This window comes from Enterobacter sp. KBR-315C3_2022 (genome assembly GCF_041399425.1).
Classification (GTDB): domain Bacteria; phylum Pseudomonadota; class Gammaproteobacteria; order Enterobacterales; family Enterobacteriaceae; genus Enterobacter.
This window is the reverse complement of record NZ_JBGKEB010000008.1, coordinates 56,179-113,408: the sequence shown is the minus strand read 5'-3', so window position 1 is coordinate 113,408 and position 57,230 is coordinate 56,179. Positions and strand designations below refer to the sequence as shown.

General features: G+C 57.7%; 50 protein-coding genes and 7 tRNA genes (2 of these 57 only partly in view). 20 read left to right on the top strand and 37 right to left on the bottom strand.

Annotated features, from left to right (window positions below; translation table 11 throughout):
- Positions 1 to 2,085, bottom strand: partial view of a leucine--tRNA ligase gene (gene leuS / locus AB8804_RS10795; RefSeq protein ID WP_371185806.1) — the 5' portion only. 498 nt of this gene lie to the left of the window's left edge; only the first 2,085 of its 2,583 coding nucleotides appear in the window; the start codon lies at positions 2,083 to 2,085; the stop codon falls past the left edge of the window.
- A 214-nt stretch (positions 2,086 to 2,299) separates the two neighbouring features.
- Here leuS and AB8804_RS10790 point away from each other — a divergent pair, with 214 nt between their 5' ends.
- Positions 2,300 to 2,782, top strand: coding sequence for a zinc ribbon-containing protein (locus tag AB8804_RS10790; RefSeq protein ID WP_371186036.1), 483 nt, complete (start codon positions 2,300 to 2,302; stop codon positions 2,780 to 2,782).
- Between the two features lie 492 nt (positions 2,783 to 3,274).
- On the opposite strand, the gene rihA is transcribed toward AB8804_RS10790, so the two are convergent.
- The 10 genes from rihA to miaB form a co-directional block, all read right to left on the bottom strand.
- A complete protein-coding gene (rihA, locus tag AB8804_RS10785; RefSeq protein WP_371185804.1) occupies positions 3,275 to 4,216 on the bottom strand; it encodes a pyrimidine-specific ribonucleoside hydrolase RihA in 942 nt (313 codons plus the stop codon).
- Between the two features lie 120 nt (positions 4,217 to 4,336).
- A complete protein-coding gene (locus AB8804_RS10780) occupies positions 4,337 to 5,062 on the bottom strand; it encodes an amino acid ABC transporter ATP-binding protein (protein WP_371185802.1) in 726 nt (241 codons plus the stop codon).
- A complete protein-coding gene (gene gltK, locus AB8804_RS10775; RefSeq protein ID WP_371185800.1) occupies positions 5,062 to 5,736 on the bottom strand; it encodes a glutamate/aspartate ABC transporter permease GltK in 675 nt (224 codons plus the stop codon). The genes AB8804_RS10780 and gltK overlap by 1 nt, the downstream gene beginning before the upstream one ends.
- Positions 5,736 to 6,476 carry a glutamate/aspartate ABC transporter permease GltJ gene (gene gltJ, locus AB8804_RS10770; RefSeq protein ID WP_371185798.1) on the bottom strand — a complete coding sequence of 247 codons (741 nt, stop codon included), beginning with the start codon at positions 6,474 to 6,476 and terminating at the stop codon, positions 5,736 to 5,738. Before gltJ ends, gltK begins: the two co-directional genes overlap by 1 nt.
- Before the next feature lie 154 nt (positions 6,477 to 6,630).
- Positions 6,631 to 7,536, bottom strand: coding sequence for an amino acid ABC transporter substrate-binding protein (locus AB8804_RS10765; RefSeq protein WP_371185796.1), 906 nt, complete (start codon positions 7,534 to 7,536; stop codon positions 6,631 to 6,633).
- Between the two features lie 401 nt (positions 7,537 to 7,937).
- A complete protein-coding gene (gene lnt / locus AB8804_RS10760) occupies positions 7,938 to 9,476 on the bottom strand; it encodes an apolipoprotein N-acyltransferase (protein ID WP_371185794.1) in 1,539 nt (512 codons plus the stop codon).
- 5 nt (positions 9,477 to 9,481) lie between these two features.
- Entirely contained in the window at positions 9,482 to 10,360 is an 879-nt protein-coding gene (gene corC / locus AB8804_RS10755) for a CNNM family magnesium/cobalt transport protein CorC (protein WP_112011505.1), read from the bottom strand.
- An 88-nt stretch (positions 10,361 to 10,448) separates the two neighbouring features.
- Positions 10,449 to 10,916, bottom strand: a complete 468-nt coding sequence (ybeY, locus tag AB8804_RS10750; protein ID WP_371185792.1) for an rRNA maturation RNase YbeY — start codon at positions 10,914 to 10,916, stop codon at positions 10,449 to 10,451.
- Positions 10,913 to 11,959 (bottom strand): PhoH family protein, encoded by a 1,047-nt coding sequence (locus AB8804_RS10745; protein ID WP_371185790.1) that lies wholly within the window; start codon positions 11,957 to 11,959, stop codon positions 10,913 to 10,915. Before AB8804_RS10745 ends, ybeY begins: the two co-directional genes overlap by 4 nt.
- 159 nt (positions 11,960 to 12,118) lie before the next feature.
- Positions 12,119 to 13,543, bottom strand: coding sequence for a tRNA (N6-isopentenyl adenosine(37)-C2)-methylthiotransferase MiaB (gene miaB, locus AB8804_RS10740; RefSeq protein WP_371185788.1), 1,425 nt, complete (start codon positions 13,541 to 13,543; stop codon positions 12,119 to 12,121).
- Positions 13,544 to 13,678: 135 nt separating this feature from the next.
- Here miaB and ubiF point away from each other — a divergent pair, with 135 nt between their 5' ends.
- Entirely contained in the window at positions 13,679 to 14,854 is a 1,176-nt protein-coding gene (gene ubiF / locus AB8804_RS10735) for a 3-demethoxyubiquinol 3-hydroxylase (protein WP_371185786.1), read from the top strand.
- A gap of 94 nt (positions 14,855 to 14,948) precedes the next feature.
- Here ubiF and AB8804_RS10730 read toward each other — a convergent pair.
- From AB8804_RS10730 to nagB, 12 genes are all read right to left on the bottom strand, one after another.
- Positions 14,949 to 15,023: transfer RNA gene (locus AB8804_RS10730), tRNA-Gln, on the bottom strand.
- A 37-nt stretch (positions 15,024 to 15,060) separates the two neighbouring features.
- Positions 15,061 to 15,135: transfer RNA gene (locus AB8804_RS10725), tRNA-Gln, on the bottom strand.
- Between the two features lie 44 nt (positions 15,136 to 15,179).
- Positions 15,180 to 15,256, bottom strand: a tRNA-Met gene (locus AB8804_RS10720).
- A gap of 18 nt (positions 15,257 to 15,274) precedes the next feature.
- A tRNA-Gln gene (locus AB8804_RS10715) sits at positions 15,275 to 15,349 on the bottom strand.
- A gap of 33 nt (positions 15,350 to 15,382) precedes the next feature.
- Positions 15,383 to 15,457: transfer RNA gene (locus AB8804_RS10710), tRNA-Gln, on the bottom strand.
- 23 nt (positions 15,458 to 15,480) lie between these two features.
- Positions 15,481 to 15,565 (bottom strand) — tRNA-Leu (locus AB8804_RS10705).
- A gap of 10 nt (positions 15,566 to 15,575) precedes the next feature.
- Positions 15,576 to 15,652, bottom strand: a tRNA-Met gene (locus AB8804_RS10700).
- Positions 15,653 to 15,874: 222 nt separating this feature from the next.
- Positions 15,875 to 17,539, bottom strand: a complete 1,665-nt coding sequence (gene asnB / locus AB8804_RS10695) for an asparagine synthase B (protein WP_371185784.1) — start codon at positions 17,537 to 17,539, stop codon at positions 15,875 to 15,877.
- Between the two features lie 250 nt (positions 17,540 to 17,789).
- The gene (gene nagD, locus AB8804_RS10690) at positions 17,790 to 18,542 is read right to left on the bottom strand and encodes a ribonucleotide monophosphatase NagD (RefSeq protein WP_371185782.1); all 753 of its coding nucleotides are present in this window, start codon (positions 18,540 to 18,542) and stop codon (positions 17,790 to 17,792) included.
- A 45-nt stretch (positions 18,543 to 18,587) separates the two neighbouring features.
- Positions 18,588 to 19,808 carry an N-acetylglucosamine repressor gene (locus tag AB8804_RS10685; protein ID WP_371185780.1) on the bottom strand — a complete coding sequence of 407 codons (1,221 nt, stop codon included), beginning with the start codon at positions 19,806 to 19,808 and terminating at the stop codon, positions 18,588 to 18,590.
- Between the two features lie 8 nt (positions 19,809 to 19,816).
- Entirely contained in the window at positions 19,817 to 20,965 is a 1,149-nt protein-coding gene (nagA, locus tag AB8804_RS10680) for an N-acetylglucosamine-6-phosphate deacetylase (protein WP_371185778.1), read from the bottom strand.
- A 57-nt stretch (positions 20,966 to 21,022) separates the two neighbouring features.
- A complete protein-coding gene (nagB, locus tag AB8804_RS10675) occupies positions 21,023 to 21,823 on the bottom strand; it encodes a glucosamine-6-phosphate deaminase (protein WP_010428635.1) in 801 nt (266 codons plus the stop codon).
- Between the two features lie 327 nt (positions 21,824 to 22,150).
- Here nagB and nagE point away from each other — a divergent pair, with 327 nt between their 5' ends.
- From nagE to chiQ, 4 genes are all read left to right on the top strand, one after another.
- Positions 22,151 to 24,100, top strand: a complete 1,950-nt coding sequence (nagE, locus tag AB8804_RS10670) for a PTS N-acetyl glucosamine transporter subunit IIABC (RefSeq protein WP_371185775.1) — start codon at positions 22,151 to 22,153, stop codon at positions 24,098 to 24,100.
- Positions 24,101 to 24,274: 174 nt separating this feature from the next.
- Positions 24,275 to 25,942: a glutamine--tRNA ligase gene (glnS, locus tag AB8804_RS10665; protein WP_371185773.1), complete on the top strand. Its 1,668-nt coding sequence runs from the start codon at positions 24,275 to 24,277 to the stop codon at positions 25,940 to 25,942.
- Between the two features lie 447 nt (positions 25,943 to 26,389).
- Complete coding sequence (chiP, locus tag AB8804_RS10660) at positions 26,390 to 27,799, top strand: chitoporin (RefSeq protein ID WP_371185771.1); 1,410 nt, start codon at positions 26,390 to 26,392, stop codon at positions 27,797 to 27,799.
- 43 nt (positions 27,800 to 27,842) lie between these two features.
- Complete coding sequence (gene chiQ / locus AB8804_RS10655; protein ID WP_371185769.1) at positions 27,843 to 28,172, top strand: ChiQ/YbfN family lipoprotein; 330 nt, start codon at positions 27,843 to 27,845, stop codon at positions 28,170 to 28,172.
- Between the two features lie 94 nt (positions 28,173 to 28,266).
- Here chiQ and fur read toward each other — a convergent pair whose 3' ends face one another.
- From fur to ybfF, 4 genes are all read right to left on the bottom strand, one after another.
- The gene (fur, locus tag AB8804_RS10650) at positions 28,267 to 28,713 is read right to left on the bottom strand and encodes a ferric iron uptake transcriptional regulator (RefSeq protein ID WP_112011494.1); all 447 of its coding nucleotides are present in this window, start codon (positions 28,711 to 28,713) and stop codon (positions 28,267 to 28,269) included.
- A gap of 291 nt (positions 28,714 to 29,004) precedes the next feature.
- Positions 29,005 to 29,535 carry a flavodoxin FldA gene (gene fldA / locus AB8804_RS10645; protein WP_003858653.1) on the bottom strand — a complete coding sequence of 177 codons (531 nt, stop codon included), beginning with the start codon at positions 29,533 to 29,535 and terminating at the stop codon, positions 29,005 to 29,007.
- A 155-nt stretch (positions 29,536 to 29,690) separates the two neighbouring features.
- Positions 29,691 to 29,978, bottom strand: a complete 288-nt coding sequence (ybfE, locus tag AB8804_RS10640; RefSeq protein ID WP_371185765.1) for a LexA regulated protein — start codon at positions 29,976 to 29,978, stop codon at positions 29,691 to 29,693.
- 128 nt (positions 29,979 to 30,106) lie between these two features.
- The gene (gene ybfF / locus AB8804_RS10635) at positions 30,107 to 30,880 is read right to left on the bottom strand and encodes an esterase (RefSeq protein WP_371185763.1); all 774 of its coding nucleotides are present in this window, start codon (positions 30,878 to 30,880) and stop codon (positions 30,107 to 30,109) included.
- A 183-nt stretch (positions 30,881 to 31,063) separates the two neighbouring features.
- Between ybfF and seqA the strand changes: the two genes are divergently transcribed.
- Entirely contained in the window at positions 31,064 to 31,612 is a 549-nt protein-coding gene (seqA, locus tag AB8804_RS10630; RefSeq protein WP_371185761.1) for a replication initiation negative regulator SeqA, read from the top strand.
- Positions 31,613 to 31,636: 24 nt separating this feature from the next.
- Positions 31,637 to 33,277 carry a phosphoglucomutase (alpha-D-glucose-1,6-bisphosphate-dependent) gene (gene pgm, locus AB8804_RS10625; protein WP_371185759.1) on the top strand — a complete coding sequence of 547 codons (1,641 nt, stop codon included), beginning with the start codon at positions 31,637 to 31,639 and terminating at the stop codon, positions 33,275 to 33,277.
- Between the two features lie 90 nt (positions 33,278 to 33,367).
- Here pgm and potE read toward each other — a convergent pair whose 3' ends face one another.
- The 9 genes from potE to kdpF form a co-directional block, all read right to left on the bottom strand.
- On the bottom strand, positions 33,368 to 34,681 hold the full coding sequence (gene potE, locus AB8804_RS10620; protein ID WP_371185757.1) for a putrescine-ornithine antiporter: 1,314 nt from the start codon (positions 34,679 to 34,681) through the stop codon (positions 33,368 to 33,370).
- Entirely contained in the window at positions 34,678 to 36,876 is a 2,199-nt protein-coding gene (gene speF, locus AB8804_RS10615) for an ornithine decarboxylase SpeF (RefSeq protein ID WP_371185755.1), read from the bottom strand. Before speF ends, potE begins: the two co-directional genes overlap by 4 nt.
- Positions 36,877 to 37,131: 255 nt before the next feature.
- Complete coding sequence (gene speFL, locus AB8804_RS10610) at positions 37,132 to 37,236, bottom strand: leader peptide SpeFL (RefSeq protein ID WP_003858645.1); 105 nt, start codon at positions 37,234 to 37,236, stop codon at positions 37,132 to 37,134.
- Positions 37,237 to 37,512: 276 nt separating this feature from the next.
- Positions 37,513 to 38,190 (bottom strand): two-component system response regulator KdpE, encoded by a 678-nt coding sequence (gene kdpE, locus AB8804_RS10605; protein WP_371185752.1) that lies wholly within the window; start codon positions 38,188 to 38,190, stop codon positions 37,513 to 37,515.
- Complete coding sequence (kdpD, locus tag AB8804_RS10600; protein ID WP_371185750.1) at positions 38,187 to 40,874, bottom strand: two-component system sensor histidine kinase KdpD; 2,688 nt, start codon at positions 40,872 to 40,874, stop codon at positions 38,187 to 38,189. Before kdpD ends, kdpE begins: the two co-directional genes overlap by 4 nt.
- A complete protein-coding gene (gene kdpC / locus AB8804_RS10595) occupies positions 40,875 to 41,450 on the bottom strand; it encodes a potassium-transporting ATPase subunit KdpC (protein WP_371185747.1) in 576 nt (191 codons plus the stop codon). It lies immediately after the preceding gene.
- Positions 41,451 to 41,462: 12 nt separating this feature from the next.
- Positions 41,463 to 43,511, bottom strand: a complete 2,049-nt coding sequence (kdpB, locus tag AB8804_RS10590; protein ID WP_371185745.1) for a potassium-transporting ATPase subunit KdpB — start codon at positions 43,509 to 43,511, stop codon at positions 41,463 to 41,465.
- Between the two features lie 18 nt (positions 43,512 to 43,529).
- Positions 43,530 to 45,209 (bottom strand): potassium-transporting ATPase subunit KdpA, encoded by a 1,680-nt coding sequence (gene kdpA, locus AB8804_RS10585; protein WP_371185743.1) that lies wholly within the window; start codon positions 45,207 to 45,209, stop codon positions 43,530 to 43,532.
- Positions 45,209 to 45,298, bottom strand: coding sequence for a K(+)-transporting ATPase subunit F (kdpF, locus tag AB8804_RS10580; protein WP_371185741.1), 90 nt, complete (start codon positions 45,296 to 45,298; stop codon positions 45,209 to 45,211). The genes kdpA and kdpF overlap by 1 nt, the downstream gene beginning before the upstream one ends.
- Positions 45,299 to 45,606: 308 nt before the next feature.
- On the opposite strand from kdpF, the gene AB8804_RS10575 reads away from it, so the two are divergent.
- From AB8804_RS10575 to nei, 7 genes are all read left to right on the top strand, one after another.
- Positions 45,607 to 45,813 (top strand): YbfA family protein, encoded by a 207-nt coding sequence (locus AB8804_RS10575; RefSeq protein WP_112011481.1) that lies wholly within the window; start codon positions 45,607 to 45,609, stop codon positions 45,811 to 45,813.
- 175 nt (positions 45,814 to 45,988) lie between these two features.
- The gene (gene phrB / locus AB8804_RS10570; protein WP_371185739.1) at positions 45,989 to 47,401 is read left to right on the top strand and encodes a deoxyribodipyrimidine photo-lyase; all 1,413 of its coding nucleotides are present in this window, start codon (positions 45,989 to 45,991) and stop codon (positions 47,399 to 47,401) included.
- 10 nt (positions 47,402 to 47,411) lie between these two features.
- Entirely contained in the window at positions 47,412 to 48,155 is a 744-nt protein-coding gene (locus tag AB8804_RS10565) for a type 2 GTP cyclohydrolase I (RefSeq protein ID WP_371186033.1), read from the top strand.
- Between the two features lie 14 nt (positions 48,156 to 48,169).
- Positions 48,170 to 48,826, top strand: a complete 657-nt coding sequence (gene pxpB / locus AB8804_RS10560) for a 5-oxoprolinase subunit PxpB (RefSeq protein ID WP_371185737.1) — start codon at positions 48,170 to 48,172, stop codon at positions 48,824 to 48,826.
- Positions 48,820 to 49,752 (top strand): 5-oxoprolinase subunit PxpC, encoded by a 933-nt coding sequence (pxpC, locus tag AB8804_RS10555; protein ID WP_371185735.1) that lies wholly within the window; start codon positions 48,820 to 48,822, stop codon positions 49,750 to 49,752. Before pxpB ends, pxpC begins: the two co-directional genes overlap by 7 nt.
- Positions 49,739 to 50,476 carry a 5-oxoprolinase subunit PxpA gene (pxpA, locus tag AB8804_RS10550; protein WP_371185733.1) on the top strand — a complete coding sequence of 246 codons (738 nt, stop codon included), beginning with the start codon at positions 49,739 to 49,741 and terminating at the stop codon, positions 50,474 to 50,476. Before pxpC ends, pxpA begins: the two co-directional genes overlap by 14 nt.
- A gap of 22 nt (positions 50,477 to 50,498) precedes the next feature.
- Complete coding sequence (nei, locus tag AB8804_RS10545; protein WP_371185731.1) at positions 50,499 to 51,290, top strand: endonuclease VIII; 792 nt, start codon at positions 50,499 to 50,501, stop codon at positions 51,288 to 51,290.
- Positions 51,291 to 51,435: 145 nt separating this feature from the next.
- On the opposite strand, the gene AB8804_RS10540 is transcribed toward nei, so the two are convergent.
- Entirely contained in the window at positions 51,436 to 52,719 is a 1,284-nt protein-coding gene (locus tag AB8804_RS10540) for a citrate synthase (RefSeq protein WP_371185729.1), read from the bottom strand.
- Between the two features lie 637 nt (positions 52,720 to 53,356).
- Here AB8804_RS10540 and sdhC point away from each other — a divergent pair.
- From sdhC to sucA, 5 genes are all read left to right on the top strand, one after another.
- Positions 53,357 to 53,761 (top strand): succinate dehydrogenase cytochrome b556 subunit, encoded by a 405-nt coding sequence (sdhC, locus tag AB8804_RS10535; RefSeq protein WP_371186031.1) that lies wholly within the window; start codon positions 53,357 to 53,359, stop codon positions 53,759 to 53,761.
- The gene (gene sdhD, locus AB8804_RS10530) at positions 53,755 to 54,102 is read left to right on the top strand and encodes a succinate dehydrogenase membrane anchor subunit (RefSeq protein WP_112011475.1); all 348 of its coding nucleotides are present in this window, start codon (positions 53,755 to 53,757) and stop codon (positions 54,100 to 54,102) included. The genes sdhC and sdhD overlap by 7 nt, the downstream gene beginning before the upstream one ends.
- A complete protein-coding gene (gene sdhA, locus AB8804_RS10525; protein WP_371185726.1) occupies positions 54,102 to 55,868 on the top strand; it encodes a succinate dehydrogenase flavoprotein subunit in 1,767 nt (588 codons plus the stop codon). The genes sdhD and sdhA overlap by 1 nt, the downstream gene beginning before the upstream one ends.
- A 15-nt stretch (positions 55,869 to 55,883) precedes the next feature.
- On the top strand, positions 55,884 to 56,600 hold the full coding sequence (locus AB8804_RS10520) for a succinate dehydrogenase iron-sulfur subunit (protein ID WP_064325349.1): 717 nt from the start codon (positions 55,884 to 55,886) through the stop codon (positions 56,598 to 56,600).
- Positions 56,601 to 56,866: 266 nt separating this feature from the next.
- Positions 56,867 to 57,230, top strand: partial view of a 2-oxoglutarate dehydrogenase E1 component gene (sucA, locus tag AB8804_RS10515; RefSeq protein WP_371185722.1) — the 5' portion only. Its footprint extends 2,444 nt past the window's final position; only the first 364 of its 2,808 coding nucleotides appear in the window; its start codon is at positions 56,867 to 56,869; the stop codon falls past the right edge of the window.

Genomic DNA, 57,230 nt, shown 5'->3' with positions numbered 1-57,230 from the left:
AGTCAGCGCGGCAACGTCCAGCGCAGGGGCATCGCCCTGAGCGGTGTGCTCGTACACCAGTTTCCAGACGCGTTTCAGGAAGCGGTTAGCGCCTTCAACGCCGGATTCCTGCCACTCGAGCGTCATGTCGGCCGGGGAGGCAAACATCATGAACAGACGCACGGTATCTGCGCCGTAGCGTTCAACCATGACCTGCGGGTCGATGCCGTTGTTTTTGGACTTGGACATCTTGCTCATGCCGGTGTAGACCAGCTCGTGGCCTTCGGCATCTTTTGCCTTCACGATGCGGCCTTTCTCGTCGCGTTCAACGATGGCGTCAACCGGAGAAACCCAGTTACGCTCGCCGTTCGCGCCCACGTAGTAAAACGCGTCGGCCAGAACCATACCCTGACACAGCAGCTGTTTTGCCGGCTCGTCGGAGTTAACCATGCCCGCATCGCGCATCAGCTTGTGGAAGAAGCGGAAGTAGAGCAGGTGCATGATCGCGTGTTCGATACCGCCGATGTAGATATCCACCGGCAGCCAGTAGTTCGCCGCGTCGGAATCCAGCATGCCTTCCTGATACTGCGGGCAGGTGTAGCGCGCGTAGTACCAGGAGGACTCCATAAAGGTGTCGAAGGTGTCGGTTTCGCGCAGCGCAGGCTGGCCGTTCACGGTGGTTTTTGCCCACTCAGGATCGGCCTTGATCGGGCTGGTGATGCCGTCCATGACCACGTCTTCCGGCAGGATCACCGGCAGCTGATCTTCTGGCGTTGGCACCACGGTACCGTCTTCCAGCGTCACCATTGGAATCGGTGCGCCCCAGTAACGCTGGCGGGAAACGCCCCAGTCGCGCAGGCGATAGTTCACCTTACGCTCGCCAACGCCCAGCGAGGCCAGCTTGTCGGCAATCGCGTTGAAGCCTTCTTCGAAGCTCAGGCCGCTAAATTCACCGGAGTTGAACAGGGTGCCTTTTTCCGTCAGCGCCTGCTCGGACAGGTCCGGTTCAGAGCCGTCGGCCGCCAGGATAACCGGCTTGATGTTCAGGCCATATTTGGTGGCAAACTCGTAGTCGCGCTGGTCGTGACCCGGAACGGCCATCACCGCGCCGGTACCGTACTCCATCAGCACGAAGTTTGCGGCCCACACCGGAATTTCTTCGCCGGTCAGCGGATGCACGGCTTTAAAGCCGGTATCAACGCCTTTCTTCTCCATGGTCGCCATGTCGGCTTCGGCCACTTTGGTGTTGCGGCATTCGTCGATGAAGGTCGCCAGCTCCGGGGTGTTCTCGGCTGCTTTCTGCGCCAGCGGGTGACCTGCGGCCACGGCCAGGTAGGTCGCACCCATGAAGGTGTCCGGACGGGTGGTATATACGGTCAGCGTCTGGTCATAGCTTTTAACGTTGAAGGTGATTTCTACACCTTCGGAACGCCCAATCCAGTTGCGCTGCATGGTCTTAACGGTGTCAGGCCAGTGATCCAGCTTATCCAGATCGTTCAGCAGCTCGTCTGCGTAAGCGGTGATTTTGATAAACCACTGCGGGATCTCTTTACGTTCAACCTTGGTGTCGCAGCGCCAGCAGCAGCCGTCGATAACCTGTTCGTTTGCCAGAACGGTCTGATCGTTCGGGCACCAGTTAACGGCGGAGGTTTTCTTGTACACGAGGCCTTTTTTATACAGCTCGGTAAAGAATTTCTGCTCCCAGCGGTAGTATTCCGGCGTGCAGGTCGCCAGCTCGCGACTCCAGTCGTAGCCGAAGCCCAGCATTTTGAGCTGGTTTTTCATGTACGCGATGTTGTCGTACGTCCACGGCGCGGGGGCGGTGTTGTTTTTTACCGCGGCGCCTTCAGCAGGCAGGCCGAACGCATCCCAGCCGATGGGCTGCAGTACGTTTTTACCCAGCATGCGCTGGTAGCGGGCAATCACATCGCCAATGGTGTAGTTACGCACGTGGCCCATGTGTAGTCGACCAGAAGGATAGGGAAGCATCGACAGGCAGTAATACTTCTCTTTGCTCTCGTCTTCGGTAACTTCAAAGGTACGCTTCTCGTCCCAGTGTTGCTGGACTTTGGATTCTATCTCTTCCGGGCGGTATTGCTCTTGCATGGCAGCCAGTGGTCCTGTGTTCAATACAGCTACAAATGTAGCCAATGGATGTGGTAATTCAGATCCGCATAGCATAGCCCAAACGTTCGCGTCAAAACAGCCTTTCGCACAAATGCCCTTTGCAGGAATTTACGGGCTCTGTGCTCCACTCGGCAAAGCGGGAGCGAAATAAGGTCTATGATTAAAAAGAGTCACTTACCCAGGAGGCAGAATGATGAACAAGGTTGCTCAATTTTACCGCGAACTGATGGCGACACTCACCGAACGGCTGCGTAACGGCGAGCGCGACATTGATGCGCTGGTTGAACAGGCGCGTGCGCGGGTGACGCAAACGGGTGAGTTAACGCGAACCGAGGTTGAAGAGGTCACGCGCGCCGTGCGCCGCGACCTGGAAGAGTTTGCGCGCAGCTACGAGGAGAGCCAGGACGAGGTCGCCGACAGCGTGTTTATGCGGGTGATTAAAGAAAGCCTGTGGCAGGAGCTGGCGGATATCACCGATAAAACCCAGCTGGAGTGGCGCGAGGTGTTTCAGGATCTGAACCACCACGGCGTGTACCACAGCGGTGAGGTGGTGGGGCTGGGGAATCTGGTTTGCGAGAAATGCCACCATCATATTGCCGTTTATACGCCGGACGTGCTGCCGCTGTGCCCGAAATGCGGCCACGATCAGTTCCAGCGCCGGCCGTTTGAACCCTAGGTAAAAGAGCAGGTTTGTTCCCTCTCCCTGTGGGCTGAGGAATCCCCAGTAATTTTCTTGCTCTTAAAGAAATGAAAAATTACAGGATAATAAATGACTTACAGCGGCCCCCTGGTCCGGCTGAAAATCGCTGAGGCGTTGACCGTAGGCCGGGGCGAGGCGCACGGATGCGCCGAGAGGGCGTGACCTACATGGATGTAGGATCACGCCCGACTCGATAGCCGAAGGGAATAAGCCGAAGGCACCGCGAAGCGGCGATTTTCTTTGCCGGGAGCCGGGATTGTGAAGGGGGCGGCGGCAAGCCCCCTTCACACGTTCACGGGTGACGCTTCAGACAGAGAAGTGCAGAACTTAAGGTGAACGGAACAACCACCTGAGTCGCATGCTCCCCCTCACCCCAGCCCTCTCCCTGAATGGAGAGGGAGTAGTCTGTGCCAAGCTGAAATTTGTGGGGATTCCTCACCCCTGTGGGAGAGGGCCAGGGTGAGGGCATCAGGCCGCAGAATAATAAGCCAGCCGCTCCGCCAGCAAATCGACAAACCCCTCTCGGTCTATGTCCACCATCACCGTGGTATTCGGCGCATTACCCGTCAGCGAGTAGTAATCCACCACCGTCATCCCCTGCGTATATTTCCCCTGCGTTTCCACGCCAACCCACCTGTCCACCGTCGTAAACATCTCCGGCTTCAGCAGCCAGGCAATGGTGCACGGATCGTGCAGCGGCGCGCCGTGGAAGCCCCACTTCTCCGCCTTGTGGTATTCCATAAAGAAGTCGAGCAGCTCCGCCACCGTAGTAGCAACAGGGTTGCCGACGGCGCGGAAGCGCTCAATATCCTCCGCCATAATCTGCGCGCGGTGGGTGACGTCCAGCCCTGCCATCACAATCGGTAACCCGGACTGGAACACAATCTCAGCGGCTTCCGGGTCGACAAAGATGTTGAACTCCGCCGCCGGCGTCCAGTTACCCAGCCCCATCGCGCCGCCCATGATGACGATGCGCGCGATCCTGGCGTGCAGCTCGGGATGGCTGTTCAGCAGCAGCGCGATGTTGGTTTGCGGGCCGGTGGCGACCAGCGTGACGGGCTCGCTGCTTTCGCGCAGCACCTTCGCCATCAGCTCAACCGCGGTGCAGCTTTGTGGCGCAAAGCCCGGTTCCGGCAGCGCAGGGCCGTCTAGGCCGCTCTCGCCGTGAACGTTGTCGGCAATGATCAGATCCCGCATCAGCGGTTTTAACGCGCCGCCCGCGACCGGAATATCGGTGCGCTTTAGCAGCGTCAGCATGCGCAGGACGTTGCGCAGGGTTTTATCAGGCGTCTGGTTTCCAGCGGATGAGGTGACGGCCTTGACGTCCAGCTCGGGGGAGGCGAGGGCAAGTACGAGGGCGATCGCGTCGTCATGACCCGGATCGCAATCGAGAATAATTGGCTGTGCCATAGGGTTCTCCATGCTTGGCATTATTGTGTGACAAGGTTAACGCTGCATTGAGACGCCGACGAGAACAAGAGGGGAAAAGCGTGAGGCAGTGCGCAATCCGCAGATTGCGCACTGAAAAGATTAATGCAGGATTTTGGCGAGGAAGTCTTTAGCGCGCTCGGATTTCGGGTTAGCGAAGAACTCCTCTTTCGGCGAGTCTTCAACGATCTTCCCTTCATCCATGAAAATCACGCGGTTGGCCACCTTGCGGGCGAAGCCCATCTCGTGCGTCACCACCATCATGGTCATCCCTTCGTGCGCCAGCTCGACCATCACGTCCAGCACTTCGTTGATCATCTCGGGATCGAGCGCTGACGTGGGTTCATCAAACAGCATCGCCACCGGATCCATACACAGCGCGCGGGCGATCGCCACGCGCTGCTGCTGGCCGCCGGAAAGCTGTGCCGGGAGCTTATCGGCGTGAGCGGAAAGCCCCACGCGCTCCAGCAGCTTCAGCCCCTTCTCGCGCGCCGCTTTTTTGTCGCGCTTGAGCACCTTCACCTGCGCCAGCGTCAGGTTCTCGATGATCGAGAGGTGCGGGAACAGCTCAAAGTGCTGAAATACCATCCCAACGTGGGAGCGCAGCTGGGCCAGATTCGTTTTCTTGTCGTTAACTTTGGTACCGTTAACGACGATCTCGCCTTGTTGCACGGGTTCCAGGCCGTTCACCGTTTTAATGAGGGTCGATTTACCGGAGCCGGACGGTCCGCAAACGACCACCACGTCGCCTTTTTTTACTTCGGTGGAGCAGTCGGTCAGCACCTGAAAGTGCCCATACCATTTTGAAACATTTTTCAGGGAAATCATTATACAGTCCTTTTCTTCAGCCAGCTGACCAACAGCGACGCGCTTAAACTAATCACAAAATAGACCCCGCCCGCGAACAGGACCATCTCAACCTGCGTACCATCACGCTCGCCAATGGTTGACGCGGTACGGAAGAAGTCCGCCAGGCTGAGAACGTAGACCAGCGAGGTATCCTGGAACAGCACAATGCCCTGCGTCAGCAGCAGCGGAACCATGGCGCGAAACGCCTGCGGCAGAATAATCAGCTGCATTGACTGCCAGTGCGTCATCCCCAGCGCCAGCGCGGCGCTGGACTGCCCGCGGGAGATGCTCTGAATGCCCGCGCGGATAATCTCCGAGTAGTAGGCGGCCTCAAACATCGAGAACGCCACCATCGCCGAAATCAGGCGAATATCGCTTTTCGGCGACAGCCCCAGCACGTTTTGCAGGAAGCCGGGAACGATCAGGTAGAACCACAGCAGCACCATCACCAGCGGGATGGAGCGGAAAACGTTAACGTACGCGGTCGCAAACCAGGCGAGCGGCTTAAAGCTCGACAGGCGCATGACCGCCAGCAGGGTGCCCCAGACGATACCGACGATGATGGCAATGACGGTGATTATTAACGTAATCAGTAGGCCATCCAGCAGGTACGGCAGCGAAGGGACGATAGAACTCCAGTCAAACTCGTACATTATTTGCCCCCCATATTGCCCGGCAGGCGAATTTTGCGTTCAACCAGGTTCATTACCAGCATGATGAAAGCGTTAATCAGAACATACGCGAGCGTAATTGCGGTGAAGGATTCCCACGCGTGCGCGGAGTAATCCAGCAGCTTGCCCGCCTGTGCGGCCATGTCCACCAGGCCGATGGTCGAGGCGATGGCCGAGTTTTTCACCAGGTTCATCATCTCTGAGGTCATCGGCGGGACGATGACGCGATAGGCGTTGGGCAGCAGCACGTAGCGGTAGGCCTGCGGCAGCGTCAGACCCATCGCCAGCGCGGCGTTCTTCTGTCCACGCGGCAGCGACTGGATCGCGGCGCGCACCTGCTCGCAGACGCGCGCGGCGGTGAACAGCCCCAGGCAGAGCATGGAGGAGACGAAGAACTGCACGTTTGGATCCAGTTCCGCCTTGAACCACATGCCGATATTTTCCGGCAGCAGTTCCGGGATCACCAGATACCAGGTAAAGAACTGGACGATCAGCGGAACGTTGCGGAACAGTTCTACATATAGGGTGCCGAGCGTTGAAAGAAAGCGGTTAGGGACGGTGCGCAGAATACCGAACACCGAGCCGACGAGGAACGCAATAATCCACGCGGTAACGGATAACGCAACGGTGACCTGAAAACCGCTCCAGAGCCAGCCGAGATAGGTGGTGTTGCCGAACGGGGCTTGTTGCAGAAAGATGCCCCAGTTCCAGTCGATTGACATAATAAACTCCAGAAAAAAAAGGGTAGCAGCGCTACCCTCGAAGATTGGTGAGAAGCTCATTTTCGCGCTGAGTGGGGAACGACCACTCCGCGTATAGTCTGTCCGTGCTTCCCGACAATCGAGAGGGCAGGTATTCCCGCCCCTGTTGTTCTAATTAGTTAAGAGCTTTGTCGTTTGGTGTTTTGAACAGCGCTTTCATGTCATCGGACAGTTCGAAGTTCATGTTCAGGTTCTTCGGTGGAATTGGGTTCTTGAACCATTTGTCGAACCATTTTTCCGCTTCGCCGGAGGTCTGTGCCTGCGCGATGGTGTCATCGATCAGCTTTTTAAAGTCGGCGTCGTCTTTACGCAGCATGCAGCCGTAGGCCTCTTTAGACTGCGCGGTGCCCACGATTTCCCAGTTGTCCGGTTTCTTCGCTTTTGCACGTTCGCCGGCCAGCAGCGCATCGTCCATCATAAACGCGACGGCGCGACCGCTTTCCAGGGTACGGAAGGAGTCACCGTGGTCTTTCGCGCTGATGATGCGCATATCCATTTTCTTCTCGTCGTTCAGCTTGTGCAGCAGCACTTCTGAAGTTGTACCGGACGTCACGACGACCGCTTTACCTTTCAGGTCGGCAAAATCTTTGATGTCGCCGCCCTTCCTGGTCAGCAGACGGGTGCCGACAACGAAGATGGTGTCTGAGAAGGCTGCCTGTTTCTGGCGTTCAACGTTGTTGGTAGTGGAGCCACACTCAAAATCGAAGGTGCCGTTCTGCAGCAGGGGAATACGGTTCTGTGAAGTGATAGGGATCATCTTCACCTGGAGGTCTGGCTTGTTCAGCTTTTTCTTCACGGCTTCAACAATGGCGTTGGAGTAGTCCTGTGAATAGCCCACGACTTTTTGCGTGTTGTCGTAGTAAGAGAACGGGACGGATGATTCACGGTGGCCGACCACGATAACGCCGTTTTTGGCGATCTTGTCGAGCGTGCTTCCTGCTTTCGGCGCGTCTTCAGCGTGAACGACGCCCGCCGACATCCCCATCACCAGCATTGCTGTGGCCAGTTTACGTAATTGCATACCCAACTCCTTCTTATCAGCGTCAGAGACGCATTGATACCTATTGTGATGTTGTTATTTCTCGCGCTGTGCGAGTGCAGTGTTATGCAAGCTTGTTAACATTTAGTCTGGCTTAATGTAAAGATTTTGCTGCGTTATTGTTTATTTTTGCGAAGCGCGCCGCACCATTCAGAGGCAAAAATCTCTCGTTGCACCGTTTCGGTGCTACCGACGATCTACGCGGGTGCAACAAGATTGCACGTTAAGCCAGATAGCGTTTGCGTGGATTAACAAAGCAATAGGCGTGCCAGAATTGGCCCTATTCCTGGAAGAGAGAGGGAAAAAGGCGGAGCTGGATTTTGAAAAAGTGCAAGAACCGTTCCCTCTCCCCTATGGGGAGAGGGCTAGGGTGAGGGGGAAGGTTATTTGCGACGCTGACGCAGGCTCATCAGCACGGCGCCAAAGCCAAACAGCGCGGTCAGCATCCACAGCGGCCAGTTGCCCGTGCGGGCGTACGGCGTCAGGCCCGTGGTCGGCGTGACGTTTGCGGTCAGCACCTCGCGGGTGAACTGCGGGATCATCGCCTGAATCTCGCCCTGCGGGCCAATCACGGCGGTGATGCCGTTGTTGGTGCTGCGCAGCAGCGGGCGGGCCAGCTCAAGCGAACGCATGCGCGCCATCTGGAAGTGCTGCCACGGGCCAATCGACTTGCCAAACCAGGCGTCGTTCGAGATGGTCAGCAGGTAGTCGGTATCCGGACGGAAGTTATCGCGCACCTGCTCGCCGAGGATGATTTCGTAGCAAATGGCGGGCGTCAGCGCAAAACCGTGCGCGTGCAGCTGCGGCTGAACGTACGGGCCGCGGCTGAAGGAGGACATCGGCAGATCAAAGAACGGGGCCAGCGGGCGCAGAATCGACTCCAGAGGCACAAACTCGCCAAACGGCACCAGATGGTTTTTGTTATAGCGATCGGTTGAGTCGTAGCTGTACTCGCTGCCCTTGCCGAGCGTAATGATGGTGTTGTACGTATCGTAGCGGTTCTGCTGGTTAAGCCGCGCGTCAACGATCCCGGTGATCAGCGTGGTGTCGCGCGCGCGCAGCAGGTTATCCATCATCTTCAGGAACGGCTGCTGGTTTATTTCCAGATCGGGAATGGCGGACTCCGGCCAGATCACCAGCTGGGATTTCCCCATCACCTGCTCGGTGGCATTGGCGTAGATTTTCAGCGTGTTGATCAGCTGATTTTCATCCCACTTCAGCGCCTGAGGAATATCGCCCTGGACCATTGAGACCTGCATGGCGCGCTCGGGCTGCGGGGTGAACCACTGAATGTAGCGCAGCGGGAAGGGCAGCGCGAACAGCACCAGCGCGGCAACCAGGGGCTTCCAGCTGTGCGCGGTCAGGGCCAGCACCAGCAGGCCGCTGACGACCATCAGCAGGAAGTTAATCGCCTCTACGCCCATAACCGGCGCCAGCCCTTTCAGCGGGCCGTCGATCTGGCTATAGCCGAACTGCAGCCACGGGAAGCCGGTCAGCACCCAGCCGCGGAGAAATTCGGTTATCTGCCAGACAACCGGTGCGGCAATCGCCACGCGGATCCAGGTCGTTTTGGGCCACAGGCGAGAGAGGATGCCCGCGAACAGGCCGGTATAAAGCGAAAGGTAAGCGGCGAGCAGTACGACGAGGAAAACGTTAACCGGGCCGGGCATCCCGCCAAACTGCGCGATGCTGACGTAGACCCAGTTAATGCCGGAACCGAACAGCCCCAGCCCCCAGACGTAGCCGATAGCCGCGGCCTGCACCGGAGGGCGATTCAGGGTTAAACCCTGTAGCCCCATCAGGGAAAGAATGGCCGCGGGCCAGATATCGTAAGGCGAAAAAGCCAGCGTACCGCTGGCTCCGAGCAACAGCGCCAGCAGCAGACGGACGCGCTGGCGTTCAAGCAATGGGGCAAATGCCATTTACATTAATCTTCCAGTTTTGGCACCGGTGAGTCGTCCGGCGTTCTGACGTGAACCTGAATGATACGTCGGCTGTCGGCCATGGCGACCTTGAATTGGTAACCGTCGATGTCAACGGTCTCGCCGCGCGCCGGAAGATGGCCAAAGGCCTGCATCACCAGCCCGCCGATGGTATCCACCTCTTCATCGCTGAAGTGGGTGCCGAAGGCGTCGTTGAAGTCCTCAATCGAGGCCAGCGCGCGCACGGTCCAGGTGTGGCGGCTCAGCTGGCGGAAGTCGATATCTTCTTCTTCATCGTATTCGTCTTCGATTTCGCCCACGATCAGCTCGAGGATATCCTCGATCGTGACCAGGCCCGATACGCCGCCAAACTCATCAATCACAATCGCCATGTGGTAGCGCTGAGAGCGAAACTCTTTCAGCATCCGATCCACACGCTTGCTTTCAGGCACAACCACGGCCTGGCGTAACACTTTTTCCATGCTGAAGGCTTCGGCGTCGCTGCGCATAAACGGCAGCAGATCTTTCGCCATCAGAATGCCTTCAATGTGATCTTTGTCTTCGCTGATGACCGGGAAACGCGAGTGGGCGGATTCGATGATGACATCGAGACACTCGTCCAGCGTCTGGTTGCGTTTCAGGGTGATCATCTGCGAGCGGGGGATCATGATGTCGCGCACGCGCTGGTCAGCGATATCCATTACCCCTTCGAGCATTTCGCGCGTATCTTCGTCGATAAGGTCGTTCTGCCCGGAATCACGGATCAGCTCCAGCAGTTCGTCACGGTTTTTCGGTTCGCCGTGGAAAAGCTGGTTCAGGATGAGGGAGAAAAATCCCTTTTTAGTGTTTGGCGTGTCGCTACTGTGTGAATTGTCGTCGCTCATGGCGTTTGTTAAGGGTTCTCTTGTTGGTTCTCAGTTCACCGCCGCGCTAAATCCCTGCGCGGCGGCATGTTAGTCAGCCGGTGACTGACTATTCTTTCTCGGCAATGTACGGATCCTCATAGCCCAGAGCAAGCATTATCTCTGTCTCGAGGGACTCCATCTCTTCCGCTTCGTCATCTTCTATATGGTCGTAGCCCAGCAGGTGCAGGCTGCCGTGGACCACCATATGCGCCCAGTGGGCTTCAAGGGGTTTCTGCTGCTCTTTGGCTTCCTGTTCAACCACCTGGCGACAGATGATCAGATCGCCCAACAGCGGCATCTCGATGCCCGGAGGCGCTTCGAACGGGAAAGAGAGCACGTTGGTTGGCTTATCTTTCCCGCGGTAGGTCAGGTTAAGCTCATGGCTTTCCGCTTCATCCACCAGGCGAATCGTGACTTCTGATTCTTCCTGAAACTGGGGGATTACCGCATCCAGCCATTTCTGAAACTGTGCCTCTTCTGGCATGCCGGTATTATCTTCACAGGCCAGCTGTAAATCGAGGATCACCTGACTCATTTCTGCTCTTGCTCCTGCGCGTCGCGCTTGCGTTCTGCGGCCAGTTCGGCCCTGCGTTTCTGATCGGCTTCTTCCCAGGCCTCGTAGGCGTTAACGATGCGCGCAACAACCGGGTGGCGCACCACGTCCTCACTGTGGAAGAAGTTAAAGCTAATTTCGTCTACTTCCGCCAGGACTTCGATGGCGTGGCGCAGGCCGGACTTGGTGCTGCGCGGCAGGTCAATCTGGGTGACGTCGCCGGTGATGACCGCCTTCGAGTTAAAGCCAATACGCGTCAGGAACATTTTCATCTGTTCGATGGTGGTGTTCTGGCTTTCATCGAGGATGATAAAGGCGTCGTTAAGCGTGCGGCCGCGCATGTAGGCCAGCGGCGCGACTTCAATCACGTTGCGCTCAATCAGCTTCTCGACCTTCTCAAAGCCCAGCATTTCGAACAGCGCATCGTACAGCGGGCGCAGATACGGATCGACCTTCTGGCTTAAGTCGCCCGGCAGGAAGCCCAGCTTTTCACCGGCCTCTACCGCAGGACGCGTCAGCAGAATGCGGCGAATGTCCTGGCGCTCCAGGGCGTCTACCGCGGCGGCGACGGCCAGGTAGGTTTTCCCCGTGCCCGCCGGACCCACGCCGAAGGTGATGTCATGATCGAGAATGTTGGCGATGTACTGCGCCTGGTTCGGCGTACGCGGCTTAATCACGCCGCGCTTGGTCTTGATGTGAATCGCCTTGCCGTAGTCCGGCACGCTCTCCGCGCTCTGCTCAAGCACGCGCGCTTCTTTGATCGCGAGGTGGATTTGCTCCGGCTCGATATCCTGAATTTCGCCGCGCATCGGGGCGGTATCGACATACAGGCTGCGAAGAATATCCGCAGCGGCGTTGACGCAGATTGGGCGTCCGGTGAGTTTGAATTGGTTATCGCGACGATAGATTTCGATACCCAGACGTCGCTCCAGTTGTTTGATGTTGTCATCAAACGGCCCGCACAGGCTCAGCAGGCGAGCGTTGTCTGCTGGCTCAAGGCTAATTTCACGCGTGTCTATGTTCAAACCGTTCCTCTTTGATGGTTTAGCTGACCTGGTGGTGGCGTAATAACGCGGCCATTACCGAAATTATTCACGCCACAGAATAAAGGCGCAAGCATTGCGGAAGATATTGGGGACGATGAAAGGAAATACAAGGCCTGCCGGACGGGCAGGCCTGAAGGATTAAGGCTGATAAATTCCGACGCCAGAATCGTTTTCTTTGCGGGTGCGGGAGATAACGGATTCCGGAGACTCGGCGATGCGCAGGCCCATCTGGTCTTCGGTGCGCACCAGCTTCGCGCGCAGGGAGTTGGTCAGCACCTCGACAATCTCAACGTCCACGAATTTACCGATCATGTCCGGCGTACCTTCGAAGTTCACCACGCGGTTATTCTCCGTGCGGCCCGACAGTTCCATCACGCTCTTGCGCGAGGTGCCTTCCACCAGAATGCGCTGGACGGTGCCGAGCATGCGGCGGCTCCAGGCGTTTGCCTGCTGGTTAATGCGCTCCTGCAGGATATACAGACGCTGCTTTTTCTCCTCTTCCGGCACGTCGTCGACCATATCGGCCGCTGGCGTACCCGGGCGCGCAGAGAAGATAAAGCTGTAGCTGACGTCAAAGTTCACTTCGCCGATGAGCTTCATGGTGCGCTCAAAATCGTCCGCGGTTTCGCCCGGGAAGCCGACGATGAAGTCGGAGCTGATCTGGATATCCGGTCGCGCTTCACGCAGCTTGCGAATGGTGGATTTGTACTCCAGCACCGTGTGCGGGCGCCCCATCAGGTTCAGCACGCGGTCGGAACCGCACTGAATGGGCAGGTGCAGGAAGCTCACCAGCTCCGGCGTATCGCGATAGACATCGATGATGTCGTCGGAAAATTCCATCGGGTGGCTGGTGGTGAAGCGGATGCGGTCAATGCCGTCAATTGCCGCCACCAGGCGCAGCAGCTCGGCAAAGCTGCCGGTGGTGCCGTCGTAGTTCTCACCGCGCCAGGCATTGACGTTCTGGCCCAGCAGGTTGACTTCGCGTACGCCCTGCGCGGCAAGCTGCGCGATTTCAAACAGAATGTCGTCCGCCGGGCGGCTGACCTCTTCACCGCGTGTGTATGGCACCACGCAGTAGGTGCAGTACTTATTGCAGCCTTCCATGATCGAGACAAAAGCGCTCGGGCCGTCGGCGCGCGGCTCCGGCAGGCGGTCGAATTTTTCGATCTCCGGGAAGCTCACGTCAACGACCGGGCTGCGCGTGCCGCGAACCTTATTGATCATCTCGGGCAGACGGTGCAAAGTCTGAGGACCAAAGACGATGTCCACGTACGGGGCTCTCTGGCGGATCAGCTTGCCTTCCTGCGACGCAACGCAGCCGCCCACGCCGATAATCAGGTCCGGATTTTTTCGTTTGAGGAGTTTCCAGCGACCCAGCAGGTGAAAGACCTTTTCCTGCGCTTTTTCACGAATTGAACAGGTGTTAAGCAGCAGCACATCGGCTTCTTTCGCATTTTCAGTCAGCTGGTATCCGTGGGTGGTATCCAGCAGATCGGCCATCTTGGATGAATCGTATTCGTTCATCTGACAGCCCCAGGTTTTTATGTGGAGTTTTTTAGTCATTGACTTGCTCAGCTCAGGATTGCAAGCCGCGTATTGTAATGCTTTGGTGGGGTTGTGACCAGTATGAAGGTTGTCAACCTCAAGGCCGCAAAAATCCGGTAAACTTAAGGGATTCTCCAATAAGGAAAAAAGACCATGACACTCCAACACACCGAAGTTGCCGTTGTCGGCGGCGGTATGGTCGGCGGCGCGCTGGCGCTGGGGCTGGCACAGCAGGGATTTGAGGTAACGGTAGTAGAGCAGGCGACGCCCGCGGCCTTCGATGCATCGGCGAAACCGGACGTGCGGATCTCGGCGATCAGCGCCTCATCTGTCGATCTGCTTCGCGGGCTTGGCGTCTGGGAGGCGGTGCTGGCGATGCGCGCGCATCCCTATAGCCGTCTTGAAACGTGGGAGTGGGAAAATGCCCACGTCGCGTTTGACGCAGCGGAGCTCAAGCTGCCGCGCCTGGGCTACATGGTGGAGAACAGCGTTCTCCAGCTGGCGCTCTGGCAGGCGCTGGAGGCGCATCCAAAGGTGACGCTGCGCGTTCCAGCGACCTTACGCGAGCTGCGTCCACACGAGAACGGCTATCTGCTGGCGCTGGATAACGGTGAAAAGCTTGCCGTGAAGCTGGTGGTTGGCGCGGATGGAGCGAACTCGCAGGTCAGGCAGATGGCGGGGATTGGCATTCATGCGTGGCAGTATCAGCAGTCCTGCATGCTGATCACCGTTCAGTGTGAGAATGCGCCCGGCGAAAGCACCTGGCAGCACTTTACGCCGAACGGACCGCACGCCTTTTTACCGCTGTTTGATAACTGGGCGTCGCTGGTGTGGTATGACAAACCGGCACGCATTCGCCAGCTGCAGGGGCTTTCTATGGCTCAGCTGCAGGACGAAATACAACGGCACTTCCCGAGCCGCCTGGGCAACGTGACGCCGGTTGCGGCGGGCGCATTTCCGCTCACGCGCCGCCACGCTTTGCAGTACGCGCGTGAAGGGCTGGCACTGGTAGGCGATGCGGCGCACACGATCCACCCGCTGGCGGGGCAGGGCGTGAACCTGGGCTATCGTGACGTGGACGCGCTGCTGGACGTGCTGGGCAATGCGCGGGCGCACGCTGAACCCTGGGCCAGCCATCAGATACTGAAGCGCTACCAGACGCGGCGCATGGCGGATAACTTCATTATGCAGTCGGGAATGGATCTGTTCCACGCGGGATTCAGTAACGATTTAGGTCCGATGCGCATTCTTCGTAACATTGGATTGATGGCGGCGGAACGCGCCGGTGGCCTGAAGCGCCAGGCATTGAAATACGCGCTAGGACTCTAATCTTTTTTCCCTCTCCTGTGGGAGAGGGCATCAGGCCGCACGGTACTGATAACAAAAACAAAAAAGCCCGCAGAGCGGGCTATTTTGTTTTAAGTGGCTGGGGTGCAGGGATTCGAACCCCGGAATGCTGGTATCAGAAACCAGAGCCTTACCGCTTGGCGACACCCCAATTGCGTTAAACACACTGCTTAACGACTTTTTTAAATTGGCTGGGGTACGAGGATTCGAACCTCGGAATGCTGGTATCAGAAACCAGAGCCTTACCGCTTGGCGATACCCCAACAATTTTTTCTAGTTTACCGTATAAATCGATAAATGACTAATTTGGTGGCTACGACGGGATTCGAACCTGTGACCCCATCATTATGAGTGATGTGCTCTAACCAGCTGAGCTACGTAGCCAATACTGCTTTTCTTCGATGGCTGGGGTACCTGGATTCGAACCAGGGAATGCCGGTATCAAAAACCGGTGCCTTACCGCTTGGCGATACCCCAATAACCGCGGAGAACCGCAAAATCGAAGAAATATGGCTGGGGTACCTGGATTCGAACCAGGGAATGCCGGTATCAAAAACCGGTGCCTTACCGCTTGGCGATACCCCATCCGTGCAACGCTTATCTGGAAATGGTGCGGGAGGCGAGACTTGAACTCGCACACCTTGCGGCGCCAGAACCTAAATCTGGTGCGTCTACCAATTTCGCCACTCCCGCAAAAAAAAGATGGTGGCTACGACGGGATTCGAACCTGTGACCCCATCATTATGAGTGATGTGCTCTAACCAGCTGAGCTACGTAGCCATCTTTTTTTTCGCGCTACCTTATCGGCGTTGCGGGGCGCATTATGCGTATAGACCCTTGCAGCGTCAATACCTTTTTCAACGAAAATAGCCGGAATGTGACTGTTTGGTTAGGTTGCGAACAGCGTGGCCGAATATTCGGCAATTATTGGTTATTGATCGTTTTTGTCCTGGCAGCCAGGGGATAAAGAAAAGGCCCCGGAGGGCCTTTTTAACGCTGCGATTATTTGTACGCTGACTGGTGAACGCCGACCGCGCGCCCTGATGGATCGTTCATGGATTTGAACGATTCGTCCCATTCGATCGCTTTCGCAGAGGAACAGGCAACGGACGGGCCGCCCGGCACGCACTCGGCCGCGCTTGGAACCGGGAACAGCTCTTCAAAGATCTCGCGGTACAGATACGCTTCTTTCGATCCCGGCGTGTTATACGGGAAGCGGAAGCTCGCGGTTTCCAGCTGCTGATCGGAAACGTGCTTAGCGGCCACCTCTTTCAGGGTGTCAATCCAGCTGTAGCCCACGCCGTCGGAGAACTGCTCTTTCTGACGCCACGCCACGCTTGCCGGCAGATAGGATTCAAAGCATTCACGCAGGATATGTTTTTCCATTTTGCCGTTGCCGCACATCTTATCCTGCGGGTTGATGCGCATCGCAACGTCGAGGAATTTTTTATCCAGGAACGGCACGCGGGCTTCGACGCCCCAGGCGGACATCGCTTTGTTGGCGCGCGCGCAGTCGAACATATGCAGCGCCTGCAGCTTACGCACCGTCTCCTCGTGCAGCTCTTTGGCGTTTGGCGCTTTGTGGAAGTACAGATAGCCGCCGAACACCTCGTCAGATCCTTCTCCGGACAACACCATTTTAATACCCATCGCCTTGATCTTGCGGGACATCAGGTACATTGGCGTCGAGGCGCGAATCGTCGTGACGTCATAGGTTTCAATGTGGTAAATCACATCGCGGATCGCATCCAGACCTTCCTGCACGGTGAAGTGAATTTCATGGTGCACGGTACCGAGATGGTTTGCCACTTCCTGCGCGGCTTTCAGGTCAGGCGCGCCTTCCAGGCCAACGGCAAAGGAGTGGAGCTGCGGCCACCAGGCTTCCGAGCGCTCCTGATCCTCCACGCGGCGCGCGGCGAATTTCTTGGTAATGGCGGAGATCACGGAGGAGTCCAGGCCGCCGGAGAGCAGCACGCCGTAAGGCACGTCTGACATCAGGTGGCTTTTCACGGACTCTTCCAGCGCCTGGCGCAGTTCGGCCTTGTCGGTAACGTTGTCTTTTACCGCGTCATAGTCGAACCAGTCGCGCTGATAGTACGAACGGATCTCGCCGTCTTTGCTCCACAGGAAGCTGCCCGCCGGGAACTCTTTAATGGTGCGGCAAACCGGCACCAGGGCTTTCATTTCTGACGCCACGTAGAAGTTGCCGTGCTCGTCGTGGCCCATGTACAGCGGGATGATACCAATGTGGTCACGGCCAATCAGGTAGGCATCCTTTTCGCTGTCGTAGAGGGCAAAGGCGAACATGCCCTGCAGCTCGTCCAGAAACTCTGGCCCTTTTTCCTGATACAGCGCCAGAATGACTTCGCAGTCGGAGCCTGTCTGGAACGCGTAGCGATCGCCATACTCGGCGCGCAGGGCCTGATGGTTGTAGATTTCACCGTTCACCGCCAGCGCGTGCGTTTTTTTCTCGTTATACAGCGGCTGTGCGCCAGCGTTGACGTCAACAATGGACAAACGCTCGTGAGCCAGAATGGCCTTATCGCTGGCGTACACGCCGGACCAGTCCGGGCCACGGTGGCGCATCAGGCGAGATAACTCCAGAGCCTTTTTACGCAGTTCGCCTGCGTCAGTTTTAATATCCAGTACGCCAAAAATAGAACACATAACCTTCTCCGTTAATGCTGATGCGTTGTGATGTTGCTTGCTTATGAAAATGCCGTAAAAGGGGGAGGGCGCGCAAGGGTTTTACGGCGTAAAACGCAAATAGTGCAATCGTGATTGCGGAATGTTGAAAAAAGAGTACGTGCGAGGTCTTTTTATTGATGATTGTTCAATAAAAGGCTTGTTTTATTAGATGGCGCCGTATGGATTGGCCGCAAAAATAAAAAACCACGCCCTGGGGCGTGGTCTGGGATCAGATAACGTCAATTTCATCGACGGAGGGGTAAATCCAGCTCGGTCGAAACGGCATGCTGTCGATATCATCGATCGTCGAAACGCCGGAGAGCACCAGGATCGTCTCAAGGCCCGCCTGGAAGCCGGCCAGAATGTCGGTGCGCAGGTTATCGCCTACGATAACGGTGTCTTCAGAATGCGCCTGCATTTTATTCAGCGCAGCGCGAATGATCCACGGGCTTGGCTTGCCGACGTAAAACGGTTTACGCCCGGAGATTTTTTCAATGCCCGCGCACAGCGCGCCGCAGGCCGGATAGAAGCCGCGCCCGTGGGTGTCCGGGTTGGTGGCGATAAACCGCGCGCCGTTGGCAACGAAGAAGGAGGCCTTATGCATCATTTCCCAGTTGTAGGAGCGCGTTTCGCCCACGATGACAAAGTCCGGGTTGACGTCGGTGATGGTAAAACCGGCTGTATACAGCTCATGGATCAGCGCGCCTTCGCCCACAACGTAGGCTTTTTTCCCTTCCTGACGCTTGAGAAAATCCGCCGTCGCCATCGCCGAGGTGTAAAACACGCTGTCAGGCACGTTAACCCCTGCCGTTGCAAAGCGGTTTGCCAGGTCCTGACCAGTCTGGGAAGGGTAGTTCGTGAGCAGAACCAGTGGCATTCCTTTGTCGATGATGCGGTGAAGAAATTCCGCAGCACCCGGCACGGCAACGTTATCGTGCATCAGCACGCCGTCAATATCACAAATTACGTTCTTAATGGTCATGGACATTCCGACATCAAAAAAAGAAGGCGTTACTATAAGATCCGATCAGGATTCCAGCAAATGTTGCAGCAGGCTGCCGTTGAGCATGGCGCGTTTTACCAGCGCAAACGCCCCAATGGCCGAACGGTGATCCAGCGTAGAGCGCACCACCGGCAAGTTCTGGCGAAACGCTTTCAGCGCCTGGGTATTGATGCAGCCCTCGATGGCGGGAAGTAACACCTTTTCCGCTTCGACAATTTCACCGGCGATAACCACTTTTTGCGGGTTAAACAGGTTAATGGCGATGGCGATGGTTTTACCCAGATGGCGTCCAACCTGCTCAATGACCTCGCAGGCCAGCGGGTCGCCTTTGTTCGCCGCTTTGCAGATAGGGCCGATCTTGCAGTCATCCAGCGTGACGCGGCTTTGATAGCCCTGCTCCAGCAGGTGGCGCACGCGGTGTTCGATGGCGGCGTTGGCGGCAATGGTTTCGAGACAGCCAAAGTTTCCGCAGTGGCAGCGTTCACCCAGCGGTTCAACCTGGATATGGCCAATCTCGCCGACGTTGCCGTTGCGGCCGATAAAAATACGCCCGTTGGAGATGATGCCCGCGCCGGTGCCGCGATGAACGCGCACCAGAATGGAGTCTTCGCAGTCCTGGCTCGCACCAAAGTAGTGCTCGGCAAGCGCCAGAGAGCGGATATCGTGGCCGACAAAACAGGTCACGTTAAAGCGTTTTTCCAGCGCGTCTACCAGGCCCCAGTTTTCAACCTGGATGTGCGGCATATAGCGAATCACGCCGCTTTCAGGATCGACCAGCCCCGGCAAAATAACCGAGATGGCAATAAGCTCGCGGATCTTGCGCTGGCAGCTCTCGATGAAAAGGGCGATGGTTTTCAGCAGCGCGTGTTCCAGCGTCTCCTGCGTGCGCTCCGGCAGCGGGTAATGCTCTTCGGCGATGGCTTTACTGCTCAGATCGTACAGCGTAAGCGTGGTGTCGTAGCGACCAAGACGCACGCCGATGGCCTGGAAATTGCGGGTTTCGGTGACGATAGAGATAGCGCGGCGGCCTCCGGTGGAGGCCTGCTGATCGACTTCTTTGATCAGGCCGCGCTCAATAAGCTGACGGGTAATTTTTGTCACGCTGGCGGGAGCAAGCTGGCTTTGTTCGGCTATCTGAATCCGCGAGATTGGTCCGTGCTGGTCAATCAGGCGATAAACGGCCGCGCTGTTGAGTTGTTTTACGAGGTCAACATTACCAATTTGAGCTTGTCCGCCTGGTGTCATACTTTTACTTACTCAGTGACGACCTCGTTACCATTAACGATGGTCTTAATAATTTTATAATCGTGTGTGAACGCCGTCAGGTTTGCAACCATACCCGGCGCAATGCCGCCCAGCTGTTTATCCACGCCGATCGCGCGCGCCGGATAAAGCGTTGCCATACGCAGCACTTCGTCAAGGGCGATACCGCAATGTTCGACCAGATTGCGCACCCCTTCGATCATCGTCAGGGCAGAGCCGCTCAGGGTTCCGTTCTCGTCCACACAGAGTCCATTACGGTAGTATATTGTTTTACCAGCAAAAATGAACTGGTCAATATTTGCCCCTGCCGGTGCGGTGGCATCCGTGACCAGACAAAGCTTGTCGCCTTTGAGGCGTTTAGCGTTGCGAATGTTGGTGTAATCAACGTGCAGACCGTCCGCGATGATGCCGCAGTACACGTCCGGCTCGTCCAGAATGGCGCCCACGAGGCCCGGCTCGCGACCGGTGATGTAAGGCATCGCGTTGTAGAGGTGCGTGGCAAAGGTGATCCCCGCGCGGAAGCCCGCTTTCGCCTCTTTCTGCGTGGCGTTTGAGTGGCCGGCTGAAACAACAATCCCCGCCGCCGCAAGCTTGCGAATAACGTCTGTACCGGTCATTTCCGGTGCCAGCGTCACTTTGGTGATGACATCGGCGTTTGCACACATGAAATCGACCAGCTCGTCATCCGGCTTGCGGACATAGTCCGGGTTGTGCGTGCCTTTCTTGACCATGTTCAGCCAGGGGCCTTCCAGATGCAAACCCAGCGCCTGGTTTGGATGTTTCGCCAGGTATTCTCGCATCACGCGAATACCCTGTTTCATCAGGTCATCGCTGCTGGTAATCAGGGTAGGCAGATAGCTGGTGCAGCCCGATTTCTCGTTGGCTTTTTGCATGATTTCCAGCGTTTCAACGGTGACCGCGTCAGCGGTGTCGTTAAACTGCACGCCGCCGCAGCCGTTAAGCTGTACGTCGATAAAACCGGGGGCGATTACTGCTCCGCTGAGTGAGCGCTGCTCAACGTCCGGCGGCAGCTCGGCCAGCGGACAAACTCGTTCAATCAGGCCATTTGCGACAACAATCGCATGGTCATCCAGAATTTCATGGCCGGTATAAATCCGACCGTGGGTTAAAGCGTACATAACGACCCCCGGTTTAAAAAAATGCGACCGCCTCTGAAACGAGAGGCGGTTATTCAATTACAGACCTTTGATGTTTTCTGCTTCCAGCTCGTTGAAGTACTTCAGCGTTTTCACTTTCAGCTCCATCGTGGACGGCTCATCGCACACCACAACGGCTTTTGGATGCAGCTGCAGGCAGCTGATGGTCCACATGTGGTTGACGTTGCCTTCAACGGCAGCCTGGAGCGCCTGCGCTTTCACGCCGCCCAGCACCAGAATCATCACTTCTTCGGCATCCAGCAGGGTGCCCACGCCAACGGTCAGCGCGTATTTCGGCACCTGGTTAACGTCGCCGTCAAAGAAACGGGAGTTCGCGACGCGCGTGTCGTGGGTCAGCGTCTTAATGCGGGTACGTGAAGCCAGGGAAGAGGCCGGTTCGTTGAAAGCGATGTGACCATCGTTGCCAACGCCGCCCATAAACAGGTGGATTTTACCGTAAGAACGGATTTTTTCTTCATACTGACGGCATTCTGCGTCAATATCTGGCGCGTTTCCGTTCAGCAGGTTGATGTTTTCAGCTGGAATATCAACGTGATCAAAGAAATTACGGTGCATGAAGCTATGGTAGCTTTCCGGATGTTCCTTCGGTAAACCCACGTATTCGTCCATGTTGAAGGTCACAACGTGCTTGAAGCTGACCTGGCCCGCTTTGTGCATTTCAACCAGTGCTTTATAGGCGGTCAGCGGGGTGCCGCCGGTTGGCAGACCGAGTACGAAAGGACGATCGGCGGTAGGTTTGAACGCATTAATACGGTTAACGATATGGCGAGCGGCCCATTTACCAACTTGTTCAGCTGTTGCCAGGGGAATCAGTCTCATTGTTCACCTCAAGAGTTAAAGTAGAAAAGTGGGCGGATGGCATCGGAACCTGAACTAAGCGTAACCTGGAACCCGTCAGGCTGGATCAATCCGTCTTGATTTTTTGAATGATAAAATAAGTTTTCGCTGTTAGCCAGTGAAAGGGAGGGTTGATAACGATATTTGGTGACAAAACTCACAAAAAATGGGTGTTTAATTTGCGATACGAATTAATTTTTCACACACTCACGATGCCAGTGAATTATCAACGGTAGTTATAAGCCTGTAACACTATAAAAACATAGTTTAGAACGAGCCTTAAAAAGTGGGTCTCGTAGGGGGAATCGGATGAATATTTTAGGTTTTTTCCAGCGACTCGGTAGGGCATTGCAGCTGCCCATCGCGGTGTTGCCAGTGGCGGCACTGTTGCTGCGATTCGGCCAACCGGATTTATTAAATGTTCCTTTCATCGCGCAAGCGGGTGGGGCCATTTTCGATAACCTCGCGCTTATTTTCGCCATCGGTGTGGCATCCAGCTGGTCCAAGGACGGTGCGGGTGCGGCAGCTCTGGCAGGTGCGGTGGGTTACTTTGTACTGACCAAAGCGATGATAACCATCAACCCGGAAATCAATATGGGTGTGCTGGCGGGTATCATTACCGGTCTGGTGGGCGGTGCGGTCTATAACCGCTGGGCCAACATTAAGCTTCCAGACTTCCTGAGCTTCTTCGGCGGGAAGCGCTTCGTGCCGATCGCAACCGGCTTCTTCTGCCTGGTGTTAGCGGCCATCTTCGGCTACGTCTGGCCACCTGTTCAGCACGCAATTCATGCGGGCGGTGAATGGATCGTCTCTGCGGGCGCGCTGGGTTCCGGTATCTTTGGCTTCATTAACCGTCTGCTGATCCCAACCGGTCTGCATCAGGTTCTGAACACCATCGCCTGGTTCCAGATTGGCGAGTTCACCAACGCCGCGGGTGCGGTATTCCACGGCGACATCAACCGCTTCTACGCGGGTGACGGCACCGCGGGCATGTTCATGTCCGGCTTCTTCCCAATCATGATGTTTGGCCTGCCGGGTGCAGCGCTGGCGATGTACTTCGCTGCGCCGAAAGAGCGTCGCCCAATGGTTGGCGGTATGCTGCTCTCCGTCGCCGTCACCGCGTTCCTGACCGGTGTGACCGAGCCGCTGGAATTCCTGTTCATGTTCCTGGCTCCGCTGCTGTATCTCCTGCACGCGCTGCTGACCGGCATCAGCCTGTTCGTTGCCACGCTGCTGGGTATCCATGCGGGCTTCTCCTTCTCCGCAGGCGCGATCGACTATGTGCTGATGTACAGCCTGCCGGCAGCCAGCCAGAACGTCTGGATGCTGCTGGTGATGGGCGTGATCTTCTTCATCGTCTACTTCCTGCTGTTCAGCGCGGTTATTCGCATGTTTAACCTGAAAACCCCAGGCCGCGAAGACAAAACCGATGACGTGGTCACTGAAGAAGCGAACAGCAACACCGAAGAAGGTCTGGCACAGCTGGCGACCAGCTACATTGCTGCCGTTGGCGGTACCGATAACCTGAAAGCGATTGATGCCTGTATTACCCGTCTGCGTCTGACCGTGGTCGACTCTTCCCGCGTGAACGACGCCGCGTGCAAACGCCTTGGCGCATCCGGCGTGGTGAAACTGAACAAGCAGAGCATTCAGGTGATTGTGGGTGCGAAAGCGGAATCCATCGGCGATGAGATGAAGAAAGTGGTGATGCGTGGCCCGGTTGCCGCCGCGGAAGCAACTTCAGCTCCGGCCGCTGCTCCAACTGCCGTTAAGCCGCAGGCTGTTCCAAACGCAGCAACCGTTGCCGCGCTGGTCTCTCCCGTCACGGGTGAAGTGGTTGCGCTTGAGCAGGTGCCTGACGAAGCGTTCGCCAGCAAAGCGGTCGGTGACGGCGTGGCGGTGAAACCAACGGATAAAACCGTGGTGTCTCCGGCTGCCGGTACCATCGTGAAAATCTTCAACACCAACCACGCGTTCTGCCTTGAGACTGAAAAAGGTGCGGAAATCGTTGTCCACATGGGTATCGATACCGTTGCGCTTAACGGTCAGGGCTTTACTCGCCTGGTGGAAGAGGGCGCGGAAGTGGTTGCAGGCCAGCCGGTTCTGGAAATGGATCTGGACTTCCTGAACGCCAACGCGCGCTCAATGATCAGCCCGGTCGTGTGCAGCAACATCGACGACTTCAGCGGTCTGGTGATTCAGGCGAAAGGTCAGGTTGTTGCGGGCCAAACGCCGCTGTATGAGATTAAAGGCAAGTAATCGCTCCTGAGTAGAGTTCATGCCTTAAGCGGCGGGGGATAACCTCCGCCGCTTTTTTTTTTTGCTGCAAATGCCCCCATTATTTTCTTCAGAGACGTTTTAAGGGTTGTCACTACGTCCGGCTTATAAGATCATATGCCGTTATACGTTGTTTACGCTTTTGAGGAATCCACGATGAGTGAGGCTGAAGCCCGCCCGAGTAACTTTATTCGTCAGATCATCGATGAAGATCTGGCCAGTGGTAAGCACACCACGGTTCATACGCGTTTCCCGCCGGAGCCGAACGGCTACCTGCACATTGGTCACGCGAAATCTATCTGCCTGAACTTCGGCATTGCGCAAGACTATCAGGGCCAATGCAACCTGCGTTTCGATGACACAAACCCAGCAAAAGAAGACATCGAATACGTTGAGTCGATCAAAAACGACGTGCAATGGCTGGGCTTCAACTGGTCGGGCGACATCTGCTACTCCTCTAACTATTTCGATCAGCTGTATGCCTACGCGATAGAGCTGATCAATAAAGGTCTGGCGTATGTCGATGAACTGTCCGCTGACGAAATCCGCGAGTATCGCGGCACGCTGACGGCGCCCGGCAAAAACAGCCCGTTCCGCGACCGCAGCGTGGAAGAGAACCTGGCGCTGTTCGAAAAAATGCGTGCCGGCGGCTTCGAAGAAGGCAAAGCCTGCCTGCGTGCCAAAATCGATATGGCGTCACCGTTTATCGTGATGCGCGATCCGGTGCTGTACCGCATTAAGTTTGCGGAACACCACCAGACCGGCAACAAGTGGTGCATCTACCCGATGTACGACTTCACCCACTGCATCAGCGATGCGCTGGAAGGCATTACGCACTCGCTGTGTACGCTGGAGTTCCAGGACAACCGTCGCCTGTACGACTGGGTGCTGGATAACATCACTATTCCTGTGCATCCGCGTCAGTACGAGTTCTCTCGTCTGAATCTGGAATACACCGTGATGTCCAAGCGTAAGCTGAACCTGCTGGTCACCGACAAGCACGTTGAGGGCTGGGACGATCCGCGTATGCCGACCATTTCCGGCCTGCGCCGTCGCGGCTACACCTCCGCCTCAATTCGCGAGTTCTGCAAACGCATCGGCGTCACCAAGCAGGACAACACCATTGAGATTGCCTCTCTGGAATCCTGCATCCGCGAAGATCTGAACGAAAACGCCCCGCGCGCGATGGCCGTTATCGACCCGGTTAAGCTGGTGATCGAAAACTACCCGCAGGGCGAAAGCGAAATGGTGGCGATGCCGAACCACCCGAGCAAGCCGGAGATGGGAACCCGCGACGTGCCGTTCAGCGGTGACATCTGGATCGATCGCGCCGACTTCCGTGAAGAAGCGAACAAGCAGTACAAGCGCCTGGTGCTGGGCAAAGAGGTTCGCCTGCGTAACGCTTACGTGATCAAGGCCGAGCGCGTGGAGAAAGATGCCGAAGGCAACATCACCACCATTTTCTGCTCCTACGACGCCGACACGCTGAGTAAAGATCCGGCTGACGGCCGTAAGGTGAAAGGCGTGATCCACTGGGTGAGCGCTGCCCACGCGCTGCCGGTCGAGATTCGCCTGTACGATCGCCTGTTCAGCGTGCCTAACCCGGGTGCGGCTGAAGACTTCCTGTCCGTCATCAACCCTGAGTCGCTGGTGATTAAGCAGGGCTATGCCGAGCCGTCATTAAAAGCGGCTGAAGCGGGCAAAGCGTTCCAGTTTGAGCGTGAAGGGTATTTCTGCCTCGACAGCCGCTACAGCACCGCTGAAAAACCGGTGTTCAACCGCACCGTCGGGCTGCGCGATACCTGGGCTAAAGTGGGCGAATAATAGCGCCACGCTGGTCAATGAGAAACAAACGCCGCTAATAGCGGCGTTTTTTTATTTAACGATCAGGCTATTATCGATGTGGCTTAATATGCTTCTCGTTAAATCCTGGTCAATGTGGTGCTACTTATTTTATTTAAAAAAAGTTTTAATATTTACTCCTGCTCGAAAAGCTAAAAAATAAGCGTAAATTCCGTGCGCTTCCCCGTGAAAATCACCGTTAGCCCTTGTAAAACCTCACTTCCGCTCAAATGTTACAAAGCACTACTAATTATGTGCACTTCGTCATAATCCTGCGTTTTGCCTTCTAAAAAGCATTGATAATTCGCGTCGCGAAAAATACCCTAAAGACGGTAGTTAATTCGAGGGTATTTCTAACTACCCCTGACCATTAGGTCTTTTATATTTTCGCCGTTTTAGGCGCTTTAATTCGTCAAAGAGGAATAATCTATGCGTACGTTCAGTGGCAAACGTAGTGCGCTGGCGCTGGCTATTGCCGGTGTGACAGCAATGTCGGGGTTAGTCGTTACTCCAGAAGCTAAAGCAGCAGGCTTTATCGATGATTCGACCCTCACCGGGGGCATCTATTACTGGCAGCGTGAACGTGACCGTAAAGACGTCGCTGAAGATAAGTACAAAACAAACCTCTCCCACTCAACCTGGAACGCCAACCTCGATTTCCAGTCGGGCTATGCGGCAGACATGTTCGGTCTGGACATCGCTGCATTCACCGCGATTGAAATGGCGGAAAACGGCGACAGCGGCCACCCGAACGAAATTGCCTTCTCCTCCAGCACTAAAGCCTACGACGAAGACTATTCCGGCGATAAAAGCGGTATTAGCCTGTATAAAGCGGCGGCAAAATTCAAATATGGCCCGGCATGGGCTCGCGCGGGCTATATTCAGCCAACCGGGCAAACGCTGTTAGCCCCGCACTGGAGCTTTATGCCTGGCACATACCAGGGGGCGGAAGCCGGGGCGAACTTTGACTACGGCGATGCGGGGGCGTTGAGCTTCTCCTACATGTGGACCAACGAGTACAAAGCGCCGTGGCACATTGAGATGGACAAGTTCTACCAGAACGACCGCAAGACTAAGGTCGATTACCTGCACTCCCTCGGTGCCAAATACGATTTCAAGAATGACCTGGTGCTTGAAGCCGCATTCGGTCAGGCAGAGGGCTTTGTCGATCAATACTTTGCCAAAGCCAGCTACAAGTTTGACGTCGCGGGCTCTCCACTTTCAACCAGCTATCAGTTCTACGGCGCGCGCGATAAGGCCGACAACAATACTATCAACGATATCTACGATGGCACCGCCTGGCTGCAGGCGCTGACCTTCGGCTACAAGGTGGCCGAGGTGGTGGATTTGCGCCTGGAAGGGACGTGGGTGAAGGCGGAAGGGCAGCAGGGTTACTTCCTGCAGCGCATGACGCCAACCTACGCTTCCTCAAACGGTCGTCTCGATATCTGGTGGGATAACCGCTCAGACTTTAACGCCAACGGTGAAAAGGCGGTGTTCTTCGGGGCGATGTATGACCTCAAAAACTGGGATCTGGCGGGCTGGGCCGTCGGCGCGTCCTACGTTTACGCCTGGGATGCAAAACCGGCCGACTGGTTTATCAACGCCGCGGGCCAGCGTGAAGACTACGCGTCCAACAAAATCAAAGAGTCTGCGTACAGCCTGGATGCGATGTACACCGTCCAGGACGGCCGCGCGAAAGGCACCATGTTCAAACTGCACTTCACCCAGTACGACAACCACTCCGATATCCCGAGCTGGGGCGGCGGTTACGGCAACATCTTCCAGGATGAGCGCGACGTGAAGTTCATTGTTATCGCCCCATTCACTATCTTCTGATAAACGCTCTGGCGGGCTAAGGCTCGCCGGAATGGAGACGGCTATGTTTAAGAAAATCGTTCTTGTCGCGGTGATGACCGCCGGGCTTGCAGGCTGCGCAACCTCACCGGGGCCGAAAGAAGATTCGCGGCTGAAAGAGGCGTACAGCGCCTGTATCAATACCGCGCAAGGCTCGCCAGAAAAAATCGAGGCCTGTCAAAGCGTGCTGAACGTGCTGAAAAAAGAGAAGGCGCACGAGCAGTTCGCCACGCAGGAGAACGTCCGGGTGATGGATTATCAGGCCTGCATTCAGGCGCGTAAAACCGGTAACGATCAGGAAGTGGCGAAGCGCTGCGATAAGATCTGGCAGGAAATTCGCAGCAACAACAACTAATACGCTGTTTTTACGCCCGGTGACGCTGCGCCACCGGGCTTTTTTTGGCAAAAAAAAAGCCAACCTTGCGGCTGGCTCAGAGTATGAATAGGGATTACTTGGCGTCGTGCGCGCGGTCGTTTTCGCGGCAATCGCCTTCAGCGCAGTGGCCATACAGGTACAGGCTGTGGTTAGTCAGGCGGATACCGTGACGCGCTGCGATTTCACGCTGGCGTGATTCGATGGAATCATCGCTAAATTCAATCACCTTGCCGCAGTCGAGGCAGATCAGGTGATCGTGGTGGTGCTGCTGAGTCAGTTCGAAAACAGATTTACCGCCTTCAAAGTTATGACGGGTAACAATGCCCGCGTCATCAAACTGGTTCAACACGCGATAGACGGTTGCCAGGCCAATTTCTTCGCCCATGTCGATAAGACGCTTGTAAAGGTCTTCCGCACTGACATGGTGATTATCTGGCCCCTGAAGCACTTCAAGGATTTTTAACCGAGGAAGCGTAACTTTCAGGCCAGCCTTCTTTAATGCGGTATTGTTGTCGGTCATGCGGAATCTGTCCTGTTGCTAAACGATTCACTTCAAAAGAACAAGTGAGAGAGAATGCTCTTGGGATAATGCGTCTCATTATAGAACTGCCACGCCTAAATGAAAACTGCAAGTCTCAAGCAAAGTATGCTTATAAAAATGGGGTATCACCAACAAACTTGTCCGATGAAGCCCACGTTTTACCAGGGGGATATTGTACAGGTCTGGACGAAAAAGTTAAAAGTTTGTAGCAATTAATTTAATCGGTTTGACCTGAACAACGGGCGCAACCGAAGTTGCGCCGCAGGGATATCAGGCGTTGAGGATGTCGTCCAGGTTCAGCTCTTCACGAACCTGCTTCACCCATTTTTCAACGCGTTCGGCGGTCAGTTCTGGCTGACGGTCTTCGTCAATGGCCAGGCCTACAAAGTGATCGTCATCCGCCAGGCCTTTTGAGGCTTCAAAATGATAGCCCGCGGTTGGCCAGTGGCCGACAATCGCCGCGCCGCGCGGCTCGATGATGTCGCGGATGGTGCCCAGCGCATCGCAGAAATATTCCGCGTAGTCTTCCTGATCGCCACAGCCGAACAGGGCGACCAGCTTGCCGTTGAAGTCCACCTCTTCAAGCGTAGGGAAGAAGTCATCCCAGTCGCACTGCGCTTCGCCGTAGTACCAGGTCGGGATGCCCAGCAGCAGGATGTCATAGCCTTCGAGATCTTCTTTGCTGCTCTTGGCGATGTCGTGCACATCGGCAACGTCTTTACCGAGCTGTTTTTGAATGTTTTTTGCGATGTTTTCGGTATTGCCGGTGTCACTGCCGAAGAAAATGCCGATGATTGCCATGAGTAAAATAACCTCTTGAAACTTAATAGTATGGTGGCGCAAATTGTCCACGGATAAGGGCAATAATAGCAGAACACGCAACCCTGCGGAAACCGCAATCGCGCAGGACTGCACTCTGTGCTACATGAAAAGAGAATTTTGGGGAATTTTCAGACTTATGCTTTCGCGCGAAGCGTCCCGAGCTGGGCGATCAACATCTCTTCAATCAGCTCGCTGCGGCTAATGTTGCGAGCCTCAGCCAGCTCGTTAAGCGCATCAACCGCATCAGCATTGAGCTTCAGTTCGACACGCTTAAGCCCACGATTTTTATCGCGTTTAAGCTGGTTGCGTTTATTAATACGCAGCTGTTCATCACGTGAGAGCGGATTCGTTTTCGGTCGTCCCGGTCGACGCTCATTCGCGAACAGATCTAGTGTCGTACGGTCCGTTTGTTCTTTGGCCATGATTCTGAGACTTCGGGGGAAACACGCCGCCCTGCTAATGCCCGGGCGATAAGCGCGCCATCATACATCAGCGAAAACCACACGCCAACGACTGGAAGCCCGCAGCCATCCAGTCGCTGGGTTTTTAATCAATTCGCTGTGTCAGAGAGATAGCGATGAATGGCGCGCAGCACGGCGTCCGGTTTTTCCGCGTGAACCCAGTGCCCGGCACCGGCAATCACGTGGGCGCGCGCCTGAGGAAATTGCGCCAGCAGCGCGTCGCGGTAGGCGTCGGTGACATAAGGCGAGTTACCGCCACGGATAAAGAGGGTCGGGTGCGGCCAGGCGGGGACCGTTTTCCAGCCGACAATCTCGTCATATTGATTCCACAGCACCGGCACGTTAAAGCGCCATTGCCCGTCAACAAACGATTTCAGCAGAAACTGCACCACGCCTTCTTCATCAAGGTGTTCGCGCATCACGGCGGCAGCCTGCTGGCGAGTAGAAACGCCCGCCTCGGTCACCGCATTGATGGCGGCAAAAATCTCGTCGTGGCGGCGAACGTCGTAATCCACGGGTGCCACGTCGATAACGACCAGGCCGCTAACTCGTTCTGGGGCGAGGGCGGTCAGCGCCATCACCGCTTTGCCGCCCATGGAATGCCCGATGAGCGTGGCTTTTTCCAGGCCATGCGCATCCAGCGTGTCGAGCAGATCCTGCGCCATCGCCGCGTAGGTCATCTCCTCCGAGCGCCCGGAGAGGCCGTGGTTGCGCATGTCGACCTGCAAAATATCACGATCGGCCACCAAGTCGCGGGCCAGCACGCCCAGGTTATCGAGGCTGCCAAAAAGCCCGTGAACCAGGACAATGGGGGAATTATTGTTCGGCGATTGTGCAGATTGCGCTCGGGTATTCAATTTCATGGCAAAGTTCTTTTTTTACGTATGTCAGGTTAGGGTATCATGTTCACCATTCTGCCGCCCGGCTGCAAGGATCCAGTTTATTCCGACTTTTGCCGCCAACCTGGTTTGACGCTATCCGCTGTTGGGATTTGCTCCTATAATCCCAACGACTTGTATTCAGATAAGATATCGCACTGGATTAAGATGAAAACAATCGAAGTTGATGACGAACTCTATCAGTATATCGCCAGCCAAACGCGGCATATCGGGGAGAGCGCGTCAGACATTTTACGGCGCATGCTTAAAATTTCCGCCGCCGCACAGCCCGCAACGTCCGCGCCAAAAGAGGCCGCGCCTCAGCCGAGCGTGACGGCCTCAGCAAAACCTGTCGCCACGCCAGTAAAAGACAAAGTCCGCGCGGTGCGCGAGCTGCTGCTGTCCGACGAATATGCGGAACAGAAAAAAGCGGTTAACCGCTTTATGCTGGTGCTGTCTACACTCTACTCACTGGATAACAAAGCGTTTGCTGAAGCGACCGAATCGCTCCACGGTCGTACCCGCGTGTACTTCGCTGGCGACGAGCAGACGCTGCTGCAAAACGGCAATCAAACCAAACCTAAACACGTCCCGGGAACACCTTACTGGGTCATCACCAATACCAATACGGGCCGCAAGTGCAGCATGATTGAACACATCATGCAGTCCATGCAGTTCCCTGCGGAATTGATTGAGAAGGTTTGCGGTACAATTTAACCCTTGCATCAGAAGGACCAGGCAATGGCAAATCACAGCCGTGCAGGCCAACCTGCACAACAAAGCGATTTGATTAACGTCGCTCAGCTGACCGCGCAGTACTACGTGCTGAAACCGGTCGTGGGCAACGCAGAACACGCAGTGAAGTTTGGTACATCTGGCCACCGCGGCAGCGCGGCGCGCCACAGCTTTAACGAGCCGCACATTCTGGCCATTGCCCAGGCCATCGCGGAAGAGCGCGCCAAAAACGGCGTCACCGGTCCGTGCTACGTTGGGAAAGATACTCACGCCCTGTCTGAACCGGCGTTCATTTCCGTGCTGGAAGTGCTGGCCGCGAACGGCGTCGATGTCATTGTTCAGGAGAATAACGGCTTCACGCCAACTCCGGCGGTCTCTAACGCCATTCTCGTGCACAACAAAAAGGGCGGCCCGCTGGCTGACGGCATCGTTATTACGCCATCCCACAACCCGCCGGATGACGGGGGGATTAAATACAACCCGCCGAACGGCGGCCCTGCGGACACTAACGTCACCAAAGTGGTGGAAGACCGCGCGAACGCGCTGCTTGCAGCCGATCTGGACGGCGTGAAGCGTATGTCCCTGGATGCGGCCATGGCGTCCGGCCATGTGAAAGAGCAGGATCTGGTGCAGCCGTTCGTGGAAGGGCTGGCGGATATCGTCGATATGACGGCGATCCAGAAAGCGGGCCTGAAGCTGGGCGTTGACCCGCTCGGCGGCTCCGGTATCGAATACTGGAAGCGCATCGCCGAGCATTACAAGCTGGATCTGACCATCGTTAACGATCACGTCGATCAGACCTTCCGCTTTATGCACCTGGATAAAGACGGCGCGATCCGCATGGACTGCTCCTCCGAGTGCGCGATGGCGGGCCTGCTGGCGCTGCGCGACAAATTCGACCTGGCGTTTGCCAACGACCCGGATTACGACCGCCACGGCATCGTGACCCCGGCGGGCCTGATGAACCCAAACCACTATCTGGCCGTTGCGATCAACTACCTGTTCCAGCACCGTCCGCAGTGGGGCAAAGAGGTGGCCGTCGGTAAAACGCTGGTCTCTTCCGCGATGATCGACCGCGTGGTTGACGCGCTGGGCCGCAAGCTGGTGGAAGTGCCGGTCGGCTTCAAGTGGTTTGTTGACGGTCTGCACGACGGCAGCTTTGGCTTTGGCGGCGAAGAGAGCGCGGGCGCATCCTTCCTGCGCTTCGACGGCACGCCGTGGTCCACCGATAAGGACGGCATCATCATGTGCCTGCTGGCGGCGGAAATCACGGCCGTCACCGGCAAGAACCCGCAGGAGCACTACAACGAGCTGGCAGCACGCTTCGGCGCGCCAAGCTACAACCGCATTCAGGCGTCAGCCACGTCCGCGCAGAAAGCGGCTCTGTCGAAGCTTTCTCCGGAGATGGTCAGCGCAAGCACGCTGGCGGGTGACCCCATCACCGCGCGCCTGACGGCCGCCCCGGGCAACGGGGCGTCTATCGGCGGTCTGAAGGTAATGACCGAAAACGGCTGGTTCGCCGCGCGTCCATCCGGTACGGAAGATGCGTACAAAATCTACTGCGAGAGCTTCCTCGGCGCTGAACATCGTCAGCAGATTGAGAAAGAAGCGGTAGAGATTGTCAGCGAAGTGCTGAAAAACGCGTAAGTGCGGTTTGTTTGCCGGGCGGCACTGCGTTTGCCCGGCCTACAACAACGATCGTAGGCCCGGTAAGCGCTAGCGCCACCGGGCTTTTTTTTAACTATGTTTGTTCGTCAACTCAAACCGCGGCGACACCAGCCCGTACAGCGTCCAGCCCATAAAGGTCACCATCGCGCCGTAGAGCATCGCTTCTTCACCGGAAGAGTAGAGCGCATAGAAGCTATAGATAGCGCCAACCAGCGCCACCACGTTCGCCACTCGCGCTTTGCCCGGATCGACCTTCGCCACTTTCTGAATAATCACCAGCGCGGCCATCGACAGGATATACGGAATGATGTTCGTCACCACCGCCAGGTTAACCAGCACGTTGAACTGGCTGTTCAGCGACGGGCTAATGGTCATCAGCGACAGGCCGCTCTGGAAGATGACAATCGCCAGCATGCCCTGCACCGGCGCATCGGCCTTCGTCACGCGGGAGAAGATTTTCGGGAAATACCCTTCGTCAGCGGAGGACTTGAACACCTGAGCGATAGTGAACTGCCAGCCGAGCAGCGAGCCGCAGCACGACATCACCATCAGGCCCATAATCACTTTCCCTACCTCAGGCGTGAACATCTGCGCGAAGGCCAGCCCGAACGGCGCCGTGGAGTTTGCCAGATCCATATTGGGCACAATTCCGGCAATCACGTTGGTGGACACGATATAGATCACCGCCGCCCCCAGCGTGCCGCCGAGCACCGCAATCGGCACGTTCTTTTCCGGGTTCTCGACGACTTCCGCGTTCGCGCACGCCGACTCCAGCCCCAGAAAGGCCCACAGCGTCATGGCGATGGATGAGCCGACCGCGGTGAAGAACGGCACGTGGTGCGGGTTCCAGGAGTTGGCATACAGCGTCGGGCTAAACCAGAACCAGCCGATAACGCACAGCCCCACCACCGGAATAATCACGCCCCAGACGGTAATGCTGCTGAGCTGCCCGGTGATGCGCGCGCCGCCAAAGTTGGCGATGGTGCAAATCCACAGCACGCCGATGGTCGCCAGCCCAATCTGCACCGGGCTGAGCGTCGCGCCAAACAGCTCCGTGCCGTAGCCCACGGCCGAAATGGCAATCGCCACGTTGGCGATCAGCAGCGACACGCCGTAGGTGTAGTTCGCCATAAAGTTGCCGGATTTGCCGAACGCGTACTCCGCGTAGCCGCCCATCCCGCCGGACTTGCGGCTGAACATTCCGCACTTCGCAAAGGCCCACGCCAGCGCCATCGAGCCCACCGCGGTCACCAGCCAGGAGATGATTGAAATGGTGCCCACTTCGGCAAGCTTGGTGGGCAGCATGATAATCCCCGAACCCATCATGTTCACCATGGTGAGGATAGTCAGCTGCACCACGCCCATCTTGTTCGACTTGCTCATAATGCTTCTCCTTTCAGCAGCGCGGGCCGGGCGTCAGGTTGTTTGATGACGTAGCAGCGGACCTGCTTGCGGCCGTCGCACTCCTCCACGTACACGCCCTGTAGCTCAGGCGCAAAGCCCGGCAGCAGGTTGATCCCTTCTTCCAGCGCGGTGAAATAGCGCAGCACCGAACCGCCCCAGGCTTCCCCCGGCACCACGCACAGCACGCCCGGCGGATACGGAAGCGCGCCCTCGGCGGCAATGCGGCCCTCGGCGTCGCGCAGGGAAACCAGCTCGACCTCACCGCGCAGATAGGCGTAGTTGGCGTCCTGCGGGTTCATCATCACGCGCGGGAAGTGGGACTGACGGAACATCTCTTTTTGCAGCTGCTTCACGTTATGGCGGGCATACAGGTCGTGCATCTCCAGGCAAATCTGGCGCAGGGTGTAATCGGCGTAGCGTTCCGGATGCTGTTTATAAAGAGAAGGCAGCACGTCGATCAGCGGCGCGTCGCTCTCCAGCAGCTTCTCGAAGCGCACCAACTGCGCCACGAGCTGCTGCAGTTTGCCCATATCTTCCGCAGGCGTAAGCAGGAACAGGATTGAGTTAAGGTCGCATTTCTCCGGCACGATGCCGTTCTCGCGCAGGAAGTTGGCGAGAATGGTGGCGGGCACGCCGAAATCCTCATAGTCACCGGTGCGGGCGTTGATGCCCGGCGTGGTCAGCAGCAGCTTGCACGGATCGATAAAATACTGGTGCTCGGCATAGCCCTCAAAGGCGTGCCAGCGCTCGCCCGGCACGAAGTGGAAGAAGCGCAGGTCGGTGGCGATCTCCGCCGTGTCCCAGCTTTCCCACGGGCGTCCGTCCACCGTTTCCGGCACGAACGGGCGGATAAAGCGGCAGTTTTCGAGGATCAGCTTGCGCGCTTCGATGCCGGTCACCACGCAGTCCATCCACATGTTGCGGCCGCTCTGGCCCTCATGCATGCGGGCGTTAATATCGAGAGCGGCAAACAGCGGATAGAACGGGCTGGTGGAGGCGTGCATCATAAAGGCGTTATTGAGCCGCTTGTGCGGCACGTAGCGCGGCTGGCCTTTGATGTGGCTGTCCTTCTTATGGATTTGCGAGGTCTGCGAAAAGCCCGCCTGCTGTTTATGCACCGACTGGGTCACCAGAATGCCCGGGTCGTTTTCGTTCAGCTCCAGCAGCAGCGGCGAGCAGTCGGCCATCATCGGAATAAACTGCTCGTAGCCCACCCAGGCGGAGTCAAACAGGATGTAGTCGCAAAGGTGGCCAATCTTGTCCACCACCTGACGGGCGTTATAGATGGTGCCGTCGTAGGTGCCAAGCTGGATCACCGCCAGGCGGAACGGGCGCGCGTCGCGGGCGCGTTTCGGCGCAACGTGCTCTACCTGTTCACGCAGGTAACGCTCTTCAAAGCAGTGCGCGTCGATCCCGCCGATAAAGCCGTACGGGTTGCGCGCGGTTTCCAGATACACCGGCGTCGCGCCCGCCTGCAGCAGCGCGCCGTGATGGTTAGACTTGTGGTTGTTACGGTCGAACAGCACCAGATCGCCGGGCGTGAGCAGGGCGTTCAGCACCACTTTGTTTGACGAGGAAGTGCCGTTCAGCACGAAGTAGGTTTTATCCGCGTTAAAGACCTTTGCCGCATGCTGCTGGGCGATGCACGGCGCGCCCTCGTGGATCAGCAGGTCGCCCATTGCCACGTCGGCGTTGCATAAATCGGCGCGGAAAAGCGTCTCGCCAAAGAAATCAACAAACTGATTCCCGGCGGGATGGCGGCGGAAAAACTGTCCGCCCTGATGCCCCGGGCAGTCGAACGCGCTGTTGCCCTGCTGGACGTAATCGACCAGCGCGCGGAAGAACGGCGGGCGCAGCTGCGTTTCGTACTTCTGCGCGGCGGCCTCCAGCTGAAGCCCGTAAAAATGATTGCTGGTATCAGACGATTCAAATACGCCGTGGATCCGCGACAGGCAGTCCGCCGGAACAATTTCCTCTTTGTGGGTGGCGATAAATACCGGGATATTAAATCCCGTAGCGTCTAATTCTTCTAATACGCCGTTTTGAATATCACTTATCGCCAGCACGACCGCGGCAACGTCAATATAATCGGTGGTGCTAACGTCGACTATTTCCCTGTGGGTGGTAAAGCAGTCGGGGCAGGCGCGGCTGGCGGCGATTTTTAAACTTTTCATCTTAATCTCTTTATTTTAGGTAATAGAAGTCCCTCGATTTCCGCTCATCAAGAAATCGACAGTTAACCGGAAAAAAAGCAAAGCGGGGCCGCTGATAAAAAATCAGCTCATTGCTTTTCTGGAAATAAAATTCAGTCCGTCCGGCTACGGATGCGTCTGAATCAGCGGGAACGGGCGCAGCGGTTCACAGGCAATAGCCTGTAAAACAAGGTTTCTAAGGTTTGTCTGTGAACGGAAGCGCCAGCGGTCGAAGGACTACCGGGCGTTAAAGAGATGAAAGTCGAAGCAGTTGCGGTGGGCAAACATCATGATATGCGTCGTCCGCCTTATGTGGGGCATTAATCGATTGTTGTTTTCCATGTTCATATTCCTTTCATGATTGAAAGCACGGTCATTTTATCCAGGAAAGGATGATTAACTGTGAAGAAGATCACCGTTAACCGATCAAAACAGAAATAATTATTCGTTTTGACTGAATATCCCATTTCAACGTTCTGTGTTGTTGTTATGATGTTAATGTCGTGTTTTTAAAATGTGCAGCAGCCGCAAAAATAACGCGGAAAATAAAATAAGCGTTATTTTCTGGATGTATGAAGGCTGGGGATGATTTAACTTAAAATAAAGATGAATAGTTATTCAGAGCATAAACCGATAACCGATACCGGTTTCAGTTAATAAATGGCGGGGGCGCGCGGGGTCAATTTCCAGCTTCTGGCGAAGGTGGCCCATATAAATGCGTAAATAGTGACTATGTTCAACGGCGTTCGGTCCCCAGACCTGGCTTAACAGCTGGCGCTGGGTGAGCACCTTGCCGTGGTTGTTGAGTAAAACCGCCAGCAGGCGGAACTCGATCGGGGTGAGGTGGATCTCTTCCTCGCCGCGAAGGATGCGGCGAGCGGCCAGGTCAACGCGGACGTCGCCAAAGGTGTAGACCGGGTCAGAGGCGGGCGCCGCGCCGTGGCGTCGCAGCGCCACGCGGAGCCGCGCCTGTAGCTCGCCGATGCCAAACGGTTTGATCAGGTAATCGTCCGCACCGGCGTCCAGCGCCGCGATTTTATCCGTCTCTTCGGTGCGGGCGGAGAGCACCAGAATCGGCATCTGGCTCCACTGGCGCACTTCGCGGATAAAATCGATGCCGTCGCCGTCGGGCAGCCCCAGATCGAGGATCACCAGGTCCGGCTTGCGGGTGGCGGCTTCAATCAGACCGCGCTGCAGCGTCCCCGCCTCGTGAACGCGCAGCCCGTCGCCTTCCAGCGCGGTGCGCAGAAAGCGGCTGATGGCGAGTTCATCTTCAACAATCAGGACGTTAATCACATATCCTCGGGTAATTCATCAAGTTCTGGCGGGGCTTCCAGAGGAAGTGTAACACAAAACCGCGCGCCGCCTTCCGGCCGGTTCCCGGCTGAAATCGTCCCCCCGTGCACGTCGATAATCGCCTGACAAATGGCCAGCCCCAGCCCAACGCCGGGGATCGCGGACTCTTTATTTCCGCGCGCGAACTTCTCAAAAATGGCGTGCTCCTGTCCGGGAGGAATACCCGGCCCCGAGTCCCAGACCTCGAGGCGCAGCGTCCGGTCTTTTACCGTGGCGCTGATGCCGATCTGCGCCTTATCGCCCGCGTACTTACCGGCGTTTTCCAGTAGATTGATAAGCACGCGCTCAAACAGCGGGCCGTCGACGTGGATAAGCGTAAGCGGCTCCGGCAGGTTCAGCGCAATATGCCGACCGCCAAGCCCCGGTTCGAGCATTTTCAGCGCGCTGCCGACCACTTCCTCCAGCGTCAGCCACTCTTTTTTCAGGTTGAAGCCGCCGGACTGAATGCGCGCCATATCCAGCAGGTTGTTCACCAGGCGGGTGGTGTTCAGCACGTGCTGGCGAATTTCGCTGGCCTGCATCGCGTGCTTCGAGCCTTCGGCGGCCAGATCCAGCGTCAGGATCTCAGACTGGCCGAACAGCACCGTCAGCGGGGTGCGCAGATCGTGGGAGAGCGCCGCCAGCAGCGAGTTGCGGATGCTTTCGCGCTCGCTTGCCAGCCGGGCCTGCTCCTCGCTGGCGGTCAGCGCCAGGCGTTCGAGCGCGTTGGCGACGAGCAGGGTGAAGGTCTCCAGCAGCCGCTGCTGCTCGGGGATCATCAGCTGGCGCAGGTTAGACGGCTCGACGATCGCCAGCCCCTGATTTTTATCCGCGCTGCGCAGCGGCAGGATCTGATACGGCACCCCCGGCAGCGTGTCGGTACCGGCTCCGGCGGGAAGCCCTTTGTCAAAGCTCCAGCGCGCGATGGCCTCATCCCACGGCGTCATGCCCGTCGCGGAGGTGAGCGGGCGCAGCTGGCCGCGCTCGTCCGGGAGCAGAATCAGGTTGCTGGCGTGGAAGGTCGAGCGGATAAACTGCTCGCTGGTCTGCACGATATCCAGCGGCGTGCGGCCAACGGCCAGCGATTTGGACATCTCGTACAGGTGGCGCGTGCGCTGTTCGCGATAGCGGGCGATGCGCGCCTGGTAGCGCACCCCGGCGGTCAGGTTGCCGATCACCAGCCCGACGGTCAGCATCACGCCAAAGGTCAGCACGTACTGCACGTCCGAAACGGCAAGCGTCCCGCGCGGGGCGATAAAGAAGAGATCGAAGCTGACGACGTTAATGACGGTGGCCAGCACCGACGGCCAGCGCCCGTAAAAGAGGGCAACGACCACCACGCCCAGCAGGTAGATCATCACCAGGTTCGCGGCGTCGAAGGCGATCAGCCACTGGCTGGCAATCACGGTAATCAGGGTGCACAGCGCCACGGCGACCAGGCAGCCGCGGATCTGAATACGCCATTTTTCGCCGAAGGCGCGGGCGTCCGGCGCGCGGCTCGGCAGGGGCGTGGGCTTATCGTCCAGCGCCACGATCACCAGATCGAGATCCGGCGCGCGGCGGGCCAGCCTGTCGGCAAAAGATTCGCGGCTAAACCAGCGGCGGTGATGACGGCGGCCAATGACGATTTTGCCCAGGTTGTGCTCGCGGGCGTAGCGCAGAATGGCCTTATCTTCCTGCGGATCGGAAAGGGTCGCGGTTTCAGCCCCCAGCTCCTGCGCCAGCCGCAGCGAGCTCAAAATCGCGCGACGCTGGTTTTCCGGCAGGGCGTGAAGCTGCGGCGTTTCAACGTACACCGCGTGCCAGACGCTGCCAAACTTCGCCGCCAGCCGCGCGGCGGTGCGGATCAGCTTTTCATTGCCGCTGCCGTGGCCGATGCACAGCAGAACGGCATCCCGCGTGTGCCAAACGCGCTCCTGTCCCTGCAGGTCGCGCCAGGCGCGCATCTGGTCGTCCACGCGGTCGGCGGTGCGGCGCAGGGCCAGCTCGCGCAGGGCGATCAGGTTGCCCTTGCGAAAGAAATGCTCTATGGCGCGCTCGGCCTGGCCGGCAATATAGACTTTGCCCTCGTGCAGGCGCTGGCGCAGATCGTCCGGCGGCAGGTCAACCAGCACCACCTCGTCGGCGGCGTCAAAGAACGGGTCGGGTACGGTTTCCCGCACCTGAATGCCGGTTACGCCGCTGACGATATCGTTAAGGCTTTCGAGATGCTGAACGTTCACCGTGGTGAAGACATCGATTCCGGCCTCGAGCAGCTCCTCCACATCCTGCCAGCGCTTCGGATGGCGCGAGCCCGGCGCGTTGCTGTGCGCCAGCTCGTCCATCAGGATCAGGGCGGGGCGGCGGGCGAGGGCGGCGTCCAGATCGAACTCGGTGACCAGCCTGCCGCGATGGCTGATGCGGCGGGCGGGCTGCGTGGCAAGCCCGGCGAGCAGCGCCGCCGTCTCTTTGCGCCCGTGCGTCTCTACCACGCCGATGAGAATATCGAGCCCCTGCGCCCGCAGCCGCTGCGCTTCCGTCAGCATGGCGAAGGTTTTTCCGACGCCCGCGCAGGCGCCGAAGAAAATTTTCAGCTTGCCGCGGTGGGCTTCTGCCGTCTGTTCCAGCAGCCTGTCCGGGTCTGGACGAAGAGGCTCGTCGGTCATTTAGTTTTTCCTTAGCGCGTCCAGCGCCAGATTCAGCTCAACAATATTCACCACCGGCGCGCCGAGGAAGCTGACCAGCGGCTTCTGCGTGTGCACCGCCACCTGCTGGCTTACCTGTTCCACCGTCAGCCCGCGGGCGGCGGCAACGCGCGGGATTTGCCACGCGACGGCCTGCGGCGACAGGCTGTAGTCCAGCCCGCTGGCCGACGCGGTCACCAGCTCCACGGGCACCTCGCGGCTGGCCTGCGGGTTTGCGCCACGCAGCGCGGCAACGCGCTGGGCAACGGTTTTATCCAGCTCGGGGTTGCTCCCCGCCAGGTTACTGCCGCCGGATGCCATTGGATTATACGGGCTTTCCGCGGTGGCGGAAGGGCGCCCCTGGAAGTAGCGGGCGTCGGTAAAGTTCTGCCCGATCAGGCGCGAGCCGCGGTTTTCGCCGCCCTGCATAATCAGCGAGCCGTTGGCCTGGTCCTTGAACCACCACTGGCCCAGCGCGGTAGTAACCAGCGGGTACAGCCCGCCGGTGATTAGGAAGAGCAGAATAAACAGAAGTATAGCGGGACGTAACATCGTCATTTGATTCACCTTTTAAACCAGCCCGAAGAGGGTCAACAGCACGTCGATAACCTTGATGCCAATGAACGGCACCACCAGCCCGCCCAGGCCATAAATCCACAGGTTGCGGCGCAGCATGGCGGCGGCGGTCAGCGGCTTATAGCTCACCCCGCGCAGCGCCAGCGGGATCAGGAAGACGATAATCAGAGCGTTGAAGATCACCGCGCTGAGGATGGCCGATGACGGCGAGTGCAGGTGCATCACGTTCAGCGCGTTGAGCTGCGGATAGGTCGCGGCAAACGCGGCCGGAATAATGGCGAAATACTTCGCCACGTCGTTGGCGATGCTGAACGTGGTGAGCGAGCCGCGGGTCATCAGCATCTGCTTCCCGATGTGCACCACCTCGATCAGCTTGGTCGGGTTCGAGTCGAGATCGACCATGTTCCCCGCCTCTTTGGCCGCCTGGGTGCCGGAGTTCATCGCCACCGCCACGTCGGCCTGCGCCAGGGCGGGGGCATCGTTGGTGCCGTCACCGGTCATCGCCACCAGGCGACCATCGGCCTGGTACTGGCGGATCAGCGCCAGCTTGGCTTCCGGCGTCGCCTCCGAGAGAAAATCATCCACGCCCGCTTCGGCGGCGATGGCCGCGGCGGTCAGGCGGTTATCCCCGGTGATCATCACCGTTTTGATCCCCATCTTGCGCAGCTGGGCAAAACGCTCTTTGATGCCGCCCTTCACGATATCCTTTAGCGCAATCACGCCCAGCACGCGCGCGCCTTCAGCCACCACCAGCGGGGTCGCCCCCTGACGCGCAACGCTTTCCACCAGCTTATCCACTTCCGGCGGGAAGTGGCCGCTGTTGGCCTCGATGTGGCGACGAATGGCATCCACGGAGCCTTTGCGGATCATGCGGTCCTGAACGTTGATGCCGCTCATGCGCGTCTGCGCGGTAAAGGGCACAAAGGTCGCGTGCAGGCTTTGCACGTCGCGCTGGCGCAGGTTGAAGCGCTGCTTCGCCAGAATCACGATGCTGCGGCCTTCCGGCGTTTCGTCGGCAAGCGAGGAGAGCTGCGCGGCGTCGGCCAGCGTTTTTTCATCTACGCCCGGCGCGGGCAGGAAGTCCGACGCCTGGCGGTTGCCGAGGGTGATGGTCCCGGTTTTGTCCAGCAGCAGCACGTCGACGTCGCCCGCGGCCTCCACGGCGCGCCCGCTGGTGGCGATCACGTTCGCGCCCAGCATCCGGCTCATCCCGGCCACGCCGATGGCGGACAGCAGGCCCCCGATGGTGGTCGGGATCAGGCAGACCAGCAGCGCAACCAGCACGGTGGTGCTGACCGCGGTGCCGCCGTAGGCCGAGAACGGCCACAGGGTGGCGGTCGCCAGCAGGAAGACGAGGGTTAACGCCACCAGCAGAATGGTCAGGGCGATTTCGTTCGGCGTTTTGCGGCGCTGGGCGCCCTCCACCATGGCGATCATCCTGTCGAGGAAGGTTTCGCCCGGGTTCACGCTGCACTGGATCACCAGCCAGTCGGAGAGAATGCGCGTCCCCCCGGTCACGGAGGCGAAGTCGCCGCCCGATTCGCGGATCACCGGCGCGGATTCCCCGGTAATGGCGCTCTCATCTACCGACGCGCCGCCCTCAATGACCTCCCCGTCGCAGGGGATGATGTCACCGGCCTCCACCAGCACCACGTCGCCCCTGCGGAGCTCGTCCGCCGGAACGTGATCCATCTGCGCGCCGTATTTCGGCTCGCGCAGCTTGCGGGCAAAGGCGGTCTTTTTCACCCCTTTCAGGCTGTTGGCCTGCGCCTTGCTGCGGCCCTCCGCCAGCGCTTCCGCAAAGTTGGCAAACAGCACGGTAAACCACAGCCACAGGCTAATGGCCGCGGTGAACGGCGCGTTTCCCGCCAGATGGCCCGCTGCCATGGCCGCGGCCAGGACGGTGGTCAGCACGCTGCCGACCCAGACGATAAACATCACCGGGTTATGCCACTGAACGCGCGGGCTCAGCTTTTTCACCGCATCCATGAGGGCCTGACGAACTAACGACGGTTCGAACAGGGCCAGTTGTTTACGACTCATGTCAAATACTCCGCAAAATCAGCGTAAAGAGAGATGTTCCGCGACCGGGCCAAGCGCGAGGGCGGGGATAAAGGTCAGCGCGCCGACCAGCAGCACGGTGCCAATCAGCAGGCCAATAAACAGCGCGCCGTGGGTCGGCAGTGTGCCCACGGTGGTGGGCTGGATTTTTTTGCCCGCCAGCGATCCGGCGATCGCCATCACCGGAATAATCACGCCGAAGCGGCCCGCGAACATGCAGAAGGCCAGCAGGCAGTTCCAGAACGGCGAGTTGGCGCTCAGGCCCGCAAAGGCGCTGCCGTTGTTGTTGGCGGCAGACGATACGGCGTACAGCACTTCGCTAAAGCCGTGGATGCCGGGGTTAAAGATGCCGCTGCGTCCGGCTTCGGTCATCAGCGCCAGCGCGGTGCCGAGCAGCACGAGGGCGGGGGTGACCAGAATCGCCAGCGCGGTAAACTTCATCTCCCGCACGTCGATTTTTTTCCCGAGATATTCCGGCGTGCGGCCAATCATCAGACCGGCGATAAACACCGCCAGCAGCACGAACAGCAGCATGCCGTACAGGCCAGAGCCCACGCCGCCAAACACCACCTCACCGATCTGCATCAGCCACATTGGGATCATCCCGCCCAGTGCGGTAAAGGAGTCATGCATGGCGTTTACCGCGCCGCAGGAGGCTGCCGTCGTCACCACGGCGTACAGGCTGCTGGCGAGAATGCCGAAGCGGCTCTCTTTGCCTTCCATGTTGATGTTGCTGTCCGCGCCCAGCTGCATAAAGTGGCCGTTGCCGCTCCATTCGGCCCACATCACCAGCGCCACGCAGACCACGAAGATCAGCGACATCGCCCACAGCAGCGTGCGACCCTGGCGGCGATCGTTGACCACCTCGCCAAACGCGAAGCACAGCGCCGCGGGGATCAGGAAGATCGCCAGCATCTGGACAAAATTGGTCAGCGCCGTCGGGTTCTCAAACGGATGCGAGGAGTTGGCGTTAAAGAATCCGCCGCCGTTGGTGCCGAGCATTTTGATCGCTTCCTGCGACGCGACGGGCCCCATCGGCAGCAGCTGTTTTGCCCCTTCGATCGAGGTATACGGCGCGTACGGCAGCAGGTTTTGCAGCGTCCCCTGCTGAATAAAGAACAGCGCAATCAGCAGTGCGATAGGCAGTAAAACCCACAGCGTGATGCGGGTCAGGTCGACCCAGGCGTTGCCGAGCGTGCTGGTATTCTGCCGCGCAAAGGCGCGCGTCAGGGCAAAGATCACCGCAATGCCGCTGGCGGCAGAGAGGAAGTTTTGCACGGTAAGCCCGGCCATCTGGCTGAAGTAGCTCAGCGTGGTTTCACCGGCGTAGGACTGCCAGTTGGTGTTGGTGACGAAGCTAACCGCCGTGTTCAGCGCCAGATGCCAGGAGAGCCCCGGCAAATTTTGCGGGTTGAGCGGCAGCGCGCCCTGCAGCATCAGCATGGCGAACAGGGCGATCAGCCCCAGGATATTCAGCAGCAGGATCGCCGCGAGATACTGACGCCAGTTCATCTCGCGATCGCCTGTGCCGAGCGCGCGCCAGAGCCCGCTCTCCATGCGGCCCACGCCTGGCAGCGCTACGTTGTTAATCATCCTCGCCAGCAGCGTTCCCAGCGGCTTTGCCAGAATAAACAGCACCAGCAAAAAGCTGGCGATGAGCAAAAATGCCTGAGCAGCCATCAGAATGCCTCCGCATGAATCAGGGCATAAACCAGATAAGCCAATAACAGGAATACCAGCACGATGCCGGCAACGATACCTGCACTCACAATCCACCTCCGGGTGACATATGTTGATGTGCTAACGGTAGGATTTATGGCGCAAAGATTTCGCAAAAATCGCAGGGGAGGGTGTAAAAAAAGTATAAAAATGGAAAAGCCACAATTTAACTATTGGTAAGTAAATTGTTAACTTTCTTGTAACTCAATTACGGCGTGAATGTAAATATTCACTAAATGGATAAAAATAAGTGGTCGGATGAGTAGTAAAATTACAAACAAAACGATATTATTTTAGCCAGCTCACAAATTTCGAATTTTCCGGATGACGTTTCCGGCCAACTATAGGGGAGAAAAATATGGATCTTTATAAAGCGTTTCCGGCTCATATCGTTTTCATGCGTCGCACCTTCGCCGTAGTGGCCGGCGTGCTGGCCCTGCCGGTGATGCTGTTCTGGAAAGATCGCGCGCGTTTTTACAGCTACCTGCACCGCGTCTGGGCGAAAACCAGCGATAAGCCGGTGTGGATGGACCAGGCCGAAAAAGCGACCTGCGATTTCTACTGATACGCAGAGTAAGACTCTCACCGCGATAGCGCAGAACACATCGCGCTAAGGCCGCCTTGGGCGGCCTTTTTTATTTCATCGCGTCTACACTTCTATGGCAAAGTAAAGAAAAGCACGCCGTTTTCCCTTTTGCGGCATGCCCTTACGGACATAATGGACAATTGCCAGGAGTTTTATGCCCACCCATCTGGTTTGGTTTCGCGCGGATTTACGCGTCCACGACAACACCGCTCTTGCTGCCGCCTGCCGCTCACCGCACGCTAACGTTCTGGCGCTCTTTATCGCCACCCCGAAACAGTGGCAGCAGCACGATATGGCGCCGCGTCAGGCCGCGTATCTGGCGGCGCATCTGAACGACCTGCAGCGTTCCCTCGCCGAAAAAGGCATTCCGCTGATCTATGAAGAGGTGGATGACTTTGCCGCGCAGGTCGAAAAAGTGAAGCAGGTCTGCGAGCAGCATGACGTCACCGATCTTTTTTACAACTACCAGTACGAATACAACGAGCAACAGCGCGATCGCCAGCTGGAGAACGCGCTGGAGACGGTGGTGTGCCAGGGGTTTGACGACAGCGTGATGCTGCCTCCGGGCAGCGTGATGACCGGCAGCCGCGAGATGTACAAAGTGTTCACGCCGTTCAAGAATGCGTTTATCAAGCGGCTGAAGGAGGGGTTGCCCGAGTGCGTGGCCGCGCCCGCCGTCAGGGGCGACGCGATCGCGAAGCTGCCCGAGCTGAAGATTGATTATCCGCAGCAGGCGTTTGACGACGCGCTGTTTCCCGCCAGCGAAAAAGCGGCCGTGGCCCAGCTGCGCCAGTTCTGCAAGCACGGAGCGGCCGAGTACGAGGCGCGCCGGGATTTTCCGGCCGTTGAGGGCACCAGCCGCCTGTCGGCCTGCCTGACGCTGGGCGCCATCTCGCCGCGCCAGTGCCTGCACCGCCTGCTGGCGGAACGGCCCGACGCTCTGGACGGCGGCGCGGGGGCCGTGTGGCTCAGCGAACTGATCTGGCGCGAATTTTACCGCCATCTGATGACGTATCATCCTGAATTATGTAAACATCGTCCTTTCATTGGTTGGACCGATAAAGTGGCGTGGCAGTCCAATGACGAGCAGCTTAAGGCCTGGCAAACCGGGATGACCGGCTATCCGATCGTCGATGCAGCCATGCGCCAGCTAAATGAAACCGGCTGGATGCACAATCGTCTGCGAATGATTACCGCCAGCTTCCTGGTGAAAGATCTGCTTATCGACTGGCGCGTCGGGGAACGGTATTTTATTTCTCAGCTGATTGACGGCGATCTCGCTGCCAACAACGGCGGCTGGCAGTGGGCGGCCTCCACCGGTACCGATGCGGCACCGTATTTCCGCATTTTTAACCCGACCACGCAGGGACAAAAATTTGATGCCCAGGGCGAGTTCATCCGCCGCTGGCTGCCAGAGCTGGCAAACGTCCCGGCGAAAGCGATCCACGAGCCCTGGGGATGGGCGGACAAGCAGGGCGTGACGCTCGATTATCCGCGTCCCATCGTTGACCATAAACAGGCGCGCGTCGCCACGCTGGCGGCGTATGAAGCCGCCCGCAAAGCTTAAGAGAGTGATGATGAAAAATAGCGAACTGGAAAGCCTGATTAACGAAAAATTAAACAGCGCCTCTTTTAGCGACTACGGCCCGAACGGCCTGCAGGTTGAAGGGCGTGAAAAGGTGCAGAAAATTGTCACCGGCGTGACGGCCAGCCAGGCGCTGCTGGACGAAGCCGTGCGGCAGCAGGCGGACGCGGTGATTGTTCACCACGGGTACTTCTGGAAAAACGAATCGCCGATTATTCGCGGCATGAAGCGCAACCGTCTGAAAACGCTGCTCGCCAACGATATTAACCTGTACGGGTATCACCTGCCGCTGGACGCACACCCCGAGCTTGGCAATAACGTCCAGCTGGCGCAGCTGCTGGGCATTACGGTGATGGGCGAAATCGAGCCGCTGGTGCCGTGGGGCGAGCTGTCGATGCCGGTCCCGGGCCTCGAGCTGGCGTCGTGGATTGAAGCGCGCCTGGGACGCCGTCCGCTGTGGAGCGGCGATACCGGCCCGGATACGGTGAAGCGCGTGGCCTGGTGTACCGGCGGCGGGCAGGGCTTTATCGACAGCGCCGCGCGCTTTGGCGTGGATGCCTTTATCACCGGTGAGGTGTCTGAGCAGACCATCCACTCGGCCCGCGAGCAGGGCCTGCACTTCTATGCGGCGGGCCATCACGCGACCGAGCGCGGCGGCATTCGCGCCCTCAGCGAGTGGCTGACGGAAAATACCGATCTGGATGTGACTTTCGTCGATATTCCTAACCCGGCCTGATGAGAGGTATCTAAGTGCAGCGAGCGCGTTGTTATCTTCTGGGGGAAACGGCGGTGGTGCTGGAACTGGAGCCGCCGGTCACTCTTGCGTCACAAAAACGGATCTGGCGGCTCACCCAGCGCCTGGCCGATGCCCCGGAGGTCGTTGAGGCGATCCCGGGCATGAACAACATTACCGTTGTGCTGCGTAATCCGCACGCGCTGGCGCTGGACGCCATTGAGCGCCTGCAGCGCTGGTGGGAAGAGAGCGACGCGCTGGAGCCGGATGGGCGCGTGGTTGAGATCCCGGTGGTGTACGGCGGCGAAGGCGGCCCCGATTTATCCGTCGTCGCCGCGCACTGCGGGCTGACGGAAAAACAGGTCGTCGAGCGGCATGCGTCGGTTGATTACGTGGTCTGGTTCCTTGGTTTTCAGCCGGGATTCCCGTACCTGGGCGGGCTGGCACCAGAGCTGCACACGCCGCGCCGCGCCGAGCCGCGTCTGAGCGTGCCGGCCGGGACCGTCGCCATCGGCGGCGAGCAGACCGGGATCTACCCGCTGGCCTCGCCCGGCGGCTGGCAGCTCATCGGCCACACCCGCACCTCACTCTTTACGCCGGGGCAGGAGGCGCCGACGCTTCTGCGTCCGGGCGATACCCTGCGCTTTATTCCACAGAAGGAGGGGGTATGTTAACGCTTATCCGCGCGGGCCTTTACACCTCCGTGCAGGACGCAGGCCGCTTCGGCATGCGCCAGTCGGGCGTGAGCTACTGCGGCGTGCTGGACCGCCCGGCGCTTGAGATTGCAAACCTGCTGGTGGGCAACCCCGGCAGCACGGCGGCGCTTGAAATCACGCTCGGCCAGTGCGTAATTGAGTTTCATCAGGAAACCTGGTTTGCCTTAACCGGCGCGGGCTGCGACGCGACGCTTGACGACATGGCGGTCTGGACGGGCTGGCGCCTGCGGGCAAAAGCGGGGCAGCGCTTAACGCTTAAGCGCCCACAGCACGGCGTGCGCAGCTACCTGGCGGTGGCGGGCGGCATTGACGTGCCGGAGCTGATGGGGTCGGCAAGTACCGACCAAAAGGCCGGGATGGGCGGCCACGAGGGACGCCTGCTGCGCGACGGCGATCGCCTGACGATTAAGCCCTCCGCGCGCCATTTTTCCACCGCGCAGGGCGTCAAGCAACTGCTGTGGGGAAACCATATTCGCGCCCTGCCGGGGCCGGAATACCACGAGTTCGACGAGGCTTCCAGGGAGTCTTTCTGGCGCTCGCCGTGGAAAATCAGCCCACAGAGCAACCGCATGGGCTATCGCCTGCAGGGACAGCCGCTGACCCGCACGACCAGTCGGGAGCTGCTTTCTCACGGCCTGCTGCCGGGCGTGATTCAGGTGCCGGGCAACGGTCAGCCGATCGTGTTGATGAACGATGCGCAGACCACCGGCGGCTATCCGCGAATAGCCTGCATCATCGATGCCGATCGCTACCATCTGGCGCAAATTCCCCTCGGACAGCCGATTCACTTCGTGCAGTGCTCGCTGGAAGAGGCGCTTGAGGCGCGGCAGGATCGGCAGCGCTACCTCGAACAGCTGGCGTGGAGGCTTGATGGTAACGATTGATTTGAACGCCGATTTGGGCGAGGGCGGAAGTGCCGACGCGGCGCTGATGACGCTGGTCTCTTCGGTGAATATCGCCTGCGGCTTTCACGCGGGCGACGCGCAGACCATGCTGGAAAGCGTGCGCAGCGCGATAAAAAATAACGTTGCGATAGGCGCGCACCCGAGCTTTCCGGACCGGGAAAACTTTGGCCGTACCGCGATGACGCTGCCACCCGACACGGTTTACGCCCAGACGCTGTACCAGACCGGCGCGCTGGAGGCGATTGTTCGCGCCGAGAAGGGCGTGCTGCGCCACGTGAAGCCGCACGGCATGCTCTACAACCAGGCGGCGAAAGACCCGGTACTGGCGGACGCGATTGCCCGCGCGGTGCGTGACTGCAACCCGCAGCTGATCCTGGTGGGGCTGGCGGGCAGCGAGCTGATTCGCGCGGGGCAGCGCTACGGCCTGACCACCCGTCAGGAGGTGTTCGCCGATCGCGGATACCGGCCGGACGGCAGCCTCGTGCCGCGCTCCCTGCCGGGCGCGCTGATCGTCGATGAAGAGCAGGCGCTGGCGCAAACGCTGGAGATGGTGCAGGCCGGGCAGGTGACGGCGATTGACGGCACCACCGCGAAAGTGCGGGCCGAAACGGTCTGTTTACACGGCGACGGCGAGCACGCGCTGCAGTTTGCGCGCCGCCTGCGCGCGGCGTTTACCGGGCGGGGTATTGTGGTCAGCGCCTGATTTTTACAGTAAGGAAATTAAGATGCCAGAAGGTCCGGAGATCCGCCGCGCGGCGGATAGCCTGGAGGCGGCGATAAAGGGCAAACCGTTGACCGCGGTCTGGTTTGCTTTTCCTCAGCTTAAGCCGTTTGAAACCCAGCTGCTGGGGCAGACGGTGACCCACATCGAAACGCGCGGCAAAGCCTTGCTCACGCATTTTTCCCATAACCTCACGTTATACAGCCACAACCAGCTTTACGGCGTCTGGCGCGTGGTGGATGCGGACGAACAGCCGCAGACCAACCGCGTGCTGCGCGTCAGGCTGCAGGCGGCGGACAAGGCGATCCTGCTTTACAGCGCGTCGGATATCGAAATGTTAACGCCGGAGCAGCTGCTTGCGCATCCGTTCCTGCTGCGCGTGGGGCCGGACGTGCTGGACATGCGCCTCACGGCCAGCGACGTCAAAGCGCGCCTGCTGTCGCCAAAATTCCGCAATCGTCAGTTTTCCGGGCTGTTTCTCGATCAGGCGTTTTTGGCGGGACTAGGAAATTATCTGCGGGTCGAAATTCTGTGGGAAGCGAGGCTGGCGGCGCACCACAAGGCCTCTCAGCTCAGCGATGAACAGCTTGAGGTGCTCTCCCACGCGCTGCTGGATATCCCGCGCCTGTCGTACACCACCCGCGGCGCGGTGGATGACAATAAACATCACGGGGCGCTGTTCCGGTTTAAGGTGTTTCATCGGGCGGGAAAGAAATGCGAGCGCTGCGGCGGAATTATCGACAGGATGATGCTCTCTTCACGACCGTTTTACTGGTGTCCGCATTGCCAAAAATAAAAGTAAAACGGTAGCCCAGAGGCTACCGTTGTTAATGTTTTCACCCTCTCCCGGTGGGAGAGGGCCGGGATGAGGGCATCAGGCCGCACCCAACCGTTTTTAGCATTTGTAGGCCCGGTAAGCGATAGCGCCACCGGGCTTGCTTTTAGCGCTTCAGCTCAGACTTAAAATCACGCTGCTCGTAGCCGGTGTACAGCTGACGAGGACGGGCGATCTTCATGCCTTCGCCGTGCATTTCGTTCCAGTGCGCAATCCAGCCCACGGTACGCGCCATGGCGAAGATCACGGTGAACATGGAAGACGGAATGCCCATCGCTTTCAGAATAATGCCAGAGTAGAAATCGACGTTCGGGTACAGTTTCTTCTCGATGAAGTACGGGTCGTTCAGCGCGATGTGCTCCAGCTCCATCGCCACTTCCAGCAGATCGTCCTTGGTGCCCAGCTCTTTCAGCACTTCGTGGCAGGTTTCACGCATCACGGTGGCGCGCGGGTCATAGTTTTTGTAAACGCGGTGACCAAAGCCCATCAGGCGGAAGGAGTCATTCTTGTCCTTCGCGCGGCGCACGAATTCAGGAATGTGCTCTACGGAGCTGATCTCTTCCAGCATCTTCAGCGCCGCTTCGTTCGCGCCACCGTGCGCCGGTCCCCACAGGGAGGCGATGCCCGCAGCGATACAGGCGAACGGATTCGCGCCTGAAGAGCCCGCGGTACGGACGGTGGAGGTGGACGCGTTCTGCTCGTGGTCAGCGTGCAGGATCAGAATACGGTCCATTGCGCGTTCCAGAACCGGGTTAACTTCGTACTCTTCGCATGGGGTAGAGAACATCATGCGCAGGAAGTTGCCCGCGTAGGAGAGGTCGTTGCGCGGATAGACGAACGGCTGACCGATTGAATATTTGTAGCACATCGCCGCCATGGTCGGCATTTTGGACAGCAGGCGGAACGCGGCGATATCGCGGTGGCGCGGGTTATTCACGTCCAGCGAATCGTGGTAGAACGCCGCCAGCGCGCCGGTGATGCCGCACATGACCGCCATCGGGTGAGAGTCCCGGCGGAACGCGTGGAACAGACGGGTAATCTGCTCGTGGATCATTGTGTGGCGGGTAACGGTGGTTTTGAACTCATCGTATTCGGCCTGCGTCGGTTTTTCGCCGTTCAGCAGGATGTAGCACACTTCCAGATAGTTGGACTCGGTGGCTAACTGATCGATGGGGAAACCGCGGTGGAGCAGGATACCTTCATCACCGTCGATAAAGGTGATTTTAGATTCGCAAGATGCGGTAGAGGTGAATCCAGGGTCAAAGGTGAATACCCCTTTAGAACCCAGCGTACGGATATCAATAACATCCTGACCGAGCGTGCCTTTTAGCACATCCAGTTCAATAGCAGTGTCACCATTTAGGGTGAGCGTTGCCTTTGTATCAGCCATTTACGGTCTCCTTAGCGCCTTATGCTTAAGACTGCCAATTACCGGATTTGCATTCTACTGATTTTTAGACGTTACCAGTTTGTTATTTGGCTTACCGCTCAGCTCACGAGGAGAAACCAGGGTACAGAGCTATGGCGCCTTGCAGGTAAATGAATGAAAAATCAGTGAAACAACAGCAAATCAGTGTCTTCGCAGTCCGAATTATTCAAACCTGACTATCACTAATAACTGTCCTGATAACTTCGGTCAATACCATCACACTGTTACATAACTATTTGTCAGGTGAAAGTAAGACCTCATAACTTTTGCGCATTATATGCCTTTTCTAATGACGTTTGTAACAATTTTGTTTAACATTTGTCAAATCAGATGATTAAAAATTAAAAAGATGTTGTTATCGTGACCCGGATCACTGTTCAGGCGAAAACCCGACAAACTGTATGTAGGTTAATTGTAATGATTTTGTGAACGGCCTATACTGCCGCCAGGTCTCCGGAACACCCTGCTAATCCCGAGCCACCCAGCGTTGTTTTGTGTCGTCGTAGCTTCTGAAAGGGAGTTTTATCATGACGCTTAGTTATAGTAAGGACGCTGCTTGACCCGCACGCAGACCGGAGGAAGGAATAATAAGAACAGCATGTGGGCGTTATTCATGATAAGAAATGTGAAAAAACAAAGACCTGTCAATCTGGATCTCAAAACGATCCGGTTCCCCGTAACAGCAATAGCGTCCATTCTGCACCGCGTATCCGGTGTCATTACGTTTGTGGCGGTCGGCATTCTGCTGTGGTTGCTGGGAACAAGCCTCTCTTCTCCGGAAGGATTCCTCCAGGCTTCGGCCATCATGAGCAGCTTCTTCGTGAAATTCATCATGTGGGGCATTCTCACCGCGCTGGCGTACCACGTGGTGGTGGGCGTTCGCCATATGCTGATGGACTTCGGCTATCTGGAAGAGACCTTCGAAGCGGGTAAACGCTCCGCTAACATTTCCTTTGTGATTACTGTCGTGCTTTCACTTCTCGCAGGAGTTCTCGTATGGTAAGCAACGCCTCCGCATTAGGACGCAACGGCGTACATGACTTTATTCTGGTCCGCGCTACCGCCATCGTCCTCACGCTTTACATCATCTATATGATCGGTTTCTTTGCCACCAGCGGTCCGCTGACGTGGGAGATCTGGAGCGGTTTCTTCGGCTCGGCCTTCACCAAGGTGTTCACCCTGCTGGCGCTGTTCTCCATCCTTATTCATGCCTGGATTGGCATGTGGCAGGTGTTGACCGATTACGTTAAACCGCTGGCGATTCGCCTTCCACTGCAGCTGGCGATTGTCGTTGCACTGGTGGTTTACGTTATTTATGGATTCGTTGTGGTGTGGGGTGTGTAATGAAACTGCCAGTCAGAGAATTTGATGCTGTCGTGATTGGTGCTGGTGGCGCAGGTATGCGCGCAGCGCTGCAAATTTCCCAGAGCGGCCAGACCTGTGCGCTGCTCTCTAAAGTTTTCCCAACCCGTTCCCATACCGTATCAGCCCAGGGTGGTATCACCGTGGCGCTCGGTAATACCCATGAAGATAACTGGGAATGGCACATGTACGATACGGTGAAAGGTTCCGACTACATCGGCGACCAGGATGCCATCGAGTATATGTGTAAAACCGGCCCGGAAGCGATTCTGGAGCTGGACCACATGGGCCTGCCGTTCTCCCGTCTGGAAAACGGCACTATCTACCAGCGTCCCTTTGGCGGCCAGTCGAAAGACTTCGGCGGCGAGCAGGCGGCGCGCACCGCGGCAGCGGCGGACCGTACCGGTCACGCGCTGCTGCACACGCTCTATCAGCAGAACCTGAAAAACCACACCACCATCTTCTCCGAGTGGTACGCGCTGGATCTGGTGAAAAACGCCGATGGCGCAGTGGTCGGCTGTACCGCGCTGTGCATCGAAACCGGTGAAGTGGTTTACTTCAAAGCGCGCGCAACGGTGCTGGCTACCGGCGGCGCGGGCCGTATCTATCAGTCCACCACCAATGCCCACATCAACACCGGTGACGGCGTCGGCATGGCTATCCGCGCGGGCGTGCCGGTGCAGGATATGGAAATGTGGCAGTTCCACCCAACCGGTATCGCCGGTGCGGGCGTGCTGGTCACGGAAGGCTGCCGCGGTGAGGGCGGCTACCTGCTGAACAAACACGGCGAGCGCTTCATGGAGCGTTATGCCCCGAACGCGAAAGACCTGGCGGGTCGTGACGTGGTGGCGCGTTCCATCATGATCGAAATCCGCGAAGGCCGCGGCTGCGACGGCCCGTGGGGTCCGCACGCCAAGCTGAAGCTCGACCATCTGGGTAAAGAAGTGCTGGAATCCCGCCTGCCGGGCATCCTCGAGCTGTCCCGCACCTTCGCCCACGTTGACCCGGTTAAAGAGCCGATTCCGGTTATCCCAACCTGCCACTACATGATGGGCGGTATTCCGACCAAAGTGACCGGCCAGGCGCTGACCGTGAACGCGCAGGGCGAAGACGTGGTCATTCCTGGCCTGTTTGCAGTGGGCGAAATCGCCTGCGTATCCGTACACGGCGCGAACCGCCTGGGCGGTAACTCGCTGCTCGACCTGGTGGTGTTTGGCCGCGCGGTGGGTCTGCACCTGCAGGAATCCATTGCCGAGCAGGGCGACCTGCTGGACGCGACCGAAGCTGAAATCGACGCCTCTCTTGAGCGCCTCAACCGCTGGAACGGCAACCGCAACGGCGAAGATCCGGTGGAAATCCGTAAAGCGCTGCAGGAATGTATGCAGCACAACTTCTCGGTATTCCGCGAAGGCGACGCGATGGCGAAAGGCCTCGAGCAGCTGAAGGCGATCCGCGAGCGTCTGAAAAACGCCCGTCTGGACGACACCTCCAGCGAGTTCAACACCCAGCGCGTGGAGTGTCTGGAGCTGGATAACCTGATGGAAACCGCTTACGCCACCGCGGTGTCGGCAAACTTCCGTACCGAGAGCCGCGGCGCGCATAGCCGCTTCGACTACCCGGATCGTGATGACGAAAACTGGCTGTGCCATTCCCTGTATCTGCCAGAGTCGGAATCCATGACGCGTCGCAGCGTCAATATGGAACCGAAACTGCGTCCGGCGTTCCCGCCGAAGATTCGTACTTATTAATGCGGAGACAGGACAATGAAACTCGAATTTTCAGTTTATCGTTATAACCCGGATGTAGACGACGCTCCGCACATGCAGGATTACACCCTGGAAGCGGAAGAGGGTCGCGACATGATGCTGCTGGACGCCCTCATGCAGCTGAAGGAAAAGGATCCTACGCTGTCGTTTCGTCGCTCCTGCCGTGAGGGGGTTTGCGGCTCCGACGGCGTGAACATGAACGGCAAAAATGGCCTGGCCTGCATTACGCCAATTTCGGCGCTGCAGCGCGCGGGTCAGAAAATTGTTATTCGTCCTCTGCCAGGTCTGCCGGTCGTTCGCGATTTGGTGGTAGACATGGGGCAATTCTATGCACAATATGAGAAGATTAAGCCTTACTTATTGAATAATGGGCAAAATCCACCCGCTCGTGAGCACCTACAGTCTCCCGAGCAGCGTGAAAAACTCGACGGATTGTACGAGTGTATTCTCTGCGCATGTTGCTCGACGTCTTGCCCGTCGTTCTGGTGGAACCCTGACAAATTTATCGGCCCGGCCGGCCTGCTGGCTGCCTATCGCTTCCTGATCGATAGCCGCGACACCGAAACCGATAACCGTCTGGAAGGGCTGAGTGACGCTTTCAGCGTATTCCGCTGCCATAGCATCATGAACTGCGTCAGTGTGTGTCCTAAGGGGCTGAACCCGACGCGCGCCATCGGCCACATTAAGTCGATGCTGCTGCAGCGCAGTGCGTAAGTAGTAAGAGGGGAGCGCTGTTCCCCTCACCCTAACCCTCTCCCCACAGGGGAGAGGGAACAGATTGCAGGAAATCTTTAAAAACTGCCGACGACCTTCCCCATCTCCCTGTGGGAGAGGGCCGGGGTGAGGGGAAACCCTAAGACAGTTTCTAAAGGTTCCTTCGCGGGCCAAATAGAGCTCGCAGGTGAACCCCGGCACGTACACGCGGTGTGCGTGGTAGTTTCTACGGCGAAAGTAAGCATACAAATGCTTAAGGGATCACGATGCAGAACGGCGCAATGAAAGCCTGGCTGGACTCTTCTTACCTCTCTGGGTCGAACCAGAGCTGGATAGAACAGCTCTATGAAGACTTCTTAACCGATCCTGACTCAGTGGACGCAAACTGGCGTTCCATGTTCCAGCAGTTGCCTGGTACAGGGGTCAAACCGGATCAATTCCATTCCAAAACACGTGATTATTTCCGTCGTCTGGCGAAGGATGCCTCACGTTACTCTTCTGCGATTTCCGACCCTGACACCAATGCGAAGCAGGTTAAAGTCCTGCAGCTTATTAACGCTTATCGCTTCCGCGGTCACCAGCATGCGAATCTCGATCCGCTGGGACTGTGGCAGCAGGATCGCGTGGCGG

Bases quoted from the DNA above. Each gene is read 5' to 3' on its own strand.
- AB8804_RS10790 (WP_371186036.1), top strand. From the start codon at position 2,300: ATGAACAAGGTTGCTCAATTTTACCGCGAACTGATGGCGACACTCACC.
- rihA (WP_371185804.1), bottom strand. From the start codon at position 4,216: ATGGCACAGCCAATTATTCTCGATTGCGATCCGGGTCATGACGACGCG.
- AB8804_RS10780 (WP_371185802.1), bottom strand. From the start codon at position 5,062: ATGATTTCCCTGAAAAATGTTTCAAAATGGTATGGGCACTTTCAGGTG.
- gltK (WP_371185800.1), bottom strand. From the start codon at position 5,736: ATGTACGAGTTTGACTGGAGTTCTATCGTCCCTTCGCTGCCGTACCTG.
- gltJ (WP_371185798.1), bottom strand. From the start codon at position 6,476: ATGTCAATCGACTGGAACTGGGGCATCTTTCTGCAACAAGCCCCGTTC.
- AB8804_RS10765 (WP_371185796.1), bottom strand. From the start codon at position 7,536: ATGCAATTACGTAAACTGGCCACAGCAATGCTGGTGATGGGGATGTCG.
- lnt (WP_371185794.1), bottom strand. From the start codon at position 9,476: ATGGCATTTGCCCCATTGCTTGAACGCCAGCGCGTCCGTCTGCTGCTG.
- corC (WP_112011505.1), bottom strand. From the start codon at position 10,360: ATGAGCGACGACAATTCACACAGTAGCGACACGCCAAACACTAAAAAG.
- ybeY (WP_371185792.1), bottom strand. From the start codon at position 10,916: ATGAGTCAGGTGATCCTCGATTTACAGCTGGCCTGTGAAGATAATACC.
- miaB (WP_371185788.1), bottom strand. From the start codon at position 13,543: ATGACTAAAAAACTCCACATAAAAACCTGGGGCTGTCAGATGAACGAA.
- ubiF (WP_371185786.1), top strand. From the start codon at position 13,679: ATGACACTCCAACACACCGAAGTTGCCGTTGTCGGCGGCGGTATGGTC.
- asnB (WP_371185784.1), bottom strand. From the start codon at position 17,539: ATGTGTTCTATTTTTGGCGTACTGGATATTAAAACTGACGCAGGCGAA.
- nagD (WP_371185782.1), bottom strand. From the start codon at position 18,542: ATGACCATTAAGAACGTAATTTGTGATATTGACGGCGTGCTGATGCAC.
- AB8804_RS10685 (WP_371185780.1), bottom strand. From the start codon at position 19,808: ATGACACCAGGCGGACAAGCTCAAATTGGTAATGTTGACCTCGTAAAA.
- nagA (WP_371185778.1), bottom strand. From the start codon at position 20,965: ATGTACGCTTTAACCCACGGTCGGATTTATACCGGCCATGAAATTCTG.
- nagB (WP_010428635.1), bottom strand. From the start codon at position 21,823: ATGAGACTGATTCCCCTGGCAACAGCTGAACAAGTTGGTAAATGGGCC.
- nagE (WP_371185775.1), top strand. From the start codon at position 22,151: ATGAATATTTTAGGTTTTTTCCAGCGACTCGGTAGGGCATTGCAGCTG.
- glnS (WP_371185773.1), top strand. From the start codon at position 24,275: ATGAGTGAGGCTGAAGCCCGCCCGAGTAACTTTATTCGTCAGATCATC.
- chiP (WP_371185771.1), top strand. From the start codon at position 26,390: ATGCGTACGTTCAGTGGCAAACGTAGTGCGCTGGCGCTGGCTATTGCC.
- chiQ (WP_371185769.1), top strand. From the start codon at position 27,843: ATGTTTAAGAAAATCGTTCTTGTCGCGGTGATGACCGCCGGGCTTGCA.
- fur (WP_112011494.1), bottom strand. From the start codon at position 28,713: ATGACCGACAACAATACCGCATTAAAGAAGGCTGGCCTGAAAGTTACG.
- fldA (WP_003858653.1), bottom strand. From the start codon at position 29,535: ATGGCAATCATCGGCATTTTCTTCGGCAGTGACACCGGCAATACCGAA.
- ybfE (WP_371185765.1), bottom strand. From the start codon at position 29,978: ATGGCCAAAGAACAAACGGACCGTACGACACTAGATCTGTTCGCGAAT.
- ybfF (WP_371185763.1), bottom strand. From the start codon at position 30,880: ATGAAATTGAATACCCGAGCGCAATCTGCACAATCGCCGAACAATAAT.
- seqA (WP_371185761.1), top strand. From the start codon at position 31,064: ATGAAAACAATCGAAGTTGATGACGAACTCTATCAGTATATCGCCAGC.
- pgm (WP_371185759.1), top strand. From the start codon at position 31,637: ATGGCAAATCACAGCCGTGCAGGCCAACCTGCACAACAAAGCGATTTG.
- potE (WP_371185757.1), bottom strand. From the start codon at position 34,681: ATGAGCAAGTCGAACAAGATGGGCGTGGTGCAGCTGACTATCCTCACC.
- speF (WP_371185755.1), bottom strand. From the start codon at position 36,876: ATGAAAAGTTTAAAAATCGCCGCCAGCCGCGCCTGCCCCGACTGCTTT.
- speFL (WP_003858645.1), bottom strand. From the start codon at position 37,236: ATGGAAAACAACAATCGATTAATGCCCCACATAAGGCGGACGACGCAT.
- kdpD (WP_371185750.1), bottom strand. From the start codon at position 40,874: ATGACCGACGAGCCTCTTCGTCCAGACCCGGACAGGCTGCTGGAACAG.
- kdpC (WP_371185747.1), bottom strand. From the start codon at position 41,450: ATGACGATGTTACGTCCCGCTATACTTCTGTTTATTCTGCTCTTCCTA.
- kdpB (WP_371185745.1), bottom strand. From the start codon at position 43,511: ATGAGTCGTAAACAACTGGCCCTGTTCGAACCGTCGTTAGTTCGTCAG.
- kdpA (WP_371185743.1), bottom strand. From the start codon at position 45,209: ATGGCTGCTCAGGCATTTTTGCTCATCGCCAGCTTTTTGCTGGTGCTG.
- AB8804_RS10575 (WP_112011481.1), top strand. From the start codon at position 45,607: ATGGATCTTTATAAAGCGTTTCCGGCTCATATCGTTTTCATGCGTCGC.
- phrB (WP_371185739.1), top strand. From the start codon at position 45,989: ATGCCCACCCATCTGGTTTGGTTTCGCGCGGATTTACGCGTCCACGAC.
- AB8804_RS10565 (WP_371186033.1), top strand. From the start codon at position 47,412: ATGAAAAATAGCGAACTGGAAAGCCTGATTAACGAAAAATTAAACAGC.
- pxpC (WP_371185735.1), top strand. From the start codon at position 48,820: ATGTTAACGCTTATCCGCGCGGGCCTTTACACCTCCGTGCAGGACGCA.
- pxpA (WP_371185733.1), top strand. From the start codon at position 49,739: ATGGTAACGATTGATTTGAACGCCGATTTGGGCGAGGGCGGAAGTGCC.
- nei (WP_371185731.1), top strand. From the start codon at position 50,499: ATGCCAGAAGGTCCGGAGATCCGCCGCGCGGCGGATAGCCTGGAGGCG.
- AB8804_RS10540 (WP_371185729.1), bottom strand. From the start codon at position 52,719: ATGGCTGATACAAAGGCAACGCTCACCCTAAATGGTGACACTGCTATT.
- sdhC (WP_371186031.1), top strand. From the start codon at position 53,357: ATGTGGGCGTTATTCATGATAAGAAATGTGAAAAAACAAAGACCTGTC.
- sdhD (WP_112011475.1), top strand. From the start codon at position 53,755: ATGGTAAGCAACGCCTCCGCATTAGGACGCAACGGCGTACATGACTTT.
- sdhA (WP_371185726.1), top strand. From the start codon at position 54,102: ATGAAACTGCCAGTCAGAGAATTTGATGCTGTCGTGATTGGTGCTGGT.
- AB8804_RS10520 (WP_064325349.1), top strand. From the start codon at position 55,884: ATGAAACTCGAATTTTCAGTTTATCGTTATAACCCGGATGTAGACGAC.